General features: G+C 66.6%; 52 protein-coding genes and 3 tRNA genes (2 of these 55 cut by a window edge). 26 read left to right on the forward strand and 29 right to left on the reverse strand.

Features of this window, described 5'->3' with window-relative positions; all coding sequences use genetic code 11:
* Window positions 1–60, reverse strand: partial view of a DUF4347 domain-containing protein gene (locus ACS5NL_RS18680; RefSeq protein WP_439355477.1) — the start only. It extends 4,029 nt beyond the left edge of the window; only the first 60 of its 4,089 coding nucleotides appear in the window; it begins with the start codon at window positions 58–60; the stop codon falls past the left edge of the window.
* A gap of 286 nt (window positions 61–346) precedes the next feature.
* On the opposite strand from ACS5NL_RS18680, the gene ACS5NL_RS18685 reads away from it, so the two are divergent.
* Entirely contained in the window at window positions 347–1,225 is an 879-nt protein-coding gene (locus tag ACS5NL_RS18685) for an EamA family transporter (protein ID WP_439355478.1), read from the forward strand.
* Between the two features lie 85 nt (window positions 1,226–1,310).
* Here ACS5NL_RS18685 and msrA read toward each other — a convergent pair whose 3' ends face one another.
* Window positions 1,311–1,850: a peptide-methionine (S)-S-oxide reductase MsrA gene (gene msrA, locus ACS5NL_RS18690; protein WP_439355479.1), complete on the reverse strand. Its 540-nt coding sequence runs from the start codon at window positions 1,848–1,850 to the stop codon at window positions 1,311–1,313.
* Window positions 1,851–1,876: 26 nt separating this feature from the next.
* Entirely contained in the window at window positions 1,877–2,959 is a 1,083-nt protein-coding gene (locus ACS5NL_RS18695) for a substrate-binding domain-containing protein (protein ID WP_439355480.1), read from the reverse strand.
* 249 nt (window positions 2,960–3,208) lie between these two features.
* Here ACS5NL_RS18695 and ACS5NL_RS18700 point away from each other — a divergent pair, with 249 nt between their 5' ends.
* Together ACS5NL_RS18700 and fdhF are read left to right on the forward strand one after the other, a co-directional pair.
* Window positions 3,209–4,909: an NADH-ubiquinone oxidoreductase-F iron-sulfur binding region domain-containing protein gene (locus tag ACS5NL_RS18700; RefSeq protein WP_439355481.1), complete on the forward strand. Its 1,701-nt coding sequence runs from the start codon at window positions 3,209–3,211 to the stop codon at window positions 4,907–4,909.
* Window positions 4,906–7,701, forward strand: coding sequence for a formate dehydrogenase subunit alpha (gene fdhF / locus ACS5NL_RS18705; protein WP_439355482.1), 2,796 nt, complete (start codon window positions 4,906–4,908; stop codon window positions 7,699–7,701). Before ACS5NL_RS18700 ends, fdhF begins: the two co-directional genes overlap by 4 nt.
* Before the next feature lie 60 nt (window positions 7,702–7,761).
* Here the strand turns inward: fdhF and ACS5NL_RS18710 are convergent, their stop codons facing one another.
* Window positions 7,762–8,676, reverse strand: a complete 915-nt coding sequence (locus tag ACS5NL_RS18710) for a LysR family transcriptional regulator (protein ID WP_439355484.1) — start codon at window positions 8,674–8,676, stop codon at window positions 7,762–7,764.
* A 112-nt stretch (window positions 8,677–8,788) separates the two neighbouring features.
* Here ACS5NL_RS18710 and ACS5NL_RS18715 point away from each other — a divergent pair, with 112 nt between their 5' ends.
* Window positions 8,789–9,976 carry an acyl-CoA dehydrogenase gene (locus ACS5NL_RS18715; RefSeq protein ID WP_439355485.1) on the forward strand — a complete coding sequence of 396 codons (1,188 nt, stop codon included), beginning with the start codon at window positions 8,789–8,791 and terminating at the stop codon, window positions 9,974–9,976.
* Window positions 9,977–10,031: 55 nt separating this feature from the next.
* Here the strand turns inward: ACS5NL_RS18715 and ACS5NL_RS18720 are convergent, their stop codons facing one another.
* From ACS5NL_RS18720 to ACS5NL_RS18735, 4 genes are all read right to left on the reverse strand, one after another.
* A complete protein-coding gene (locus ACS5NL_RS18720; protein ID WP_439355486.1) occupies window positions 10,032–10,475 on the reverse strand; it encodes a hypothetical protein in 444 nt (147 codons plus the stop codon).
* A 50-nt stretch (window positions 10,476–10,525) separates the two neighbouring features.
* The gene (locus tag ACS5NL_RS18725; RefSeq protein WP_439355487.1) at window positions 10,526–10,954 is read right to left on the reverse strand and encodes a DUF2267 domain-containing protein; all 429 of its coding nucleotides are present in this window, start codon (window positions 10,952–10,954) and stop codon (window positions 10,526–10,528) included.
* A 119-nt stretch (window positions 10,955–11,073) separates the two neighbouring features.
* On the reverse strand, window positions 11,074–12,168 hold the full coding sequence (locus ACS5NL_RS18730; protein WP_439355489.1) for a serine hydrolase domain-containing protein: 1,095 nt from the start codon (window positions 12,166–12,168) through the stop codon (window positions 11,074–11,076).
* A gap of 62 nt (window positions 12,169–12,230) precedes the next feature.
* Entirely contained in the window at window positions 12,231–12,641 is a 411-nt protein-coding gene (locus ACS5NL_RS18735) for a polyhydroxyalkanoate granule-associated phasin (RefSeq protein ID WP_439355491.1), read from the reverse strand.
* Window positions 12,642–12,762: 121 nt separating this feature from the next.
* On the opposite strand from ACS5NL_RS18735, the gene ACS5NL_RS18740 reads away from it, so the two are divergent.
* The 9 genes from ACS5NL_RS18740 (at window position 12,763) to ACS5NL_RS18780 (ending at window position 23,752) form a co-directional block, all read left to right on the forward strand.
* A complete protein-coding gene (locus tag ACS5NL_RS18740) occupies window positions 12,763–13,377 on the forward strand; it encodes a DUF2239 family protein (protein WP_439355493.1) in 615 nt (204 codons plus the stop codon).
* A gap of 26 nt (window positions 13,378–13,403) precedes the next feature.
* A complete protein-coding gene (locus tag ACS5NL_RS18745) occupies window positions 13,404–14,072 on the forward strand; it encodes a TetR/AcrR family transcriptional regulator (protein WP_439355494.1) in 669 nt (222 codons plus the stop codon).
* A complete protein-coding gene (locus ACS5NL_RS18750) occupies window positions 14,069–15,268 on the forward strand; it encodes an efflux RND transporter periplasmic adaptor subunit (RefSeq protein WP_439355496.1) in 1,200 nt (399 codons plus the stop codon). Before ACS5NL_RS18745 ends, ACS5NL_RS18750 begins: the two co-directional genes overlap by 4 nt.
* Window positions 15,269–15,278: 10 nt before the next feature.
* A complete protein-coding gene (locus ACS5NL_RS18755; protein ID WP_439355497.1) occupies window positions 15,279–18,431 on the forward strand; it encodes an efflux RND transporter permease subunit in 3,153 nt (1,050 codons plus the stop codon).
* 43 nt (window positions 18,432–18,474) lie between these two features.
* On the forward strand, window positions 18,475–19,164 hold the full coding sequence (locus tag ACS5NL_RS18760; protein WP_439355498.1) for a protein-L-isoaspartate O-methyltransferase family protein: 690 nt from the start codon (window positions 18,475–18,477) through the stop codon (window positions 19,162–19,164).
* Window positions 19,165–19,181: 17 nt separating this feature from the next.
* Window positions 19,182–19,529, forward strand: a complete 348-nt coding sequence (locus ACS5NL_RS18765; protein ID WP_439355499.1) for a rhodanese-like domain-containing protein — start codon at window positions 19,182–19,184, stop codon at window positions 19,527–19,529.
* A 50-nt stretch (window positions 19,530–19,579) separates the two neighbouring features.
* Entirely contained in the window at window positions 19,580–20,923 is a 1,344-nt protein-coding gene (locus tag ACS5NL_RS18770; protein WP_439355500.1) for a TolC family outer membrane protein, read from the forward strand.
* A 77-nt stretch (window positions 20,924–21,000) separates the two neighbouring features.
* Window positions 21,001–21,741: a glycosyltransferase gene (locus ACS5NL_RS18775; protein WP_439355501.1), complete on the forward strand. Its 741-nt coding sequence runs from the start codon at window positions 21,001–21,003 to the stop codon at window positions 21,739–21,741.
* Window positions 21,742–21,754: 13 nt separating this feature from the next.
* Window positions 21,755–23,752, forward strand: a complete 1,998-nt coding sequence (locus ACS5NL_RS18780) for a 3-deoxy-D-manno-octulosonic acid kinase (protein WP_439355502.1) — start codon at window positions 21,755–21,757, stop codon at window positions 23,750–23,752.
* On the opposite strand, the gene ACS5NL_RS18785 is transcribed toward ACS5NL_RS18780, so the two are convergent.
* The 4 genes from ACS5NL_RS18785 to ACS5NL_RS18800 form a co-directional block, all read right to left on the reverse strand.
* Window positions 23,737–24,993 (reverse strand): O-antigen ligase family protein, encoded by a 1,257-nt coding sequence (locus ACS5NL_RS18785; RefSeq protein ID WP_439355503.1) that lies wholly within the window; start codon window positions 24,991–24,993, stop codon window positions 23,737–23,739. The genes ACS5NL_RS18780 and ACS5NL_RS18785 overlap by 16 nt on opposite strands.
* 67 nt (window positions 24,994–25,060) lie before the next feature.
* On the reverse strand, window positions 25,061–25,861 hold the full coding sequence (locus tag ACS5NL_RS18790; protein ID WP_439355504.1) for a glycosyltransferase family 2 protein: 801 nt from the start codon (window positions 25,859–25,861) through the stop codon (window positions 25,061–25,063).
* Window positions 25,854–26,756: a glycosyltransferase family 2 protein gene (locus ACS5NL_RS18795; RefSeq protein ID WP_439355505.1), complete on the reverse strand. Its 903-nt coding sequence runs from the start codon at window positions 26,754–26,756 to the stop codon at window positions 25,854–25,856. The genes ACS5NL_RS18790 and ACS5NL_RS18795 overlap by 8 nt, the downstream gene beginning before the upstream one ends.
* Before the next feature lie 9 nt (window positions 26,757–26,765).
* A complete protein-coding gene (locus ACS5NL_RS18800; RefSeq protein ID WP_439355506.1) occupies window positions 26,766–28,148 on the reverse strand; it encodes a phosphomannomutase/phosphoglucomutase in 1,383 nt (460 codons plus the stop codon).
* Window positions 28,149–28,262: 114 nt separating this feature from the next.
* Here ACS5NL_RS18800 and ACS5NL_RS18805 point away from each other — a divergent pair, with 114 nt between their 5' ends.
* From ACS5NL_RS18805 to ACS5NL_RS18815, 3 genes are read left to right on the forward strand one after another with little or no spacing between them, the layout of a single operon-like run.
* Window positions 28,263–29,780 carry a DNA-3-methyladenine glycosylase 2 family protein gene (locus ACS5NL_RS18805; RefSeq protein WP_439355507.1) on the forward strand — a complete coding sequence of 506 codons (1,518 nt, stop codon included), beginning with the start codon at window positions 28,263–28,265 and terminating at the stop codon, window positions 29,778–29,780.
* Window positions 29,777–30,286, forward strand: coding sequence for a methylated-DNA--[protein]-cysteine S-methyltransferase (locus ACS5NL_RS18810; RefSeq protein ID WP_439355508.1), 510 nt, complete (start codon window positions 29,777–29,779; stop codon window positions 30,284–30,286). The genes ACS5NL_RS18805 and ACS5NL_RS18810 overlap by 4 nt, the downstream gene beginning before the upstream one ends.
* Before the next feature lie 10 nt (window positions 30,287–30,296).
* Window positions 30,297–31,199, forward strand: coding sequence for a DMT family transporter (locus tag ACS5NL_RS18815; RefSeq protein WP_439355509.1), 903 nt, complete (start codon window positions 30,297–30,299; stop codon window positions 31,197–31,199).
* Window positions 31,200–31,272: 73 nt separating this feature from the next.
* Here the strand turns inward: ACS5NL_RS18815 and ACS5NL_RS18820 are convergent.
* The 9 genes from ACS5NL_RS18820 to folC all read right to left on the reverse strand — a co-directional run bounded on the left by ACS5NL_RS18820 (window position 31,273) and on the right by folC (window position 38,552).
* Window positions 31,273–31,349 (reverse strand) — tRNA-Asp (locus ACS5NL_RS18820).
* 54 nt (window positions 31,350–31,403) lie between these two features.
* Window positions 31,404–31,479 (reverse strand) — tRNA-Glu (locus tag ACS5NL_RS18825).
* 60 nt (window positions 31,480–31,539) lie between these two features.
* Window positions 31,540–31,615: transfer RNA gene (locus ACS5NL_RS18830), tRNA-Ala, on the reverse strand.
* A gap of 86 nt (window positions 31,616–31,701) precedes the next feature.
* The gene (gene gltX / locus ACS5NL_RS18835; RefSeq protein WP_439355510.1) at window positions 31,702–33,084 is read right to left on the reverse strand and encodes a glutamate--tRNA ligase; all 1,383 of its coding nucleotides are present in this window, start codon (window positions 33,082–33,084) and stop codon (window positions 31,702–31,704) included.
* 31 nt (window positions 33,085–33,115) lie between these two features.
* On the reverse strand, window positions 33,116–34,336 hold the full coding sequence (locus ACS5NL_RS18840) for an O-succinylhomoserine sulfhydrylase (RefSeq protein ID WP_439355511.1): 1,221 nt from the start codon (window positions 34,334–34,336) through the stop codon (window positions 33,116–33,118).
* Between the two features lie 11 nt (window positions 34,337–34,347).
* Window positions 34,348–35,853, reverse strand: a complete 1,506-nt coding sequence (gene purF, locus ACS5NL_RS18845; protein ID WP_439355512.1) for an amidophosphoribosyltransferase — start codon at window positions 35,851–35,853, stop codon at window positions 34,348–34,350.
* 33 nt (window positions 35,854–35,886) lie between these two features.
* Window positions 35,887–36,354 (reverse strand): CvpA family protein, encoded by a 468-nt coding sequence (locus tag ACS5NL_RS18850; RefSeq protein WP_439355513.1) that lies wholly within the window; start codon window positions 36,352–36,354, stop codon window positions 35,887–35,889.
* A gap of 49 nt (window positions 36,355–36,403) precedes the next feature.
* On the reverse strand, window positions 36,404–37,075 hold the full coding sequence (locus ACS5NL_RS18855; protein WP_439355514.1) for an SPOR domain-containing protein: 672 nt from the start codon (window positions 37,073–37,075) through the stop codon (window positions 36,404–36,406).
* A 100-nt stretch (window positions 37,076–37,175) separates the two neighbouring features.
* Window positions 37,176–38,552 carry a bifunctional tetrahydrofolate synthase/dihydrofolate synthase gene (gene folC / locus ACS5NL_RS18860; protein WP_439355515.1) on the reverse strand — a complete coding sequence of 459 codons (1,377 nt, stop codon included), beginning with the start codon at window positions 38,550–38,552 and terminating at the stop codon, window positions 37,176–37,178.
* Window positions 38,553–38,598: 46 nt separating this feature from the next.
* On the opposite strand from folC, the gene ACS5NL_RS18865 reads away from it, so the two are divergent.
* From ACS5NL_RS18865 to argG, 5 genes are all read left to right on the forward strand, one after another.
* The gene (locus ACS5NL_RS18865) at window positions 38,599–38,955 is read left to right on the forward strand and encodes an ArsC family reductase (RefSeq protein WP_439355516.1); all 357 of its coding nucleotides are present in this window, start codon (window positions 38,599–38,601) and stop codon (window positions 38,953–38,955) included.
* A gap of 56 nt (window positions 38,956–39,011) precedes the next feature.
* Window positions 39,012–41,057, forward strand: a complete 2,046-nt coding sequence (locus tag ACS5NL_RS18870; RefSeq protein WP_439355517.1) for a hypothetical protein — start codon at window positions 39,012–39,014, stop codon at window positions 41,055–41,057.
* Window positions 41,058–41,235: 178 nt separating this feature from the next.
* Window positions 41,236–42,999: a hypothetical protein gene (locus ACS5NL_RS18875; protein ID WP_439355518.1), complete on the forward strand. Its 1,764-nt coding sequence runs from the start codon at window positions 41,236–41,238 to the stop codon at window positions 42,997–42,999.
* 90 nt (window positions 43,000–43,089) lie between these two features.
* A complete protein-coding gene (gene ppnP, locus ACS5NL_RS18880) occupies window positions 43,090–43,407 on the forward strand; it encodes a pyrimidine/purine nucleoside phosphorylase (RefSeq protein WP_439355519.1) in 318 nt (105 codons plus the stop codon).
* 30 nt (window positions 43,408–43,437) lie between these two features.
* Window positions 43,438–44,775 carry an argininosuccinate synthase gene (gene argG, locus ACS5NL_RS18885; protein WP_439355520.1) on the forward strand — a complete coding sequence of 446 codons (1,338 nt, stop codon included), beginning with the start codon at window positions 43,438–43,440 and terminating at the stop codon, window positions 44,773–44,775.
* 124 nt (window positions 44,776–44,899) lie between these two features.
* Here argG and murB read toward each other — a convergent pair whose 3' ends face one another.
* On the reverse strand, window positions 44,900–45,964 hold the full coding sequence (gene murB / locus ACS5NL_RS18890) for a UDP-N-acetylmuramate dehydrogenase (protein ID WP_439355521.1): 1,065 nt from the start codon (window positions 45,962–45,964) through the stop codon (window positions 44,900–44,902).
* Between the two features lie 39 nt (window positions 45,965–46,003).
* Here murB and ACS5NL_RS18895 point away from each other — a divergent pair, with 39 nt between their 5' ends.
* From ACS5NL_RS18895 to ACS5NL_RS18905, 3 genes are read left to right on the forward strand one after another with little or no spacing between them, the layout of a single operon-like run.
* Window positions 46,004–46,495, forward strand: coding sequence for a YajQ family cyclic di-GMP-binding protein (locus ACS5NL_RS18895; protein WP_439355522.1), 492 nt, complete (start codon window positions 46,004–46,006; stop codon window positions 46,493–46,495).
* A 24-nt stretch (window positions 46,496–46,519) separates the two neighbouring features.
* Window positions 46,520–47,113 (forward strand): DUF4124 domain-containing protein, encoded by a 594-nt coding sequence (locus tag ACS5NL_RS18900; protein ID WP_439355523.1) that lies wholly within the window; start codon window positions 46,520–46,522, stop codon window positions 47,111–47,113.
* A 26-nt stretch (window positions 47,114–47,139) separates the two neighbouring features.
* A complete protein-coding gene (locus ACS5NL_RS18905; RefSeq protein WP_439355524.1) occupies window positions 47,140–47,799 on the forward strand; it encodes a retropepsin-like aspartic protease family protein in 660 nt (219 codons plus the stop codon).
* Window positions 47,800–47,810: 11 nt separating this feature from the next.
* On the opposite strand, the gene ACS5NL_RS18910 is transcribed toward ACS5NL_RS18905, so the two are convergent.
* The 6 genes from ACS5NL_RS18910 to ACS5NL_RS18935 form a co-directional block, all read right to left on the reverse strand.
* On the reverse strand, window positions 47,811–49,490 hold the full coding sequence (locus tag ACS5NL_RS18910) for a DUF1566 domain-containing protein (protein WP_439355525.1): 1,680 nt from the start codon (window positions 49,488–49,490) through the stop codon (window positions 47,811–47,813).
* Window positions 49,491–49,678: 188 nt separating this feature from the next.
* Entirely contained in the window at window positions 49,679–50,035 is a 357-nt protein-coding gene (locus ACS5NL_RS18915) for a RidA family protein (protein WP_439355526.1), read from the reverse strand.
* Window positions 50,032–50,661: a glycerol-3-phosphate 1-O-acyltransferase PlsY gene (gene plsY, locus ACS5NL_RS18920; RefSeq protein ID WP_439355527.1), complete on the reverse strand. Its 630-nt coding sequence runs from the start codon at window positions 50,659–50,661 to the stop codon at window positions 50,032–50,034. Before plsY ends, ACS5NL_RS18915 begins: the two co-directional genes overlap by 4 nt.
* A 55-nt stretch (window positions 50,662–50,716) precedes the next feature.
* A complete protein-coding gene (locus ACS5NL_RS18925; protein ID WP_439355528.1) occupies window positions 50,717–51,208 on the reverse strand; it encodes an aminoacyl-tRNA deacylase in 492 nt (163 codons plus the stop codon).
* Window positions 51,208–52,251, reverse strand: a complete 1,044-nt coding sequence (locus ACS5NL_RS18930) for an aldo/keto reductase (protein WP_439355529.1) — start codon at window positions 52,249–52,251, stop codon at window positions 51,208–51,210. The genes ACS5NL_RS18925 and ACS5NL_RS18930 overlap by 1 nt, the downstream gene beginning before the upstream one ends.
* A gap of 54 nt (window positions 52,252–52,305) precedes the next feature.
* Window positions 52,306–54,042, reverse strand: coding sequence for an acetate--CoA ligase (locus tag ACS5NL_RS18935; protein WP_439355530.1), 1,737 nt, complete (start codon window positions 54,040–54,042; stop codon window positions 52,306–52,308).
* Between the two features lie 35 nt (window positions 54,043–54,077).
* On the opposite strand from ACS5NL_RS18935, the gene ACS5NL_RS18940 reads away from it, so the two are divergent.
* Window positions 54,078–54,989, forward strand: a complete 912-nt coding sequence (locus ACS5NL_RS18940; RefSeq protein ID WP_439355531.1) for an alpha/beta fold hydrolase — start codon at window positions 54,078–54,080, stop codon at window positions 54,987–54,989.
* 13 nt (window positions 54,990–55,002) lie between these two features.
* On the opposite strand, the gene ACS5NL_RS18945 is transcribed toward ACS5NL_RS18940, so the two are convergent.
* Complete coding sequence (locus ACS5NL_RS18945) at window positions 55,003–55,893, reverse strand: alpha/beta hydrolase (RefSeq protein WP_439355532.1); 891 nt, start codon at window positions 55,891–55,893, stop codon at window positions 55,003–55,005.
* Here ACS5NL_RS18945 and ACS5NL_RS18950 point away from each other — a divergent pair.
* Window positions 55,892–56,217, forward strand: partial view of a hypothetical protein gene (locus ACS5NL_RS18950; RefSeq protein ID WP_439355533.1) — the 5' portion only. The gene runs 232 nt beyond the window's last position; only the first 326 of its 558 coding nucleotides appear in the window; it begins with the start codon at window positions 55,892–55,894; its stop codon lies off the right edge, out of view. The two genes, ACS5NL_RS18945 and ACS5NL_RS18950, sit on opposite strands and share 2 nt — an antisense overlap.

A 56,217-nucleotide genomic window follows, 5' to 3' on the forward strand; every position in this document is an offset into this window, starting at 1 on the left:
GGGGGCCGCCACGTAGCAGCCCAGGCTGGCGTTCCAGATCGATCGGTAGGTCTTGTTCATCGCGCTGATCTCCAGACCGGACATCGACCCGCTGTCTGCGGGTTCCCAAACGGAATGCCGGTACACCCACCTCATCGGCAGAGCGCGCGTCAGACTGAAGTCAGAACCTTTAAAAAGTTGAGGAAAATCAACCTATTTCCGCGATTTAATGCTTTGGTTCCCTGCCCGGCGGAGCAACTGAATCCTCTTGCCTGACGGCCGGAGGGAACTGCGTCACGCACTCTTGTTACAAGTTGTCGCAAACCTCGCCCGATACACTGCCCTCCCCACCCGTCCGGAGCCCCCTTTGCCGCTGTCCCACCTCCTCCTGGCCCTTGCTGTGGTCTTTGTCTGGGGAACCAATTTCGTCGTCATCCGCTGGGGGCTGGACGGTCTGCCACCGTTCCTGTTCGCCACGCTGCGCTTCGCGTTTTCCGCCCTGCCCTGGCTGCTGTTCGTGCCGCGACCGACCGCCCCCTGGACCAAGATGGCGGCATTCGGCGTGCTGCTGGGGGTGGGTCAGTTCGGCCTGCTGTTCCTCGCGATCCAGGGCCACATCTCGCCCGGCCTGGCCTCGCTGGTGGTGCAGATCCAGGTGTTTTTCACCATCGGCCTGTCGCTGCTGCTGATGCGCGAGCGCGTGCGGGGCTTCCAGGTCACCGGCCTGCTGCTGGCGATCGCCGGCCTGGGCGTGATCGCCGCGCACCTGGACGCCACCGTCACCCTGCTGGGCCTGGGTCTGGTGATGGGCGCGGCGTTTTTCTGGGCCTGCGCCAACGTGGTGGTGAAGTCGCTGGGCCCGGTCAACATGCTGCACTTCATGGTCTGGAGCAGCGCCTTTGCGGTGCCCCCCCTGCTGGTGATCTCGCTGCTCACCGAGGGCACGCCCGCGATCACGGCGGCGCTGCAGCACGCCGGGGCGCTGGTGTGGGGCAGCGTGCTCTGGCAGGCGCTGGGCAACACGCTGTTCGGCTACGGCGTCTGGAACTGGCTGCTGGCCCGCCATCCGGCCGCGACGGTCACGCCGCTGGCCCTGCTGGTGCCGGTGTTCGGCATGGGTGCATCGGCCCTGTCGCTGGGCGAAGCGCTGCCGGGCTGGAAGCTCGGTGCGGGCGCGCTGGTGCTCAGCGGCCTGGCCGTGATCGTGCTCTGGCCGAGGTTGCAGGTAAGGCTGGGCAGGACTTGAGCACAACGATCCGCCGCCGGGCCGCCCCAAGGCGGATCAGCCCCCGTGGGGGCAGCGACCCGCGCAGCGGTGGAGCGTGGGGGCTCTACTTCGCGAGACGGGCGAACGTCTTGCGGAACTTCGCCACCTTCGGCGCGGCCACCACCATGCAGTAGCCCTGGTGCGGGTTGCGCTCGAAGAAGTCCTGGTGGTAGTCCTCGGCGGGCCAGTAGCTCGCCAGCGGCAGCACCTCGGTCACGATCGGGCGGCCGAAGGCGTTCTCGGCCGTCAGTTCGTCGATCAGCGACTGGGCGGTGGCGCGCTGCTCGTCGGTCGTGAAGTAGATGCCGCTGCGGTACTGCGTACCGACGTCGTTGCCCTGCCGGTTGAGCGTGGTCGGGTCGTGGACCACGAAGAAGATTTCGAGAATCTCGCGGGTGCCGACCTGCGCCGGGTCGTATTCGAGCTTCACCACCTCGTTGCAGCCGGTGGTGCCGGTGCACACGTCCTCATAGCTCGGCCGTGGCACCTGGCCGTTGCTGTAGCCGGACTCGACGTCCGTCACGCCACGCACCTCTTTGTACACACTCTCGGTGCACCAGAAGCAGCCACCACCGAGCACCAGGGTCTGCTTGTCCACAACCATCTCCTTGAAAGTGGCCGACCGGCCATTCATTCGTCGGCAACGAGCGCCGGGTAGACCTCACCCAGCGCCGCCGCAGCACCCGATATGGAAGCATCGTAGCCCGGGAGGTCCTGCAACGTGGCACGGAAGCCGGGATCCCGCAGCAGTGCGAGGACTTTGCGCAGCGCGGGCGAGTCCATCACGTCGTTGCGGCAGAGCAGGAAATAGCGCTCGCTGGCCACAGGCACGAAGTCCAGCCGGAACTGGCGGGCCGGCGGCTCCAGCCCGAAGCCGACGTCGGCCATCCCGCTGGCCACATAGGCCGCGACCGCGGCGTGGGTGTACTCGCCGTGCTCGAAGCCGGCGATCTGCATCGGGTCGATGCCCTGAGCCTGCAGCAGACCTTCGAGCAACAGGCGCGTGCCCGAGCCGGACTGCCGGTTGATGAAGCGGACCCCGGGACGCGCCAGGTCGGCCAGCGCAAACAGTTCTTTCGGATTGCCGGGCCGCACCATCAGGCCCTGGCGCCGCTTGGCGATGTCGACCAGCGTCAGTCCCAGCCCTTGCAGCCAGGGCCGGTAATGGGCCAGCGTCATCGCTTCCATCGCCCCGAGGGGAATGTGCAGCCCGGCCACATCGCATTCCCCATCGCGCAATGCGGCCACGGCGGCCGAACAGCTCGCGTAGGACAGCGCCAGCGTCAACCCGTCGGCCGACAGCCGCTCGATCAGTCGCTCCACCGCGAAGCCGTGGCTCGCGTGCACGCGCAGGGCCGGGGGCGACTCGCGCAGCGCATCGCCCAGTTCTTCGGCCAGCTCCGAGGACAGCGACTCCAGCACCGGGCCCAGGCGGGCGTGGATGCGGCGGTCGGCCCAGACGATGCGCTCGCCCAGTTCGGTCAGGGTCGAACCCTTGCCGCGTTCCATCAACAGGAGCGGCGCGCCGAACTGGGCCTCACCCTGGCGCACCAGGTCCCAGGCCCGCCGATAGGACAGCTCCAGCCGGCGCGCGGCCAGCAACAGGCTGCCGGATTCGGACACCTGCACCAGCAACTCGATGAGGCGGGTCGGCAAGGGGGGCTGGTCGGGGGACTGGATGGTCCAGACCGGGCGGATGGAAACCTGCTTCATCGGGTTATCACTTAGGAAGCCGACTGCCGATGCATTGGCCTGCGGGCTTCATATTGAGCAATTCACACAAGGCCGCGATCATGCGAGCCATCACGAACAGGATCATTCTCTCCCGAACGACAGCCCCCACCAATCATGAGTACCACCGATTCCCGGCGCATTGACGCATGAATCCACCAACACCGCGACCAGACCGACGTGCAGCTGCGCGCCGCCAGGGCCGTCTGATTCGCCCTTGGGCCTGCATCGATGAACGCACGAACCATCCCCATCCAGCCGGTCCCGGTCACGCGCCAGCGCCGGCGTGAGGCGCCCAAGGGCCGCCAGGTCGACCCGCAAGCCGCTCGCGAGGTGGCGGCGCTGATCGGAGAGGCGGCTACCCAGCGCGACCTGCTGATCGAGCACCTGCACAAAATCCAGGACCACCACGGGCATCTGAGTGCCGCCCACCTCGCGGCACTGGCCAAGGCCATGGGGCTGGCGCAGACCGAGGTCTACGAGGTGGCGACCTTCTATCACCACTTCGATGTCGTCAAGGAAGCACAGACGCCCCCCGCCGCATTGACCATTCGCGTGTGCGACGGCCTGAGTTGCGAGATGGCCGGTGCGCGCGATCTGCTGGAGCGCTTGCCGGCCATTCTCGGCAAGGACGTCCGCGTGATCCCGGCACCCTGTGTGGGCCGCTGCGAGCAGGCGCCCGCGGTGGTGGTCGGCCAGCACCCGGTGGCCGCCGCCACGGTCGACACCGTCGCACGCGCGCTGTCCGAAGGCCGCACGCGCGACGTGCCCTCGGGCCATGTCGACCTGGATGCCTACAAGGCGCAGGGCGGCTACACGCTGCTGCAAAGCTGCATCAACGGCGAACGCGAAGTCGAAGACGTCATCAAGGCGATGGAGGATTCCGGCCTGCGCGGCCTGGGTGGCGCCGGCTTTCCTGCCGGGCGCAAGTGGCGCATCGTGCGCAACGAGCCAGCGCCGCGCCTGATGGCCGTGAACATCGACGAAGGCGAGCCCGGCACCTTCAAGGACCGCCACTACCTCGAGCGCGACCCGCACCGTTTCCTGGAGGGCATGCTGATCGCCGCCTGGGCGGTGGGCATCCACAAGTGCTACATCTACCTGCGCGACGAATACCACGGCTGCCGCGCGCTGCTTGAGCAGGAGATCCAGCGACTGCGCGACAGTCCGCCCTGGCCCGGCATGCCGGAGATCGAGCTGCGCCGCGGTGCTGGCGCCTACATCTGCGGAGAAGAGTCCGCGATGATCGAGTCCATCGAAGGCAAGCGCGGCATCCCGCGCCTGCGGCCGCCCTATGTCGCGCAGGTGGGCCTGTTCGGGCGCCCGACGCTGGAGCACAACTTCGAGACGCTGTACTGGGTGCCGGAAATCCTGCACAAGGGTGGCGCCTGGTTCGCGGCGCACGGCCGCCACGGCCGCAAGGGGCTGCGCTCGTTTTCGGTCTCGGGCCGTGTGAAGGAGCCTGGCGTCAAACTGGCGCCGGCGGGCATCACCATCCGCGAGCTGATCGACGAACACTGCGGCGGCATGGCCGAGGGCCATCGCTTCTACGGCTACCTGCCGGGTGGCGCATCGGGTGGCATCCTGCCGGCATCGATGGGCGACATCCCGCTGGACTTCGACACGCTGCAGCCGCACGGCTGCTTCATCGGCTCGGCCGCGGTCGTGGTGCTGTCGGACCACGACACGGCCACGGCGGCGGCGCGCAACACCATGCGCTTCTTCCACCACGAATCCTGTGGACAGTGCACGCCGTGCCGCAACGGCACGGCCAAGGTCTCCGCGCTGATCGAGCACGACCACTGGGATCTGGAACTACTCGCCGACCTCTCGCAGGTCATGCGTGACGCATCGATCTGCGGCCTGGGCCAGGCCGCGCCCAACCCGGTCGACAGCGTGATCCGGTATTTCCCGCAGGAGCTGAAGCCATGAATGCACGTTCGACGATCAGCTTCAGCCTCAATGGCCGCGATGTCTCGGCCTTGCCGGGCGAGCCCATCATCGAGGTCGCCAGGCGCGTGGGCATCGAGATCCCGCACCTTTGTTACCAGCCCGGCCTGGAGGCCGTGGGCAACTGCCGCGCCTGCGTCGTCGAGATCGGCGGCGAGCGCACGCTGGCCCCGTCGTGCTGCCGCCAGCCCACCGCAGGCATGACGGTGGTCACCGACAGCGAGCGGGCGCTGAAGTCGCAGAAGCTCGTCCTGGAGTTGCTGCAGTCGGACATGCCCGAGGCCGACTACACGCGCCACAACGAGGTCGACCACTGGTCGGCCAGGCTGGGCGTGGGCAAGCCGCGCTTCGGCGCGCGCGCACAGCCGCAGGCCGACACCTCGCACCCGGCCATCGCGGTCAACCTGGATGCCTGCATCCAGTGCACACGGTGCCTGCGCGCCTGCCGCGATGAACAGGTCAACGACGTCATCGGCCTGGCCTTCCGGGGCGACCAGGCGAAGATCGTCTTCGACATGGGCGACCCGATGGGCGGATCCACCTGTGTGGCCTGCGGCGAGTGTGTCCAGGCCTGCCCGACGGGCGCGCTGATGCCGGCACGCGACGCGGCGCTCGGCGTGCCCGACCGCGAGGTCGCTTCGGTCTGCCCGTTCTGCGGTGTCGGCTGCCAGCTGACCTTCCATGTCAAGGACGACCGCATCCGCTACGTCGAGGGGCGCGACGGGCCGGCCAACCACGGCCGGCTGTGCGTCAAGGGGCGTTACGGATTCGACTATGCGCATCACCCGCACCGGTTGACACGGCCCCTGATCCGGCGCGCCGACGCGCCACCCAAGTCGGCCGACTTCGTGATGGACCCGGCACGGGTGATGGACGTCTTCCGCGAGGCCACCTGGGAAGAGGCCCTGAACTTCGCCGGCGGCGGCCTCAAGATGATTCGCGACCGGGACGGCCCCCAGGCACTGGCCGGGTTCGGCTCGGCCAAGGGCAGCAACGAGGAAGCCTATCTCTTCCAGAAGCTCGTGCGCACCGGTTTCGGGACCAACAACGTCGATCACTGCACCCGCCTGTGCCATGCCTCGTCGGTGGTGGCGCTGCTGGAAGGCATCGGTTCGGGTGCCGTCAGCAACCCGGTGATGGACGTGCTGCAGGCCGAGGTGGTCATCGTCATCGGTTCCAACCCGACGGTGAACCACCCCGTGGCGGCGACCTTCATCAAGAACGCGGTCAGGCAAGGCACCAAGCTGATCGTGATGGATCCGCGTCGCTCCGACCTGGCGCGCATCGCGCACCGCTTCCTGCCCTTCAAGCCCGACACCGACGTGGCGATGCTCAACGCATTGCTCAACGTCATCGTCAACGAGGGTCTGGTCGATGAGGCCTTCATCGCCAGCCGCACGATCGGCTACGAAGAACTGTGCGCCAACGTCGCGCCGTACACCCCCGAGGCGATGGCACCGATCTGCGGCATCGACGCAGAGACGCTGCGCCACGTCGCTCGCCTGTACGCGCGCTCCAAGGGTTCCATGATCCTGTGGGGCATGGGCATCAGCCAGCACGTGCACGGCACCGACAACGCGCGCTGCCTGATTGCCCTGGCACTGGTCACCGGCCAGATCGGGCGCCCGGGCACCGGCCTGCACCCGCTGCGTGGCCAGAACAATGTGCAGGGGGCGTCCGACGCGGGCCTGATCCCGATGATGCTGCCCGACTACCAGCACGTCAGCCGGCCCGAGGTGCGCGAGCGCTTCGAGAAGGCCTGGCAGCTGGCGCCCGGCACGCTCGACGACAAGGTCGGACTGACGGTGGTGGAGGTGATGCACGCCATCCAGCACGGCGACATCAAGGGCATGTACATCGAAGGCGAGAACCCGGCGATGTCGGACCCCGACGCGAACCATGCCCGCGAATCGCTGGCGGCGCTCGAGCACCTGGTCGTGCAGGACATCTTCCTGACCGAGACGGCCTACCTGGCCGACGTGATCCTGCCGGCCAGCGCCTTCCCGGAGAAGACCGGCACCTTCACCAACACCGACCGCATCGTGCAGATGGGACGACAGGCCGTTCCGCCGCCGGGCGATGCGCGCCAGGACCTGTGGATCATCCAGGAAATCGGCAAGCGCCTGGACCTGCCGTGGAACAACGACCACGTCAGCCAGGTGTTCGATGAAATGCGGCTGACCATGCCCAGCATTGCCGGCATCACCTGGGACCGGCTGGATCGCGAGCATGCCGTGACCTACCCTTGCAGACACGAAGGCGATCCCGGCGAGCCGGTGGTCTTCACCGACAGTTTTCCGCGCGAAGAAGGCAAGGCGCGCATCGTGCCGGTCGACATCATCCCCGCGGCAGAGCGACCGGACGCCGAGTTCCCGATGGTGCTCATCACCGGACGGCAGCTGGAACACTGGCACACGGGAAGCATGACGCGGCGCGCGAGCGTGCTCGATGCCATCGAGCCGGACCCGACGGCGCTGATCCATCCGCTGGACCTGGCCGCAATGGGCATCCAGCCGGGCGACGTCATCACGATCGAGTCCCGACGTGGCCGCGTGACGCTGTGGGCGCGCGCAGACGAAGGCACGCCGCAAGGCGCCGTCTTCGTCGCGTTTGCCTACTACGAGGCCGCGATCAACAAGTTGACACACGCTGCGCTGGACCCGTTTGCCAAGATTCCGGAGTTCAAGTATTGCGCCGTCAAGGTGACCCCGGGTGGAACGCCACCCGAGTTGAGCAGCTACGGGGGTGGGCAGTTGCTGGCGTCGCGCGCGTAGTCCCCGCAACGGAGCGGCGAGCGATCTGCGGAGCCTTGTCTGGCGGCGGCTCCGCAGCACTCATCCATGGGTGAGCGGCGCTGCGACTTTCTGCACCGTGCCGATGAAAGCGCCCAGCGCGCCCTGGGCCCCGCCATCCCGGCCTGTGCGTTCCGTGCGCCACAGACAATGTGTGTCGTAGGGGGCCAGCGGCCTATCCAGCGGCAGGAACACCACACCGGGCAGCCCGGCCTGCTGCAGCGCGGCCGGCACCAGGCCCACGCCCAGGCTCTGCGCGATCACCGAGACCACACTGAGCCAGTGCCGCAGCTCGAAGGCCAGCGACGGCTCGAAGCCGGCGTCCGCGCAGGCCGCGAGGATGCGGTCGTGGTAATCGGGCGAGACAGCACGCATCACGATGGCGAACGCATCGCCCTTCAGCTGGTCCAGCGACAGCTGCTTCTTGCGGGCCAGCGGGTGCGTTGACGGCAGGCAGGCCATGAAAGGCTGGCTCGACACCAGGATCTGCGAGAAGCCCGCCGGCACGCGCGTGGTGTGCACGAAACCCAGGTCCAGCCGGTCGTGCACCAGTTCCACCAGCTGCTCGCTGCTGCTGAGTTCGCGCAGCGCCAGCCGCAGCTTCGGGTGCGCGGCGGCGAAATCGCGCAGCACCTGCGGCAGGCCGCGGTAGAGCACCGTGCCGGCAAAGCCGATCTGCAACTGCCCGGCCAGCCCCTGCCCCACGTCGCGCGCCTCGCGGGCGGCCTGCGCCGCCTGCTCCAGCAGCGCCTGCGCGCGCGGCAGAAACGCCAGCCCGGCGGCCGTGAGCGCTACGCCCCGGCTGTTGCGCTCGAACAGGCGCGCGCCCACATCGGCTTCGAGTTGCTGGATGTTGAGCGACAGCGGCGGCTGCGTCATGGCCAGCCGCTGGGCCGCGCGGCCGAAGTGCAGCTCCTCGGCGAGCACGGTGAAACAGCGCAGGTGGCGGAATTCCATGAATACGCCTTATGTATTGATCAATCGGTAATCAATATTAGACAGCTATTCATGCCGCCGCGACAATCCGTCCCAACTTCAGTTTCATCCCCATTCACCGGAGACCCGCACCATGGCATCGAACAAAGCCACTTTCAGCTGGGAAGACCCCTTCCACCTGAGCGCCCAGCTGACCGACGACGAGCGCCAGGTGCAGGACGCCGCCCGCGCCTACTGCCAGGAAAAGCTGCTGCCGCGCGTGCAGCTGGCCTTCCGCAACGAAACCACCGACGCGTCCATCTTCCGCGAGATGGGCGAACTGGGCCTGCTCGGCCCGACCATCCCCGAGCAGTACGGCGGCGCCGGCCTCAACTACGTTTGCTACGGCCTGGTGGCGCGCGAAGTGGAGCGCGTGGACTCCGGCTACCGCTCGATGATGAGCGTGCAGAGCTCGCTGGTGATGGTGCCGATCAACGAATTCGGCACCGAAGCGCAGAAGCAGAAGTACCTGCCCAAGCTGGCCACCGGTGAATGGATCGGGTGCTTTGGCCTGACCGAACCCAACCACGGCAGCGACCCCGGCAGCATGATCACGCGCGCCAAGAAGGTCGACGGCGGCTACAAGCTCAGCGGCGCCAAGATGTGGATCACCAACAGCCCGATCGCCGACGTGTTCGTGGTCTGGGCCAAGGACGACGGCGGCCAGATCCGCGGCTTCATCCTGGAAAAAGGCTGGAAGGGCCTCTCCGCCCCGGCCGTGCACGGCAAGGTCGGCCTGCGCGCCTCCATCACCGGCGAAATCGTCATGGACGAAGTCTTCGTGCCGGAAGAAAACGCCTTCCCCGAGGTGCGTGGCCTGAAGGGCCCGTTCACCTGCCTGAACAGCGCGCGCTACGGCATCGCCTGGGGCGCACTGGGCGCCGCCGAAGACTGCTACTTCCGTGCCCGCCAGTACGTGCTGGACCGCCAGCAGTTCGGCCGCCCGCTGGCCGCCAACCAGCTGATCCAGAAAAAGCTGGCCGACATGCTGACCGAAATCAGCCTGGGCCTGCAGGGCTGCCTGCGCCTGGGCCGCATGAAGGACGAAGGCACGGCCGCCGTCGAGATCACCTCCATCCTCAAGCGCAACAGCTGCGGCAAGGCGCTCGACATCGCCCGCGTGGCGCGCGACATGATGGGCGGCAACGGCATCAGCGACGAGTTCGGCGTGGCGCGCCACCTGGTCAACCTCGAGGTGGTCAACACCTACGAAGGCACGCACGACGTGCACGCGCTGATCCTGGGTCGCGCGATCACGGGGATTGCGGCGTTCGCGAACTGATTCGGTTCTCGCTTCCCCAACAAAAGGGCTGCCGGTGGCAGCCCTTTTTCATGCGTCAGGGGCACGCGGTGAATGAAAAGGTCAGGGGATAGGTCAGGCCCTGCCGCGTCGGCACCGTCAACTGCATTTTCAACACATCTGCATCGACCCATCCGTCGAACAAGGTCGTTGCATTCGGCGAATCCGTCCTGAAGCGAAGCCTGTTGTTGTCCAGCTGAAAACTTGCTCCCTTGGCCCAGTGCGGCGCCTCCAGCGCCGGCTTGAACCACTCGCACACCTTCTCCTGCCTGGCAGGCGCAGAAACGTGTGTCAGAAACACGCGTCCGTCCGGCGCGAATCTCAGCAGGCTGACGTAGTCGTTTCCTTCGGAGTTCACTTGTGTTTCGCTGCGATAGATGCCTTCGGAGCGCAACCGCTCAGGCAGCGGATCTGCATGGACCGCGCCGATCGCCAACAGAACAGGCAGCAGCCGTTGAAATGGTTTCAGATTCATGGTCATGCAGAGACTACCAAGACGGAGGAATTGATCGTGCCAGACTGGCGAACAGATCACGTCGATCGGGACTGCCAGTACAGGCGTGCTTCAGGCGGCAGCTGAGCCAGTACCTTGTCGAAAGCTGCCACGTCCACATGCCGACGCAGTGCCGTCGCGACGCACTCGACCGCATCGGCCGGCGAGAAGTTGCGTTCGGTGCGGACCGCGAGCACGTCCTTCAGCCAGTCATCCGGTTCTCCAAACGCGACCGGTGCCTGATCGATGGACCAGTCTTCGATGAAAAGCGCGCGGATCACGGGCGGAAGCACCGCCGCGAAAGCCAGAGCCTGCGGCACGGTGAGGCGACGGCGAAACGCGTGCAGTACGCCGACCACCATGTTCCACGCCATGTTGGTGGTGGACAGTCCGGCACCGTCGCGGGCGTCGACCAGGAAGCGCTCGAACTGAAGCGTGGGGTTCTGATATTCGAAGGGCAGTGTCATGGCGGCGTTCAGAGAATCGAACAGTGCCGGACGGTGCAAGGACTCTTTGTGCCGCCGTTCTTGCACCAGCCGCCCAGCTCGCGGTACCGCAGGTTCCTGGCACACCGCATCGCGCCGCCCTACTTCTTCAGATACGCTTTCACCGCCCGCACCACGATGTCCGGATCGTCGCTGTCGGGGTCGCCGTTGGTCATGAAGACGACGGCAATGCCGAGCTTGGGGATGTACCAGGTGTCGGCGTTGAAGCCGGGCACCGAGCCGTTGTGGCCCCAGGCCTGGCCCCAGGGGGTGTCCATGACCTGGCAGCCCAGGCCGTATTCGCTGTCGGGCTCTTCGGCCTGCGGCGTGCACATGCGCGCGACCTGCGCCTTGGGCAGCAGCTTGCCGTCGCGGAACAGGGCGAACAGGAAGGCTTCGTAGTCGGCCGCGGTGGTGACGATGGGGCCGTCGCCGGTGATGGCGCTCCAGCCCGACGCGCTGATGTCGCGCAGGCGGCCTTCGTCGTCGTAGGCGTAGCCGTGGGCCAGTCCCTTTTCGGTCTTGCTGGCGCCGACGCTGGTGTGACTCATGCCGGCCAGGCCGAAGATGCGCTGCTGGAGCGCGCGCTCGAAGGGCTGGCGGTCGGTGCGTTCGATCAGTTCACCCAGCAGAACGTAGTTGGTGTTCGTGTATTCGTGTTGGCGACCGGGTTTGCCCTGCGGACGCTCACCGTAGGCAAACGCGAGCGACTCGGCGGCGCTGAAGCGTTTGTCGGGCTGGCGGCGGGCCTTGGCCTCGAATTCGTCGGTGTAGTACTCGGCCAGACCGGTGCGGTGCTTGAGCAGCTGGTCGAGCGTGACGCTCTGGATGTTGCGCAGTTTCGCGAGGCCGGGCACGTCCTTGAGGCGCGGCCAGACGGGTTCGTCGAGCTGCAGCTTGCCTTCCTTGACCAGCTGCAGCGCGGCGGTCGCGGTGGTGAGCTTGCCGGAGGACGCGATGTAGAACCGCGTGTCGGGCGTCATGTCTTCGCGCGGCTTGCGGCGCGCGACGCCGGAGGCGGCGATCTCGCGCCCTTCCGGCCCCGAGACCAGCAGCACGGCGCCGGGCAGGTCTTCCTTTTCGATGAAGCGGTCAAGAAAGGCCTGCAGCGGGCCGGCGTGGGCGGCGGGCGCGAGGGCCAGGGTCAGCAGGGCCGCGAGCGCGGTGGAGGCGAGGCGTCGAATGGTGGACTTCACGGTGGACTGAAAGTGAACAACGGGCTTCCCAGGCGGGTGCCATGGGTCTTGCGATCGGCCGCTCAGCGGCTCCCGCGCCGGTTCAGGCGCCGCGCATTGGAAGAGGCCTGGCGCTGGATCGGGCCGATGCCCTGGTCGAGCACGAACCAGCCGCCCTGCCCCGCGCGGTGGAACGCGTCGGCGTGCGTGCGCAGGCTCAGCCAGGGCGGCTGCAGCATGGCGCGCGAGAGCGAGGTCCAGTAGGTCTGCTGCACCTGCAACCCGGCCATCCACATGTTCATGCAGGACTGGGCGAAGGCCATCGGTTTCTCGACCACCATGCCGGTGAACTCCTGGCGGTCGCGCGCCGAGGGCATGGGGCCGGTGGTGGCCATGCGCGACACGCGGTGGGCGACCACCTGTGGCACGTCGTTCGACAGCTGCGCCAGCCGGGAGGCGACACGCGAGGCGCTGGAATGCGGACGTTTCTTCATGGGGGTCCAATGGTGGTTGAAGCCCATTGTTCCATGCGGTGGCTTTTGGCGTCGCCCACTTATTACCCGGGTAAAAATGAGGTAGAATTTTTACCCGGGTAATAAAGAAACCAAAATCACCATGTCCACCACCGCCAACCACCCCGCCTGGGTCGCCTTCGAACACCACCGCAACATCGCCGCCGGCCTGCCGGCGGCGGTGATCACCGCCGTCCAGCAGCGGCTGGCTGCCGAACCGAACGCGATGCCGGTGGTGCTCGACGCGGCGACCAGCGAACGAATCGAACTCGACTGGCGCGCGCCGCTGGAGCAGCTGCTCACTTTATTGCCAGCTCCCGCGCCGCAAACCGCCGAAAGCGAAAACGCCGACGAGGCGCCCCGCGGTCCGGGCCGTCCGAAGCTGGGCGTGACGGCGCGCGAAGTCACCCTGCTGCCGCGCCACTGGGAATGGCTCGCGCGCCAGCCCGGCGGCGCTTCGGTCGCGCTGCGCAAGCTGGTGCAGTCGGCGATGCGCGAAGGCAGCACGGCCGACGCGAGGCGGCGCGCCACCGACGCCGCCTACCGCTTCATGTCCATCGTCGGCGGCGACCTGCCGCACTACGAAGAGATCAGCCGGGCACTGTTCGCTGGCGAGCTGGCGCGGCTGCGGACACTGGTCGGCGGCTGGCCTGCCGATGTCTCGGCACACCTGCTGGCGCTGACCGCGCGGATTGACGCTGCACCGGCCGGGAACTAAGATACTGACCAGTCAGTCATTAGAAGATGAATTCCGCGCTCTCCCCCACCAAACGCGAACGCCGCAAGGAAGCCCGACCGGGCGAACTGCTGGAAGCCGCGCTCTCCCTGTTCGTTGAAAAAGGCTTCGCCGCCACCCGCGTCGAGGAAGTCGCCGCGCGCGCGGGTGTCTCCAAGGGCACGCTGTTCCTCTATTTCCCGAGCAAGGAAGAGCTGTTCAAGGCGGTGGTGCGCGAGACGCTGAGCGGGCGCTTCGGCGAATGGAACCAGGAGCTGGCCGCCTTCCAGGGCAACAGCACGGAGTTGCTGCAATACACGATGCGCTCCTGGTGGGAACGCATCGGCATGACCGCCGCTTCGGGCATCACCAAGCTGGTGATGAGCGAGGCCGGCACCTTCCCAGAAATCGCCAGCTTCTACCAGCACGAGGTGATCGACCCGGGCAAGGAACTGCTCAAGCGCGTCCTGCAGCGCGGCATCGACCGCGGCGAGTTCCGCGCCATGGACCTGGACACCGCGGTCTACAGCCTGATCGCGCCGATGATCTTCCTGCTGATGTGGAAACACTCGATGGCGCCCTGCTGCCCGCCCAGCGACCGCCTCGATCCCGTGGCCTTTCTCGAGACCCAGGTCGACCTGCTGCTCGGCGGCATGTTGGTCCGGCCCCAGAACAACCCCGACAAGACTGCCCCATGAACGCTCCCTCTTCCCGTTCCGGCTGGATCAAGTGGCTGCTGCTGGCCCTGCTGGTGATTGCGATCGCTCTGGGTGTGGCCCGCGCGCTGGGCAAGCGCAAGGCGGCCAGCGAAGCGGCCACGGCCGCCGCCGCCGAAGCGCAGAAGTCCCCGGTCTACCAGTTGCCGCCGCAGGACGTGGCAACCGTGCAGGCGCTGGATCTGGCGCAGTCGGTCGGCGTCTCGGGCTCGCTCAAGGCGCTGCAGACCGCGGCCATCAAGGCCAAGGTGGCCGGCGAGGTGCAAGGCATCACCAAGCGCGAAGGCGACAGCGTCAGGGAAGGTGAAGTGCTCGCGCGCATCGACAGCACCGAAGCACAGGCCCGCGTGCGCCAGGCCGAACAGCAGGCCAAGTCGGCGCAGGCGCAGGTGGCGATCGCCAAGCGCGCGCAGGACAACAACCAGTCGCTGGTGCAGCAGGGCTTCATCTCCGCCACCGCACTGGAAACCTCGTCGAACAACCTGGCCGCCGCCGAAGCCAATCACCAGGCCGCGATCGCCGCCCTGGACATTGCGCGCAAGGCGCTGGGCGACACCACGCTGCGCTCGCCACTCTCGGGCCAGGTGTCGGCCCGGCTGGTGCAGAACGGTGAACGCGTCGGCGTCGACGCCCGCATTCTGGAAGTCGTGGAACTCAGCAGCTTCGAGCTGGAAGCGGCGCTGGCTCCGGCCGACGCCGCCAGCGTGGCGGTCGGCCAGAAGGCCCGCCTCAGCGTCGAGGGGCTGGACAAGCCGGTCGAAGCGACCGTGGCGCGCATCAACCCCAGCGTGCAGGCCGGCAGCCGCAGCGTGCTGGTCTATCTGCGCCTGCCCGCCGCCGCCGGCATGCGCCAGGGCCTGTTCGCGCAAGGCGAGATCGTGACCGGCAAGCTGAACGCCCCGGCCGTGCCGCTCTCGGCGGTGCGCAACGACAAGCCGCAGCCCTACATCCAGGTGATCCAGGGCGGCAAGATCGCGCATGTGCCGGTGACCCTGGGCCGCCAGGGCCTGCTGGGCGACGAGCCGATGCTGGTGCTCGACGGCGTGGCCGCCGCGCCGGTCGGCACCCAGTTGCTGCGCGTGCAGGTGGGCCTGATCCGCGAAGGCACGGAGGTGAAGCTGGCGGCGCCCGCGGCCCCATCGACCGCAGCGGCCCCGGCCAAGGCCACCTCGAACTGAGCGCCGCGCCATGTGGTTCACCCGCGTTTCGCTGCGCAACCCGGTCTTCGCGACCATGATCATGCTGGCGCTGCTGGTGCTGGGGCTGTTCGCTTTCCAGCGCCTGAAGGTCGACCAGTTTCCCAACATCGACTTCCCGGTGGTCGTGATCACGACCGAGTACCCGGGAGCCTCGCCCGAGATCGTCGAATCCGAGGTCACCAAGAAGGTCGAGGAAGCGGTCAACGCCATCGCCGGCGTCAACGCCCTGACCTCGCGCAGTTACGAAGGGCAGTCGGTCGTCATCATCGAGTTCCAGTTGCACATCGACGGCCGCAAGGCGGCGGACGACGTGCGCGAGAAGATCGCCATCCTCAAACCCAGCTTCCGCACCGACGTGAAGGAGCCGCGGGTGCTGCGCTTCGACCCGTCCAGCCGCGCGATCTGGTCGGTCGCGGTGCTGCCGGATGCGGCGGCCCAGAAGCAGCCTTCCGCCGTGGAGCTGACGACCTGGGCCGAACAGACGCTCAAGAAGCGGCTGGAGAACGTGCGCGGCGTGGGCTCGGTGACGCTGGTCGGTGGCGCCAAGCGCGCGGTCAACATCTACCTCGATCCGTCGGCAATGGAGGCGCTGGGCGTCACTGCCGACCAGGTCGCGACCGCCGTGCGCAACGAGAACCAGGATCTGCCGGTCGGCACGCTCAAGACCAGCGAACGCGACCGCGTGGTGCAGGTGCTTTCGCGCCTGAAGAACCCGAAAGACTTTGAAGACATCATCGTCGCGCGCCGCGGCGGCAGCCCGGTGCGGCTGTCGCAGGTCGCCAAGGTCAGCGACAGCACACAGGAGGTCGAGAGCCTGGCGCTCTACAACGGCCAGCGCACCCTGCTCCTGCAAGTGCAGAAGGCGCAGGACGAGAACACCATCGCGGTGACCGACGGACTGAAGGCCGCGGTCGAAGCGCTCAAGGCCGAACTGCCGCCGGGCGTGAAACTCGAACCGATCGCCGACGGCTCGCGGCCGATCCGCGTCTCGGTGGAAAACGTGCGCCGCACCCTGATCGAGGGCGCGCTGCTGACCGTGCTGATCGTCTTCCTGTTCCTGAACTCGTGGCGCTCGACGGTCATCACCGGCCTGACGCTGCCGATCTCGGTGATCGGCACCTTCTTCTTCATGAACCTGCTCGGGTTCACGATCAACATGATCACGCTGATGGCGCTGACGCTCTCGGTCGGCCTGCTGATCGACGACGCCATCGTGGTGCGCGAGAACATCGTGCGCCACGTGCAGATGGGCAAGCGCCCGTTCGACGCCGCGATGGACGGCACGGCCGAAATCGGTCTGGCGGTGCTGGCGACCACGCTGTCCATCGTCGCGGTGTTCCTGCCGATCGGCTTCATGGGCGGCATCATCGGCAAGTTCTTCCACGAGTTCGGCATCACCATGGTGGCCTCGGTGCTGATCTCGATGTTCGTGAGCTTCACGCTCGACCCGATGCTGTCCTCGGTGTGGCACGACCCGGAGATCGCCAAACACGGCCAGCACCTGGCGCCGGTCAGCCTCTACGACAAGACCATCGGTCGCATCACCGGCTGGTTCGACCACCTCCAGGATCTCGCGGCCGACACCTACCAGGGCGCGCTGCGCTGGTCGCTCTCGCACAAGCTGGCGACCATGGGACTGGCGATCGCGGTGTTCGCCGGCAGCATCGTGATGATGCCGCTGCTGGGCACCGAGTTCGTGCCCAAGGCCGACTTCTCCGAAACCTCGCTGTCGTTCTACACCCCGGTCGGTTCCTCGCTGCAGGCCACCGAAGCCAAGACCAAGCAGGTCGAGGCCATCCTGCGCGAGTTCCCCGAGGTCAAGTACACGCTGTCCACCATCAACACCGGCAATGCGCAGGGCACCATGTACGCCAGCGTCTATGTGCGTCTGGTGGACCGGAATCTGCGCACACTCAACGCCGAGGCCATGGCGGCCAAGCTGCGCGAACGGCTGCGCACCGTGCCCGGCGTCACTGTCACGCACGCCGGCCTGCTCGACCCGGTGGGCGGCAACAAGCAGATCGAGTTCTCGCTGCAGGGCGACGACCTGGCCGAGCTCGAACGCCTGACGGAACAGGTCAAGGAGCGCATCCGCCCCATCGTCGGACTGGTCGATCTGGACGCCAGCGTCAAGCCCAACAAGCCGACCGTGGACATCGTGATGCGGCGCGAGATCGCCTCCGACGCGGGGCTGGGCAGCGCAGCGGTCGCCAGCAGTCTGCGCACCCTGGTCGCCGGCCAGACCGTGGGCAACTGGCGCGCGGCCGACGGCGAGAGCTACGACGTGAATGTGCGGCTGGCGCCCGAGCAGCGCGCCCGCACCAGCGACCTGGAACAGATGCCTTTCGTGATCGGCACCGCCGCCGACGGCACGGCCCGCGTGGTGCGCCTGGGTCAGATCGCACAGGTGGTCGACTCGACCGGCCCGAACCAGATCAACCGCCGCAACCTCAACCGCGAGGTCGCGATCAGCGCCAACGCCTATGGCCGCTCGGCCGGCGAGGTCTCGGCCGAAATCCGCAAGGTGCTCGACACCATGAGCTTCCCGCCCGGCTACCGCTACGAGTTCGGCGGCTCGACCAAGAACATGCAGGAGTCGTTCGCCTACGCGGTCTCTGCGCTGGCGCTGGCGATCATCTTCATCTACATGATCCTGGCCAGCCAGTTCCAGAGCTTCCTGCAGCCGCTGGCGCTGATGACCTCGCTGCCGCTGACGCTGATCGGCGTGGTGCTGGCGCTGCTGATGTTCGGCTCGACCATGAGCATGTTCTCGGTCATCGGCATCGTGCTGCTGATGGGCCTGGTGACCAAGAACGCCATCCTGCTGGTCGATTTCGCGATCCGCGCACGGCACGGCATGGACGGCGCCGCGCCGCTGGGTCGCGAAGACGCCCTGCTGCTGGCCGCCAAGGTGCGGCTGCGCCCGATCCTGATGACCACGCTGGCCATGGTGTTCGGCATGGTGCCGCTCGCGTTCGCGCTGACCGAAGGCTCGGAACAGCGCGCGCCGATGGGCCAGGCCGTGATCGGCGGCGTCATCACTTCTTCCATCCTCACCCTGGTCGTGGTGCCGGTCGTCTATTGCTACATGGACGACCTGGCCAGTTGGGTGCGGCGGCTGGGCTTTGCCCCCGCTCGGTAAAATCGAACCAGATCGGCTAACATACCCACCGGAGTATCCAGAAATGACTTCTTCCACCGCCATGAGCTTCGACCGCGCCCGTTTCAACATGATCGAGCAGCAGATCCGCCCCTGGGACGTGCTCGATTCCGCCGTGCTGGAGCTGCTGGACCGCGTCAAGCGCGAGCAGTTCGTGCCCGCCGCCCACCAGGCGCTGGCCTATGTCGACATGGAACTGCCCCTGGGCAGCGGCGCCGACCAGGTCATGCTGGCCCCGCGCGTGCAGGCCCGCATGGTGCAGGACCTGACCCTCAAGCCGACCGACAAGGTGCTGGAAATCGGCACCGGCAGCGGCTACACCACCGCCCTGCTGGCCAGCCTGTCCCAGCGCGTGGTCTCGCTGGAAATCGACGAACCCATCGCCCGCGCCGCGCGCCAGAACCTGCAGCAGGCCGGCATCACCAACGCCGATGTGCGCGTGGCCGACGCGGCCGCCAACAGTTTCGCCGCCTGCGCCGCCGAAGGCCCCTGGGACGCGATCCTGTTCTCCGGCTCGATCGCCGAAGTGCCGGCCGGCCTGCTGGCCCTGCTGGCCCCGGGCGGTCGCCTGATCACGGTCGTCGGCCAGGAACCCATGATGCGCGCCACCCTGGTCACCCGCACCGGCGACGCGCAATACACCACCACCCAGCCCTGGGACACCATCGTCCCGCGCCTGCGCAACTTCAGCGAACCTTCGCGCTTCGCCTTCTGACCTTCCGGGATTCCGCCATGCAAGCCATCCAGCCCGCGCAACTCGATACCTGGCTCCAGCAAGCCGCCGCAGAGGCGCCCGGCGTGGTGCCGGTCGTGCTCGATGTGCGCGAGCCCTGGGAGATGCAGACCGCCTCGGTCCGGGCCGACGGCTTCGAGCTGGTGGCCATGCCGATGCGCAGCGTGCCGGCGCGTTACCTGGAGCTGGAGCGCGACCGCCCGATCGCCTGCCTGTGCCACCACGGCGCGCGCAGCGCCCAGGTGGCGCACTTCCTGATGCAGAACGGCTTCAGCGCCGTCGTCAACATCACCGGCGGCATCCACGCCTGGTCCCAGCAACGCGACCCGGGTGTCCCGGTCTACTGAAGACCGCGTCCGCCCGAACTCGCCGCGCCACCGATTTCCAAGGAAAGTCCATGAACGTCCTGCCCTCCGTTTCCCGCTTCCCCGCCCTGAGCCGTCTGTCGCTGGCGGTGGCCCTCGTGGTCGGCGCATCGGGTGCGCAGGCACAGAGCCTGGTGGAGCTGTACGACGCCGCCAAGGGCTACGACACCACGCTGCAGGCGGCGCGCGCGCAATACGACGCCAACTTGGCCAAGGCCGAGCAGGCCCGCGCCGGGCTGCGACCACAGGCTGGTCTGGCCGCCGGAGCCAATGCGGTCAACAGCCGCAACGACGTCACCGACACCTCGCGCGCCACGCACTCGCAAAACGTCACCCTCTCGGCCAGCCAGCCGCTGTACCGCCCGGCCAACAAGATCAGTGATGAACAGGGCCAGCTCTCGATCGAGATCGCCCGTGCGCAGCTGGAAGCGGCCGAGCAGGACCTGATGGTGCGCGCGGCGCAGGCGTACTTCGATGTGCTGGCCGCGCAGGACACCCTGACCGTCGTGCAGGCACAGAAGACCGCCGTGTCCGAACAGCTGGCCTCGGCCAAGCGCAACTTCGAGGTCGGCACCTCGACCGTCACCGATTCGCGCGAAGCCCAGGCCAGGTACGACCTGGTGATCGCACAGGAGATCGCCGCCAGCAACGACCTGCGGGTCAAGAAGCTGGCGCTGGACCAGCTGGTCGGCCGCACCGGCGCCAGCCCGAAACCGCTGGCGGCGCCGGTGGTGCTGCCCGATGTGCGCCCCACCGATGTGGATGCCTGGGTGAGCGAGGCACAGAAGCAGCACCCGCTGGTGCGTCAGGCCCAGACGGCACTCGACATCGCCGAACTCGAAACCCGCAAGGCCCAGGCCGGCCACAAGCCCACGCTGGACCTGGTCGGGCAGTACCAGGTCGCGCGCGGACCCAGTTCGAATTTCCCGACGGTGCCTAACGTGCGCACCAACGTGGCCTCGATCGGCCTGCAGTTCAATCTGCCGCTCTACGCGGGCAGTGCGATCGAGAACCGCGTGAAGGAAACGGTGGCGCTGGCCGAAAAGGCCCGTGCCGACCGCGAGACCGCCCAGCGCAACATCGCCCAGGCGGTGCGCAGCGCCTATTACGGCGTGATTTCCGGCGCCGGCCAGGTCAAGGCGCTGGAGGCGGCCGAAGCCTCGAGCCAGAGCGCGCTGGACGCCAACAAGCTGGGCTACCAGGTTGGGGTGCGCATCAACATCGACGTGCTCAATGCCCAGAGCCAGCTGTTCCAGACCAAGCGCGATCTGGCGGTGGCGCGCTACAACGTGCTGGTCGGCCAGCTGCGCCTGAAACAGGCCGGCGGCGTGCTCAAGGCCGAAGACCTGCAACCGGTCAACGCCCTGCTGAAGTAAGTCCCGCTGGGATAAACTGCCGGGCTGCCGCCGAGGACATACCGTCCTTGGTGGCCAGACAGAGCCAAAGGTGATTCATGCAAGCGGTCAATGTGCTGTGCATCAAATGGGGCAAGAAATATGGCCCCGAGTACGTCAACAAGCTGCACAGCATGGTCCGCCGCCACCTGCACCGGCCGTTCCGCTTTGTCTGCCTGACCGACGACGGCGCCGGCATCGATCCGGCCATTGAAGTCAAACCGATCCCCATGGTCGGCTTCGACGAATTCGACCAGCGCAAACCCTGGACCTTTGGCCATGGCTGGCTCAAGCTGACCTCGTTCGCGAACCCGCTGTACGACCTGCAGGGCCGCACCCTGTTCCTGGACCTGGACATCGTCATCCTCGACAGCCTGGACCCGTTCTTCGACCAGAAGGGCGAATTCACCGTGATCAAGGAGTGGGACAAGAAGGACGGCACGGGCAACACCTCGTGTTACCTCTACACCATCGGTGCCCACGCCGACGCGCTCGAACACCTCAAGAACGACTACCCCGCCTCGATCGCGCCGGTGCGCAACGAGCAGGAGTTCATCACCCTCTACCTGGCGCGCCAGGGCAAGCTCAGCTACTGGCCCGAAGAGTGGTGCCGCAGCTTCAAGCGCCACTGCCTGCAGCCCGGCATCATGGGCTGGTTCAAGCCGCCCACCATCCCCAAGGGCGCCCGCCTCATCGCCTTCCACGGCAAGCCCAATCCGCCCGACGCGATTGCCGGCGAGAGCGGCAAGTGGTACCGCCGGGTGCTGCCGACCCAGTGGGTCGCCGACCACTGGCGCTGAGCGGGGACCGGTTTTGGCCCTGAAGGACACCAGCCTCGCACAACGGGGCTACCGCCTGCTGTTGCGCGGCATGACGCTGCCCCTGCTGGGCTGGCTCTGGCTGCGCGGCGGCAAGGACGCCGGCTACCGCGAACGCATGCGCGAACGGCTGGGCTTCATCGCCACCGAACCGGCCAGCCTGGGCGGTCTGTGGATCCATGCGGCGTCGGTCGGCGAGGTGCAGGCCGCGCGGCCACTGATCTCCGCCCTGCTCGCGCAATGGCCCGCCCATGCGATCACCGTGAGCACGCAGTCGCCCACCGGTGCGCGCACGCTGCGCGCGCTCTGGGGCGACCAGATCCGCCACGTCTTCGCGCCCATCGATACCCCCGGCGCCACCCGCCGCTTCCTGGACCGGCTGCAGCCTTCGATGCTGGTGCTGATCGAACGCGAGATCTGGCCGGAAATGCTGTGGCAGTGCCACGACCGCGCCATTCCGGTGGCGCTGGTGAATGCACGCCTGTCGGCCGATTCGGCCCAGTTCTACCAGCGCTGGAAAGCGCTGATGGCGCCGGTCTGGCAGCAACTCTCGGTGGTGGCCGCGGCCGACGCACCCAGCATCGAACACTATGCCGCGCTGGGTGTGCCTGCCGACCGGCTGGTGCTGACCGGCAACCTCAAGTTCGACCAGGGCGATGCGGCCCTGCGCGACCATCTGCCATGGCTGGAAGGCCGGCCGATCGTGGTCGCCGGCAGCACGCACGAGGGCGAAGAGGCCGCGCTGCTGGCGTCCTGGCCCGAGTTTGCGCGGCAGCACCCGGGTGCGCTGCTGATCCTGGTGCCCCGCCATCCGGAGCGCTTCGATCACGTGGCCGAGCAGGTCACGGCCAGCGGCCTGCATTTCGTGCGGCGCAGCCGCGGCGAGACGCCGGCGGCCGACACGCAGGTGTTGCTGGCCGACACCATGGGCGAGTTGACGCTCTGGTACCAGCACGCCAGCGTGTGCTTCATCGGCGGCAGCCTGATCCACATCGGTGGTCACAACGCCCTCGAAGCCATGGCCTGCGGCAAACCGGTGCTGTTCGGCCCGCACACCCACCATTTCCAGGAGCTGTACCAGGACGTCGAGACCTGCGGTGCCGGCGAACGCATCGACTCGGCCCGCCTGCTGCTGCGCAAGGCCTCGCAATGGATCCGCGACAAGGCCCTGTTGCAGCGCATGGGACAGCAGGCGCGCGATTTCGTGCTGCGCCAGCAGGGCAGCAGCGAGCGCAGCGTGCAGGCCCTGCAAACCGTCTGGGCGCCGATGCTGCCCGCGCAACTCGCGCCGGTGAAGGTGCAACGACAAGGCTCGACCACCGTGTGGTTCGACCCGCAGCAACTGCCGTCGGTGGACGACACGGTGTTCGCTGCGCCGTCTGGCGATGAGCGCGCCCTGGCGACCGGCAGCGGACGTGGTCAGGCGCACCGCATCGCCCTGCGGGATGGCGAAGGCGTGTTGCGCCACTACCGGCGCGGCGGCCTGATGGCCCGGCTCAGCCCCGACCGCTACCGCGCCGTGGCGCCGGCCAGGAGCCGTGCCATGGCGGAATACACCCTGCTGCGCCGCCTGCGGACCTGGGACCTGCCGGTGCCCGCTCCGGTGGCCGCCAGGCAGGTCTGCCGCGGGCTGGGCTACACCGCCGACATCGTGGTGGCCATGATCCCCGGCACCCGCAACGTGGCGCAATGCTTGTCGGACGCGCCGCTGGCATCCGGGGCCTGGCGTGCCCTGGGCGCGGCCATCCGCCGTCTGCACGACCGGCAGGTGTTCCATTCCGACCTGAACTGCCACAACCTGCTGCTGGACCAGGAAGGTCGTGCCTGGATCGTCGATTTCGACAAATGCGCCGTGCGCAGCGGCCAGGCCTGGAAGTCACAGAACCTGGAACGCCTGCTGCGCTCGCTGCGCAAGGAACAGGGCCGCCGTTCCCCGTTCCACTGGCAAGAGGAACGCTGGCCCGATCTGCTGCAGGGTTACGCCGGCACCTGAGCGGGTGTCGCCGCCTGCGCCGGCGCGTGCCTGCCGCGGCAGGAGGATGCCATCAGCAGCGCCGTCATCAGGATGAAGAACTGGCTCTCGGTCGAGAGCCACAGCGAGCTGTGCGTCATGTTCGACGTGAACATGATCGCCACGAAGGCCAGCATCAGCGCGCGGTGGCTGGACTGGAACCGCAGGCCCTGGCGCACGATGGCCAGCATGAACCACAGGATCAGGATCAGGCCCGGCACCCCCTGCTCGAAGTAGAACAGCAGGAACTGGTTGTGCGGGTGCGGACAGATCGCGGCACAGAACTCCGGATCCTTGAAGTAGGACCGCGCGATCACCGGGTAGGAGCCGGTGCCGGCCCCCATCAGCTTGGCGTTGTGCGTGTGTTTGGCCATGAAGCGCCAGACCTCGATGCGGGCGCCGACCGAGGTCACCGTGCCGGCACTGTGGTTCTGGGCTTCTTCCCAGGCCAGGTTGGTGCGGTACTGGAACTGGGGCGAGAGCAGGTAGGCCGAGACCAGTGCCGCAGCGCCGACCGCGACCACCCCGACCAGCATCTTCGGACGCCGCCACAGCAGGGTCAGCGCGAAGACCACCAGCGACAGGAGCAGGCCCAGATAGCCGGTGCGGCTCTGCGTCAGCAGCAGGACACTGGCGGCGCCCAGGCCGGCCACCAGCCAGAACAGGATGGACATCCAGCGCGAGCGCGCCTTGATCGCCCAGTGCATGCACAGGGACACGAACAGCGACATCATGATGCCCTGCGAGATGTGGTCCTTGAACACCGTGTGGTCGGCCCCGAACCCCTGGTTGAAGGTGCGCGACCAGGGCAGCTGGAACCAGACGTTGAGCCAGGTCGACACCAGCGTGAACAGCATCGCCAGGCCGAAGGCGGTCCAGCAGTACCCGCGCTCCTCGCGCCGCGACAGCAGGTAGATGAAGGCCGGCAGGATCAGGAACTTCACGTCCTTCTTGTAGTAGCCGCCAATCTCCTCCCAGCTGGCCGGTGACCAGAACGATGCCAGCACGATCAGCAGCACCAGCGCCAGCGCGGGCCGCACCACCGGGTTGGACCAGGAGCGGCTGAAGAAATCGCGCCAGCCGGGACCGTCGAGGCTGAGCGCCCCGAACACCACGGCCAGCAGCATCAGGCTGTTGGCCAGCGCAACCGAGATCGGAAATGCGCCGAACAGCAGCACCACGCTGCAGACGGCGGCCCTGCGGGCAAATGAACGGAAACTCATTGCTGCCTTGTCTTGTGTATCGATGACCGGGTCAGTTCCCGGTTCATGTTCGTCCATCCCGTGTGACTCATCGCTTGACCAGGGTGTCGCCAGCCACCGGCTGGTCGTAACGGAGGATCGCGTAGCGGAAGAAGCACTCCAGCGCCACCAGCAGGCAGAACAGGAAGCCCTCCGCACCGCACAGGAATCCGCGGCGGAACAGGTACAGGCGCACGAAATTGCTGGTCGCCGAGGCCAGCCCCCGCAGCACACCGCCGCGGTGGCCACCCTGCGCGCGGCGCACCGCGCCGAGCTGCGCGTACTGCGCCATCTTCAGCAGACCGCCATAGACCGTCTCGCGCGAGTGATGCAGCAGGCGGTGGCGGAAGTTGCGCACCGGCGTGGCCGGATCCCGCAGCACCGCGTGCTCGTGCACCACGCCTTCGTAGCGCAGCAACTGGTCGGTGCGGAACAGGCGCCACACCCCTCCCTCGGTCTTGGCCATGCGGTGCAGTGTGCGACCAAACGCCACCTGGTCCCAGTAAATCCTCCACACCGCGTGCTCTCCGGAAGCCACCGCTGCGCGAATCTCGGACGCCAGCGCTTCGGGAATCACCTCGTCGGCGTCCAGGAAGAACACGTAGTCGGCGTCGACCTTCGAGATCAGGCGGTTGCGCTGCTCGGCAAACCCCTGCCAGTCGGGGCACACATGCACCTGCGCCCCCATCTCGCGGGCAATGTCGCAGGTCTGGTCCCCGCTGCCACCGTCGATCACCACCACCTGGTCGGCAAAGGCGGCGCTGCGGATGCAGCGCGCGATCCGGTGCGCTTCGTTCAGGGTCAGGATGCCGATGCACAGGGTCGGCTTGCCGTTGCGGATGTCAGCCACGTGCCCTCCAGCTCAGCAACCCCTGCCATCGACCCGCCATGCGGGCCAGCAGCTTGGGGGAAAAAACAATGGCACGCAGGGGCAGGCCCAGCGTGGTCAGCAGCAGCAGCCAGCGGCGCAGACGGTGGGCCTCTTCCCTGGAGCGGTACTTCTGCGCAAACAGCAGCTTGGACTGGGCGTGGTGGAAACCCCGGGCGAACTCGTGCCGCCACGGCGAGGCACCCCGCACCGATCCGCGGGAATGGTGGACCGCCTGCACCGAAGGCTCCAGCACGATGTTCTGCCGCGCCTCGAACAGCCGCAGGCAAAGGTCGTCGTCCTCGTAGTACAGGAAGAACTGTTCGTCGAAAAAGCCCACCTCGCGGAAGGACGCCATGCGAAACAGCATCGCCGCGCCACAGACGAAGCCAACGCAGACCGGCCCGGTGGCGGCCGGGCCGCGCGGCGCCCAGTAGGTCTGTGGCCAGCGGTAGTTGATCTCGGGCCTGCCCGAGGGCCCGACCAGCTGCGGTGCGATGAGGGCAGCCTGTGGCATCTCGCCAGCCAGGGTCAGCAGGCGCTCCAGCCCGGCACGCTCCATCACGCAATCCGGGTTGAGCAGAAAGGCGAACGGCGTCTGCACCCGGGCCAGTGCCCGGTTGTTGGCCGCACCGAAACCGAGGTTGCGGCCGTGTTCGAGCACGATCGCCTGCGGCCACAGGCGGCGCGCACTGGCCGCGGTGCCGTCTGCACTGCCGTTGTCCGACACGATGACATTCGGGCACTGCGACAGCAGGGAATGGAGCCCCGCCAGGCAATGCGCGCTCTCGCGGGTGACCACGATGACCGTGACGGCATCGAGCACGCCCCCGGCCAGACGCGCCGGATCCAGTGTCGGTGGTGTCTCTGTCCGCAAGCCGGAACCTCAGTGCGCGCTGGCGCCCACGACGGCGTCGGGCTTGGCCTGCCGCAGCAGATCGAGCATGGTGTGTTCGATGCGGTGCAGGGCCTCGGCCGTGTGCCCCTCGAAGCGCAGCACCAGCACCGGCGTGGTGTTCGAGGCGCGGATCAGGCCGAAACCGTCCGGCCAGTCCACACGCAGGCCGTCGATGGTCGAGATGCTGGCAGGCGCCTCGAAGCGGGCCTGTGTCACCAGCTTGTCCACCACCGCATGCGGTTCGCCTTCGGCGCAGGCCACGTTCAGCTCGGGCGTGCTGTGGCTGGTCGGCAGGGCGTTGAGCACCGCGTTGGCATCGGGGCTGCGGCTGAGGATTTCCAGCAGGCGCGCGCCGGCGTAGGTGCCGTCGTCGAAACCGAACCAGCGCTCCTTGAAGAAGATGTGACCGCTCATCTCGCCACCCAGCGGGCTGTCGAGTTCCTTCATGCGCGCCTTGATCAGCGAATGGCCGGTCTTGTAGATGTGGGCCACGCCGCCGGCCGCCTCGATCGCGGGCGCCAGGCGCTGCGAGCACTTGACGTCGAAGATGATTTTTCCGCCCGGCACGCGCGAGAGCACGTCCTGCGAGAACAGGATCATCTGGCGGTCGGGGAAGATGGTCTGGCCGTCCTTGGTGACGATGCCCAGCCGGTCGCCGTCGCCGTCAAAGGCCATGCCCAGTTCGGCGTCGGTCTCGCGCAGCGTGCGGATCAGGTCCTGCAGGTTCTCTGGCTTGCTCGGGTCCGGGTGGTGGTTCGGGAAGTTGCCATCGACTTCGCTGAACAGTTCGATCACCTCGCAGCCCAGCGCGCGGAACAGCGCCGGCGCCGAGGCGCCGGCCACGCCGTTGCCGCAGTCGACCACCACCTTCATCGGACGCGCGAGCTTCACGTCGCCGACGATGCGGTCGGTGTACGGCGCCAGCACATTGACGTGGCGCACCTTGCCGCCGTCCTGGCGCACATGGGTCTCCGCCTCCATCATCCGGCGCAGCGCCTGGATGTCGTCGCCGTAGATCGCACGGCCGCCCATGACCATCTTGAAGCCGTTGTAGTCCTTGGGGTTGTGGGAGCCGGTGACCTGGATGCCACTGCTGCACAGCGTCGCGGCGGCGAAGTACAGCATGGGGGTGGTGGCCACGCCGATGTCGATCACGTCGACGCCGGACGCGACCAGACCACGGATCAGGGCCGCCGAAAGCGCCGGACCGCTCAGGCGCCCGTCCCGGCCGACCGCCACGGTGCGTTCGCCCTGCTGCAGGGCCACGGTGCCGAACGCCAGACCGAGCGCCTCGGCCACCACTTCGTTGAGCGCACCGGGGACGATGCCACGGATGTCATAGGCCTTGAAAATGGACGCGGTCAGCTGCATGGAGGAACCCGAAGTGGCAAACCTTGAATTGTAGGTGGCCGGCCGCCGGTTACCGGGCAGGCACATGTCCGGAAACGGCCAGCCACATACGCCTTCAAGACCTACCATGTCGCCATGCCCGACCAACCAGCCATGGACGAAGACGCCCTCTACCGCGCCCTGAGCACCCGGGACGCGCGTTTTGACGGCCGTTTCTTCACCGGTGTCACCTCGACCGGCATCTACTGCCGCCCGGTCTGCCGCGTCCGCACGCCGCAGCGGGGAAACTGCCGCTTTTTTGAGCACGCCGCCCAGGCCGAGCAAGCTGGCTTTCGCCCCTGCCTGCGCTGCCGCCCGGAACTGGCGCCCCGCGACCGGCACTGGTCGACCGAAGACGCCGGTGACATCCTGGTCCGGCAGGCCACCGCCTGGCTGGACCAGCCGGACCGCGGCGACGGCACGGCCTCGGCCGTGGCGCAGCTGGCGTCGCGCCTGGGCGTGAGCGACCGGCACCTGCGGCGCCTGTTCGAAGACCGGCTGGGCGTCTCGCCCCTGCAGTACCTGCTCACCCGGCGCTTGCTGTCGGCCAAACAACTGCTGGCGGACACCACGCTGCCCGTGGCCGACGTCGCCCTGATGTCGGGATTCGCCAGCGTGCGCCGTTTCAACGCCGCGTTCGCCGGGCGTTACGGCATGAACCCGACGCAGATGCGGCGCGGTGGCAGCACCGGGGCCTCGTCCGGCGGCAGCGGCATCCGCCTGGCCTGGAGACCGCCGTACCAGGCCCAGGCACTGATCGGATTCATGGCGACCCGCGCCCTGCCCGGCATCGAGCGGATCGATCCGGCCTCGCTCAGCCTGCGGCGCACGCTGCGGTTGTCGGCGCGGGGGTCGGAGCACCGGGGATGGTTGCAGGTGCAACTCGAACCCGACGCCGGACAACTGGTGCTGCGGGTCAGCGACGGCCTGGTTCCGGCGCTGCCCTGGGTGATCGCGCGGGTGCGTGCCGCCTTCGATCTGGATGCCGATCCGCAGGCCATCGATGCCGTCCTGCACCGCGACTTTCCGGCAGGGGATGGCCTGCGCGTGCCTGGCGCATTCGATGGCTTTGAACTGGCGGTGCGCGCCATCCTCGGTCAGCAGGTCACCGTCGCCGCGGCGCGCACCCTTGCCGACCGGCTGGCCCGGGACCTGGGCGAGCCCCTGGACACTGGCTGGCCCGACCTGGATCGCCTGTTCCCGACTCCCGAAGCCCTGGCCACTGTCGATCCTGCCCGGCTCGGCGAGATCGGCATCGTCCGCCAACGGCAGGCCGCCCTGCAGGCCCTGGCCCGGGCCGTGTTGGGCGGCACACTGACACTGAACGATGGTGCCGACCCGGATCGCGAAATCCAGACCCTGCAGACCCTGCCGGGCATCGGCCCCTGGACAGCGCACTACATCGCCATGCGCGCCCTGCGCTGGCCCGACGCCTGGCCCGCGGGCGACATCGCCATGCACCATGCGCTCGGTCTCGCCGCACCCGGAACGCCCGGCGCCCGCAAGGAGGCCGAACAACTTTCTCAGCGCTGGCGGCCCTGGCGCAGCTATGCACTCATCCGCGCCTGGAGCGCACCACCGGCCCACCCTCCAACCCAGAAAACCTCGCCATGAACACGCCAAACCCATGTCTGCAAAAGGTGGTTGCCACCCCGCTGGGCGACCTGCGCCTGTTGGCGAGCCCGCAAGGGCTGGCCGGCACCTGGTTCGTGCACGACCAGCGGCACGGCCCTTCCGCCGAACGTCTGGCCAGTTGGCCAACGGTCGAGCAGCACCCTGTGCTGGACGATGCAGCCCGACAGATCGCGGCCTACTTTCAGGGCAAGCGCCCGCGCTTCGCCATTCCGCTCGACCTCGCACAGGGCACCGCATTTCAGCAGGATGTCTGGCGAGCGCTGCTCGAGATCCCGGCCGGGCAAACGACCAGCTACGGCGCGCTGGCCCGGCACATCGGACGACCAAACGCCGTGCGGGCCGTGGGGGCCGCCGTGGGCCGCAATCCCCTGAGCATCGTGGTGCCATGCCACCGGGTGCTCGGTGCCAATGGCGCCCTCACGGGCTATGCTGGTGGACTGGAGCGCAAACGGGCGCTGCTGCTGCTGGAAAGCGGCGACCTCTGAGTTCATCCCCATGCCACTGTCCCTGATCGGAGAATTCCTTCTCCTGGCCGCCCTCTGGGGTTCCTCGTTTCTCTTCATGCGCCTGGGCGCTGCCGAGTTCGGCGCATTGCCCACTGCCGGCGTGCGCGTGGCACTGGCCGCCCTCTTCCTGCTGCCGGTGTTTTTCGTGTCCGGTGTCTGGGCGGGCTTCCGGCAACGCATGGGAAAGATCCTGTTTGTCGGCTTGCTCAACTCGGGCATCCCGTTCGCTCTCTTCGCGTTCGCCGTGATGCACATCAGCACCGGCCTGACCTCGATCCTCAACGCCACCGTGCCGCTGACCGGCGCGGCCGTGGCCTGGGTCTGGCTCAAGGACCGGCCCGACGCGATGCGCTCCGCTGGACTGGCAATCGGGTTCGTCGGCGTGTGTCTGCTGGTGATCGGCAAGTCGGGCTTCAGTCTGGCGCCGGGAGCGGCGTCATCGGGAGAAGCCCTGCTGGCCATGCTGGCCTGCCTGCTGGCCACGGCCTGCTACGGGCTGGCCGCAAGTTTCACCAAGCGCTACCTGACCGGTGTGCATCCGCTGGCCACCGCGTCCGGCAGCCAGATCGGCGCGGCGCTGGGGCTGGCCCTGCCGACCTGGTGGCTCTGGCCAGCCCAGACGGTGAGCACGGGTGCCTGGAGCGCGATGGTGGCGGTTGCGCTGCTGTGCACCTCGCTGGCCTACATCCTGTTTTTCCGCATCATTGCAAAAGCCGGTCCGAGCAAGGCACTGACCGTGACCTTCCTGGTGCCTGTGTTTGCATTGTTCTACGGCCGTCTGTTCCTGAACGAACACATCACGCCCTGGATGATCGGCTGCGGGCTTGTCATCATGGTGGGCACGTCGCTGTCGACCGGCCTGGTCAAGCGCCCGGTCGCCAGGACCGCCTGAAAAAGCGCGCGCCAGGCGCGCGCAGGCAAGAAAAAAGCCGCTCAGACTGACGTCTGAACGGCTTTTCCGTGACTGGCGGAGTGGACGGGGCTCGAACCCGCGACCCCCGGCGTGACAGGCCGGTATTCTAACCAACTGAACTACCACTCCGCGTGGTGCAGCTTTTTGCCTGTTGCTCGCGCTTCAGGCCAAGTGCCACAAACTTGGCGACCCTACGGGGATTCGAACCCCGGTACTCACCGTGAAAGGGTGATGTCCTAGGCCTCTAGACGATAGGGTCATAACCTAAGAACCGAACTGTGCATTGTAGCAAGCCACAAGGGCACAATTCTTCAATTTTTGGTGGAGGTAAGCGGGATCGAACCGCTGACCTCTTGCATGCCATGCAAGCGCTCTCCCAGCTGAGCTATACCCCCACGAAATCCACTTCTGGGTTACTGTTTCGTGCTTTGTTGCGAACAACTCAGCGCGAATCAGCAAGACTCAAATTATAGACCATTTTTCAGGCTTTCTGCAACCTCGACAAAACTGTTTGACGATTTTGCAGTTCGAGCACCGCATCGAGCGACGGCGTCTGGGCCGTGCCCATCACCAGCACCCGCACCGGCATCGCCAGTTGCGGCATCTTCACACCGTGGGCGGTGATGGTTTCCTTGATGGCTGCGGAGATGGCGGCCTTGTCCCAGGCACACTCGGCCAGCTTCTGGGCCAGGGTCTGCAGCACGGGACGGATCGCGTCGGTGATGTGCTGTGCGCGCTCGGCGTCCGACGGTGTGATGTCGGCATAGAACGCCGCCGCCCAGTCGGCCAGCACCACGAGCGTGTCGCAACGGTCCTTGAACAGGCCACAGATGCGCGGCAGGCGCTCGTCGGCGGTGATGCCCCGCTTGGCGAGCTGCTCGCCCACCAGCGGCGCCAGCGCCGCATCGTCCATGGCCTTCAGATGCTGGGCGTTGACCCAGCGCAGCTTGGCCTCGTCGAAACGGCCGGCGCTGCTGCCCAGGTGGTCGAGGTTGAACCACTGCAGGAACTGCCCGCGGCTGAAGATCTCGTCGTCGCCATGGCTCCAGCCCAGACGTGCCAGGTAGTTCACCATCGCGTCGGGCAGATAGCCTTCTTCGCGGTACTGCGTCACCGGCTTGGCGCCGTTGCGCTTGCTCATCTTCTCGCCCTGCTCGTTCAGCACCGTCGGCAGGTGGGCGTACACGGGCGGCTCTTTGCCCAGTGCGCGGAAGATGTTGATCTGGCGCGGCGTGTTGTTCACGTGGTCGTCGCCACGGATCACGTGCGTGATGTCCATGTCGATGTCGTCCACCACGACGCAGAAGTTGTAGGTCGGCGTGCCGTCGGGGCGCGCGATCACCAGGTCATCGAGTTCGTCGTTGCTGAACTCGACACGGCCCTTGACCTTGTCTTCCCACACCACCGAACCACCCTGCGGGTTCTTGAAACGCAGCACGGGCCTCACGCCCTCGGGGATGGCGGGCAGGGTCTTGCCCGGTTCGGGGCGCCAGGTGCCGTCGTAACGCGGCTTTTCCTTGTTGGCCATCTGGCGCTCGCGCAGTGCATCGAGTTCTTCCACGCTCATGTAGCAGGGATAGACCAGCCCTTTGGCCTGCATCTTGGCCAGCACGACCTTGTACCGGTCCATGCGCTGCATCTGATAGAACGGGCCCTCGTCGTGATCGAGGCCCAGCCACTTCATGCCTTCGATGATCACGTCCACGGCCGCTTGCGTGGAGCGCTCCAGGTCGGTGTCTTCGATGCGAAGAATGAAGGTGCCCTGGTTGGCACGGGCAAACGCCCACGGATACAGCGCGGAGCGGATGTTGCCCAGGTGGATGAAACCGGTGGGCGAAGGAGCGAAACGGGTGCGGACGGTCATGGGACGGTTCAGAGGATTCAGAGGCTGAGCATCAGATGCTGGAGAGGCCGCGGTCCAGGTCGGTGCGGATGTCGTCCAGGTGTTCAAGGCCGACGGCCACGCGGATCAACCCCTGGCTCACACCCGCGGCCTGGCGCTGCGCCTCGGTCAGGCGGCCATGCGAGGTGCTGGCCGGGTGGGCGCACAGGGTCTTGGTGTCGCCTAGGTTGGTCGACAGCGACAGGACCTGCATCGAGTCCAGCACATGGAAGGCCCGCGCGCGGGCCTGATCGGCGTCGGAGGCCTTGACCTCGAAGGACAAGACAGCTCCACCGAGGCCGGACTGCTGCTGCAGGGCCAACGCGTGCTGCGGGTGGCTCATCAAGCCCGGGTAGAAGACGCGCGCCACTGCGGGATGCGATTCCAGCCACTGCGCCAGTGCCAGCGCCTGCGCCGACTGCGCGCGCAGCCGCAGGTCCAGCGTTTCGAGCCCCTTGAGGACGACCCAGGCATTGAACGGCGCGAGCGTCATGCCGCCACTCTTGAGCACCGGCAGGAAGGTCTTGTTGACCAGCTCTTCGCTGGCACACAGCGCACCGGCCATGACGCGCCCCTGGCCGTCGAGGAACTTGGTGCCGGAGTGCATGACGATGTCGGCGCCCAGCGACATCGGCCGTTGCAGCGCCGGCGTGGCAAAGCAGTTGTCGACCGCGAGCAGCGCGCCGGCGTTGTGCGCCAGATCGGCCAGCGCGCGGATGTCGCAGACCTCGGTCAGCGGGTTGGTCGGCGTCTCGGCGAAGAGCAGGCGCGTGTTGGGTTTGATGGCCGCCTTCCACTCACCGACGTCGGTCTGCGAGACGAAGCTGGACTCCACGCCAAACTTGGCGAGATCGGAACCGATCAGCTTGATGGTCGAGCCAAACATCGAACGCGAGCACAGCACGTGGTCGCCCGCCTTGAGCAGGCCCATGCACATCATGAGGATGGCCGACATGCCCGAGGCGGTGGAGATGCAGGCCGGCGCGCCTTCTAGCGCGGCCAGACGCTGCTCGAAGCTGGTGACAGTGGGGTTGCCGTAGCGGCCATAAGTGAAACCGTCCTCGTCGCCGGCAAACCGCGCGGCCGCGGCCGCTGCCGACGGCTGCACATAACCGCTGGTCAGAAACAGCGCTTCGGAGTTTTCGCCGTACTGGCTGCGCTCGACGGCCGCGCGCACCGCGAGCGTTTCGCGGTGCAGGTTGTTGGCATCAGGAAAAGAGGTGTCCTTGCTCATCCGGCCCTCACTCAGGCGGTCTGCGCGTTGGGCAGGGCCAGGCGCGAGGCGTCTTCCTGACCTTCTTCGCTCTGGTCACGGCCCTGGTTCATGCGGGCAATGGTTTCCTGCGTGATGTCGCCGGTGACGTAGACACCATCGAAGCACGAGGCGTCGAAACCGGCCAGGCCGGGGTTGAGCGAGCCAATGGCCTGCTTCATCGCGTCCACGTCCTGGTAGATCAGCGCGTCGCAGCCGATGATCTCGCGGATCTGCTCGACCGTGCGGTCGTGCGCCACCAGCTCCTGCGGCGTGGGCATGTCGATGCCGTAGACGTTGGGAAAGCGCACTGGCGGCGCGGCGCTGGCCATGTAGACCTTGCGCGCACCGGCGTCGCGCGCCATCTGCACGATTTCCTTGGACGTGGTGCCACGCACGATGGAGTCGTCCACCAGCAGCACGTTGCGGCCCTTGAACTCGCTGGCAATCACGTTGAGCTTCTGGCGCACCGACTTCTTGCGCACGCCCTGGCCGGGCATGATGAAGGTGCGGCCGACATAGCGGTTCTTCACGAAACCTTCGCGGTACGGCAGGCCCAGCAGCTGGGCCAGTTCCATCGCGCTGGGGCGCGAGGACTCCGGGATGGGGATGACGACGTCGATCTCGCTGGGCGGCACGGTGGACACCAGGCGCTTGGCCAGGGTCTTGCCCAGGTTCAGGCGCGCCTGGTAGACCGAAATGCCGTCGAGCACCGAATCCGGACGGGCCAGGTAGACGTATTCGAAGATGCAGGGGTTGTGGCTGACTTTGTCCGCGCATTGCTCGAAGCTGGTCTGGCCTTGCAGGTCGATGAACAGGGCTTCGCCCGGCTGCACATCGCGATCGAGCTCGAAGCCGTTGCCTTCGAGCGTCACCGACTCGCTGGCCACCATCACCGAGCCTTCGGCGTTGCGGCCCACGCACAGCGGACGGATGCCATAGGGATCACGGAACGCCAGCAGGCCATGGCCCGCGATCAGCGCGATCACCGCATACGAACCCTTGATGCGCTGGTGCACGCCACGCACCGCCGCGAACACATCGGCCGGCTTGAGGGTCACACCGCGGGTGGACTTCTCCAGCTCGTGCGCCAGCACGTTGAGCAACACTTCCGAGTCGCTCTCCGTGTTGATGTGGCGGTGGTCGGTCTGGAACAGCTCCTGCTTGAGCAGCTTGGCGTTGGTCAGGTTGCCGTTGTGCACCATCACGATGCCGAACGGCGCGTTGACATAGAAGGGCTGGGCCTCCTCTTCGCTGAAGGCGTTGCCCGCCGTCGGATAGCGCACCTGGCCCAGGCCCACATTGCCCGGCAGCGCGCGCATGTTGCGCGTGCGGAACACGTCGCGCACCATGCCCTTGGCCTTGTGCATGAAGAACTTGCTCCCCAGCTGCGTTGCAATGCCGGCCGCATCCTGGCCACGGTGCTGCAACAGCAGCAAGGCGTCATAGATCAGCTGATTGACTGGTGTCTGGCTGACCACACCCACGATTCCACACATGTTCGGATCCTCAACGAAACTAAGACTGTCGATTCAGGTCAGGTGACGGGCCACCGGCTCCGGCAACAAGGGCTTGAGCGCATGCAGGCTGCTCACCAGCACCCGCGCCACCGCCGAGGACTGCCACCCCGGCTGCGAATGCAGCGGGGTCATGCCCACAACCACGGCCACCGCCAGCAGCACCACTGCACCCCGCAGCAGGCCGAATGCAGCACCCAACACGCGATCGATCGGACGCAATCCGACCGCCGCCACCATTTTTTTCACCACCCAGGCCAGGAATCCCCCGGCGAATGCGCTGGCCACGAATACCGCGGCGAAACCGGCCGCAGTCCGCAAGCCCGGCGATGCCCCATCCATCGGCAGCCATCCGGCCACCTGGTCCGCATAGTGCTGCGCCAGCACAAACGCCGCCACCCAGGCCATCACGGAAAGCACCTCGTACACCAGCCCGCGCCACATGCCCACGATCGCCGACAGCACCAGGATGAACAGCAACACGCCATCCACGAAATTGATCACACCAGGCCCCGGACGCTCGACCGACCGATCACAACCAGAGCAGTGCCGCCGGCAAGCCCAGCGTCTTCGCCTTTGCGGCGGCCTTCTCGGCCTCGGCCTTGGTGGCAAACGGCCCCATGCGGACGCGGATGCGGCGCCCCTGCGGTGTTTCGGCCACGTGGGTGTATGTCTTGAGTCCTGCGCGCTCCAGCTTGAGGCGGGCCTCGCGGGCACGATCGACCTCGGCAAACGCGCCCACCTGCACCACGATGCGCTCGTTGCCGGCTGCGGGTTTGTCGACCGCCTTGTCCGCCGGTTTTTCTGCGGGCTTTTCGGCGACCTTCTCGGCCGCGGGCTTGGCCGCCGGCTTTTCCGGGGCTTTCGCAGGGAGCTTGTCTGCCGCCTTGTCAGCGGGCTTTTCGGCCGGCTTTTCCGCGGGCTTCGGCGACGGCGCAGTGGCCTCCGGCCTGGATTCGATCACTTCCTCGCGCGCCGCCAGGCTGTCGGCCGTGGCCACTGCGGTGGACTTGGTGGCGGCAGGCGCTGCCGGTGCAGCCACCTCCCCTTTCGCGGTCGGCGCAGGATTGCGCGAAGGGATTTCGATCGGAATGTCGACCGCGATCGGGCGCGGTTGCGTGTCGAACAGCAGCGGGAAGCCCAGCACACCCGCCAGAACCAGCACCGCGGCGCCGATCAGGCGATGGCGAGCCTTGCGGCGCACGGCCTCGATGCTTTGCGGCGGCGGAGGGGCCGAATGGCCTGCTGAACCGGAACGGGATAGGAGCATGCGACGTGAAGCCCGGCGAAGTGAACGAAAGGGGTCAGTCCGCGAGGTGCCTGGCCGACAGACGCGGCACACCATTCCTCAGAACACCACCCACCGTGTGGAAGGAGCCAAAGACCACGATTCTATCAGCGGGGTCTGCTACAGAGACCGCTGCACGCAGGGCGTCCAGGGGCGTTGCGTGGCATCCCGCGACCCGGCTTTTGCCGCCCGGCGCCGTGACCGGACTGGCGTCCAGCGAGCGGGCCAGATCCTGCGCGAGGCTGGCCCGCGGCAGCGGCAGATCGGTCAGGTACCAGTGGTCAACCAGGGGGCCGATGCGTTCGAGCATCGCACCCAGGTCCTTGTCCGCCATCGCGCCGAACACGGCGTGCGTCACCGGGTAGTAACCCATGGCGTCGAGGTTTTCGGCCAGCGCCGCCACCGAATGCGGGTTGTGGGCCACGTCGAGCACCAGCGTCGGCTGGCCTGGCACGATCTGGAACCGCCCCGGCAGCTCGACCATGGCCAGCCCGTTGCGCACCGCCTGCGCCGTCACCGGCAACCGGGGCCGCAGGGCCTCGATCGCGGCCAGCACGCCCGAGGCATTGACCAGCTGGTTGGCGCCGCGCAGCGCCGGGTAGGCCATGCCACTGAAACGGCGCCCGCCGTGTGAGGGGTGCATCGCCCAGCCCCACTGCTGCTGGTCGCCGGCGAAATGAAAATCCTTGCCGATGCGCCAGAGTTCGGCGCCGATCTCCAGCGCCCGGTCGAGCACGCTCTGCGGCGGCACCGGGTCGCTCACGACCACGGTCCGGCCGGTGCGCATGATGCCGGCCTTCTCGTAGCCGATCGCCTCCCGGTCGTTGCCCAGCAAGGTCATGTGGTCCAGCGCGATGCAGGTGATGACCGCACAGTCGGGGTCAACGATGTTCACCGCGTCCAGACGCCCGCCCAGCCCGACCTCAAGGATCGCCACCTCGATGCCGCTGTCGGCCAGCGTGCGCAGAATGACCAGGGTCGTGAACTCGAAATAGGTCAGAACCACCACGCCATCGGCGCCCTGCCCGCCATCACCCAGGCGCGCGCGCTCGACCTCGGAGAACGCCGGCAGCAGGGCCTCGGCGGCCACCGCTTCGCGACCGACGCGGCAGCGTTCCTCGAAATGCACCAGGTGCGGCGAGGTGTAGACACCGGTCCGGTAACCCGCTTCGCTGTAGATCGCCTCGAGCATGGCGCAGGTGGACCCCTTGCCGTTGGTCCCGGCCACGGTGATCACCGGGCAGGGCATGACCAGCCCCATGCGCCGGGCAACCTGCTGGACCCGGTCCAGCCCCAGCTCGATGCCGCTGATGCCCTGAGGGTGCTGCCGCTCGCAGTGCGCGAGCCATTCGTTCAAGCTGGTGGGAGGTGCGGACAAGTCGACGGATTGCATGGGGGCGATTGTCCCATCCGCGCGCGATGCCCCGACAATCGCCACCATGATCACCCTCTACGGCATCCCGAATTGCGACACCGTCAAGAAGGCACGCGCCTGGCTGACCGAACGCGGCATCGCGCACCAGTTTCATGATTTCAAGAAACAAGGTGTTTCCGACGTAACGCTGGACCGGTGGATCGCGGCGCTCGGCTGGGAACCCCTGCTCAACCGCAAGGGCACCACCTGGCGCGGACTGGACGACGCCACCCGGGCGGTTGTGACCGATGCGACGGCGGCGCGGGGCGTGATGCAACGCCACACCAGCCTGATCAAGCGACCGGTCGTCGAATGGGCAGAGAACGAGGTTTCTGTCGGGTTTTCGGCCGATGAGTGGAGCCGCCGTGTGTTGAAGCGGTGATGCTCCGCTGAACGGTCGCCCATAAAATGAGCAATCCATAAAAGGAGGAAGTGCCCATGATGATGAAGAACCTGCGCTGGCTGGCCTTGATGGCCGCAGCCGCTCTCGCCGCCTGCGGCGGCGCCAACGAGTCGACACCGACCACCTCGGCCAAGAACGCCTCTGTCTTGCCAGTCAGCAATTCGGTGGCCTCCAGCGACCAGGAGGTCAGCCTCAACAAGGCCGACGCCGTCACCCCGACCGCGTCGGAAGCCAAGCGCGGCACCGCCGCCGAGGCCTTCACGGCGGTGAGCATCGACAACAAGATGGCTCGCAAGTCCGGCGCCAGCGTCGATCTGGGCGCGCCATCGGCCGCCGATCTCGAACAACGCGAGAAAAACAACAAGAAAAACGGCGGCCTGCTCAAGCCCCGCGCCTACCAGACCGGCTTCGCCCGCCCCGTCGCGGCCACCACCCTGACCAAGAGCCTGCAACAGCTCCTGACCTGGACTGCCACCGGCACCGGCGTGCAACGCGCCAGCATCCGCCTGAGCTCCACCGGCGCCAAGGCCCTGCGCCTGGGCCTGGAGGTGCAGAACCTGCCCGACGACGCCGTGCTGCGGGTCTATGCGGACGGCAGCAGCCAGGCGCAGCAAACCACCGGAGCGCACATCAAGTCCGCCATCCGCACCAACGTCGCGGCCGACGGCGACTCGGCCAATGCCCACACCTACTGGATGCCCGCGACGATGGGCGAAGCCACCGTGCTCGAAGTGGATCTGCCCGCCGGCCGCGACACCTCCAGTGTCTCGCTGGCCATTCCCAAGCTCATCCACCAGGTCCAGAACGCCATGGAAGCCGAGCTGGGCCAGCTGCAAGCCAAAACGGACTGCCCTGCCGTGACCCCGGATGCAACCTGCACATTGCCACCGGCCGTCAACGCCATCACGACGATGGACTTCACGGACGGTGCAGGCAGCTACGTCTGCTCCGGCACGCTGGTGGCCAATCGCGGCGCATCCCAGTTGGGCTATGTGCTGACCGCCAACCACTGCATCAGCACGCAGACCGTCGCCAGCACGGTCGTCACCTACTGGTTCTACCGCAGCAGTGCCTGCAACAGCACCACCATCAATCCGAACTGGACCTCGGTGGCCGGTGGCGCCACGCTGCGCTACAACAAGTCGGAAGCCTCCACCTACGCCGAGCGCAATGGCCAGATCGTCGTGACTTCGGACGGCACCGACACCTCGCTCATCGACCTGGTCAGCGCACCTCCTGCCGGCGTGATGTATGCCGGCTGGGCCTTCCAGCGCCACAGCGTCAACACGGGCACCAACTACGTCTCCCTGCACCACCCGACCGGTGGCTGGATGCGTCGCAGCGATGGCGTGCTGACGAACTACTTCCTGTACATCGGCAATGACCTGGGTGACACCTGGACCGACGACAAGTACCCGATGTACGAAGTGAGCTGGAGCTCCGGCATCACCGAAGGCGGCAGCAGTGGCTCCTCCCTGCTCCACGACGGCACCACCGCCAACCCCAAGGTGATTGGCCAACTGTGGGGAGGGACTTCTACCTGCACCAACACCGCCGGCAAGGACTACTACGGTCGCTTCGACCTGGCCTATGAAAACGGCCTGATCAACTGGCTCAATCCGGGCTACCGGATGGTCTTCCGCTTCTACAACACCGGCAATGGCGCCCATTTCTTCAGTGCCAATGCCGACGAGCGGGATGCCGCCCGGACCAACAACCCGGCACTGACTTACGAATCGCCGGTCTACATGGTCTCGCCAGCCGCGGGAAGTGGGCTTGGTCCCGTGTACAGGTTCTACAACACCCGACTGGGTGTGCATTTCTACACCAACAGCGAAACCGAAAAAGCCTACGTCATCGCCAACCTCTCCAACGTCTACACCTATGAAGGCATCGCCTGGTACGCGCCGCCCGCCGGCTCCGCGATTGCGGGCACAGTCGACGTTTACCGCTTCTACCGGCTTGGCGTGGGAACCCACCTCTACACCGCCAGCGTGGCAGAACGCGACAACATCATTGCCACCCTGGGGCAGTACTACAACTACGAAGGTATCGCCTACAAAGCCTGGCCGTTGAACTGATCAGAAACCGATAAGCCTGAATCCAGGGCTGGCGCGGAAACGCGCCAGCCCTTTTTTCTTGCCGGGGCATCCTCCATCGGGAGGATGAACCCATCAGGCCAGCGTCCACACCCGAATTCATTAGGCCGGAAGCACTACAATTTTCTGCGTCAGTTTCACGAACCCAGGGAGGAATCACATGACCCGTCATCCGACACGGGCGCTGGCGCTATGCCTGAGCGCTCTTCTGGCCGCCTGCGGCGGCGGCCACGACCCGAGAACCGATACCAGCGATCCGCTGGTGGCGGCTTCCACCACCACCAATGACACCACCACGGCCAAGACCAGCGAGGACAACGTTTCCGAAAAGGACGTGCAGTACTGGTCGGAATCTGCTGCCCTGAACCGGGCGGAAGTCCAGCAGCCATCACCGTCAAGTTCGGATGGAACGACACAAAAGTCGTTAGGCGCCAGCACCAAGGCTTTTGTGGCGCCGAGCGCCCCACTCTACCGCTTCTACAACATCAATACAGGCGCGCACCTGTTCACTCGCGACCTGACCGAGCGCGACCGCACCCTCAACACCCTGCCCCAGTTCCGGTACGAAGGCGCGGTGTTCTCGGCCTGGGCCAGCGCCGACACCGGACTATCGCCGGTCTACCGCTTCTACAACACCCTTACGGGCGCCCATTTCTTCACCATCAGCGAAACGGAAAAGGCACAGATCCAGGCCAGCCGCCCGGAAATGAATCTGGATGGTGTTGCCTATTACGCCGCCAAGACTGCCCTGGCGGGCACCACCGGCCTCTACCGCTTTTATCACCGCCAGAAGGGCTTCCATTTCTACACCACCAGTGCCGCCGAACGCGATTCGATCATCGCCAACCTCTCGGCGACGTACAACTACGAAGGCGTGGGGTATTACGTCAATGCTGCAGTGGGGAGCTATGACAAGGCGCTGGCTTCGTTCGCAGGAAAAGTGAATGCCTCTGGTTACGTCAATGGGCTCGGCGAATCCGCACGATTCAAGGAGTTGCGTGGCATGGCTTGCAATCCTGCAGGCACCCTTTTTGTCACCGACAGCTCCGACTATATGAGCGGCAGTGAAATTCGGCTGATCAACTCCGCAGGGTTGGTCACAAGTTGGGTAGGAAATCGAAACGGTCCGTACAACTACGCCGATGGGACAGGGAGTGGAGCAGCTTTCGATGAGCTACGCTCAGTGACTTTTGCGGCCAATGGAACGGGGTACACAGCTGACTACAAGACAGTTCGATCGATCACGCCAGCCGGATTGGTCACAACAATTGCAGGCAGCTTGACCGCGAATTCTGGCTATGTAAATGGCGTTGCGTCAGCCGCTCGATTTCAAAAAATTGCAGGGATCGCAATTGATTCAAATGGGAATATTTTTGTTAGTGAAAGCGGAAATAATGCCATTCGAAAAATCACTCCTACAGGCATAGTAAGTACATTTGCAGGAGCCGACTCATCTGTACTCGCATACAACAGAAGTGGGTTTTCAGATGGCCAGGGAACAACCGCCAGATTTAATGACCCGGGGCAAATCGCAATTGATTCAGGCAACAATATTTATGTTGCAGATGAATTGAATCACCGAATTCGAAAAATCACTCCAACAGGTCTCGTCACCACACTCGCCGGTCAGTCCTCACCTGGCGTTGTTGACGGCCCGGGAACTGCAGCCAAGTTTGACAACCCTTTTGCAATAGCAGTTGATAAATCAACTGGCAATGTGTATGTCGGGGACAGGGACGGCTACACGGTTCGGAAGATCACCCCGGCGGGCGACGTGACTACCGTGATCGGAACCGCATACAGCTCTGGTGTTTACTTCGGCTCCCTTCCGGCCGCGTTGGACGCCATTGGTGGACTGGCCGTGTGCGGTGGTCGCCTTTATGTCAATGCAAATTACGCGGTGTACTGGACCAACCTTCCCTGACCCACACTGGGGCAGCATGCGCAGCCCCCTAAAATGCTGGGTTACCCGGGCGCCGTTCGGCGCCCGTTTCTTTTTCCGGACCCTCCTCACATGACCACCTCGCGCATCGACGGCGTTGCCGTCACCACCCAGGCCAATGTCTACTTCGACGGCAAGTGCGTCAGCCACGGCATCACCTTCCCCGACGGCACCAAGAAGTCGGTCGGCGTGGTGCTGCCCGCCACCCTGACCTTCAACACCGGCGCGCCCGAGATCATGGAATGCGTGGCCGGCGGCTGCGAGTACAAGCTGGCCGGCACCGACGCCTGGCTCAAGTCCGGCCCGGGCGAGAAGTTCAACGTGCCCGGCAACAGCAGCTTCGAGATCCGCGTGACCGAGGCCTACCACTACATCTGCCATTTCGGCTGATCCGCGGCTGAACCAGACACGAGCACACACATGGCCACCATTCTTCAGAACCTGCCCACCCAGCAGAAAGTCGGCATCGCCTTTTCCGGCGGCCTGGACACTTCCGCCGCCCTGCTGTGGATGAAGCAGAAAGGCGCCCTGCCCTATGCCTACACCGCCAACCTCGGCCAGCCCGACGAGTCGGACTACGAAGAGATCCCGCGCAAGGCCATGGCCTACGGCGCTGAAAAAGCCCGCCTGGTGGACTGCCGCCTGCAGCTGGCGCACGAAGGCATCGCCGCCATCCAGTGCGGTGCCTTCCACATCAGCACCGGCGGCATCACCTACTTCAACACCACCCCGCTGGGCCGCGCCGTGACCGGCACCATGCTGGTGGCTGCCATGAAGGAAGACGACGTCCACATCTGGGGCGACGGCTCGACCTTCAAGGGCAACGACATCGAACGCTTCTACCGCTACGGCCTGCTGACCAACCCCAGCCTGAAGATCTACAAGCCCTGGCTGGACCAGCGCTTCATCGACGAGCTGGGCGGCCGCAAGGAAATGAGCGAGTTCCTGATCGCCAACGGCTTCGACTACAAGATGTCGGTCGAGAAGGCCTACAGCACCGACAGCAACATGCTCGGCGCCACGCACGAAGCCAAGGACCTGGAACACCTCAACAGCGGCATCCGCATCGTCAACCCCATCATGGGCGTGGCGTTCTGGAAGCCGGAAGTGGACGTGAAGGCCGAAGAAATCACCATCCGCTTCGAAGAAGGCCAGCCGGTCGCCCTGAACGGCCAGACCTTCGACTCGCCGGTGGACCTGTTCCTCAAGGCCAACGAGATCGGCGGCCGCCACGGTCTGGGCATGAGCGACCAGATCGAGAACCGCATCATCGAAGCCAAGAGCCGCGGCATCTACGAAGCCCCCGGAATGGCGCTGCTGCACATCGCCTACGAGCGCCTGGTCACCGGCATCCACAACGAAGATACGATCGAGCAGTACCGCATCAACGGCCTCAAGCTCGGCCGCCTGCTCTACCAGGGCCGCTGGTTCGACCCGCAGTCCATCATGCTGCGCGAAACCGCCCAGCGCTGGGTGGCCCGCGCCATCACCGGCGAAGTGACGCTGGAACTGCGCCGCGGCAACGACTACTCCATCCTCAACACCGAGTCGCCCAACCTGACCTACGCGCCCGAGCGCCTGTCGATGGAAAAGGTGGAAGACGCGCCGTTCAGCCCGCTGGACCGCATCGGTCAGCTGACCATGCGCAACCTCGACATCACCGACACGCGCGCCAAGCTGGGCATCTACGCCCACACGGGTCTGCTGTCGATGGGCGACGGCACGGCGGAGATCTTCAAGCTCGAAGGCGGCAAGTGAAAGCGGTGCGGCACCCGGATGGGTGCTGCATAGCGAAGTAGAGGGGGAGGTTCCGGCATCGCCGGAACCGGGGGACATGAGCGGCGCAGCGCCTACCCGGGTGTCGCGCCGCTTTCGCTTGCCCTCAGAGAACGACAGGCTCCGGCTCCAGCCGGATGCCAAAGCGCTCGTACACGCTGGTCTGGATGGCCTTCGCCAGGGTCATCACTTCGCCGCCCGTGCAAGGATGCTCGGCGTCGCCCTTGTTGACCAGCACCAGCGCCTGTTTCTCGTACACGCCGGCATGGCCCATGGTCTTGCCCTTCCAGCCGCAGGCGTCGATCAGCCAGCCGGCCGCCAGCTTGATGCTGCCGTCGGCCATCGGGTAATGCACCACCTTCGGATCGCGCGCGATGATGTCGGCGCACTGCTCGGGCGTGACCGTCGGGTTCTTGAAGAAACTGCCGGCGTTGCCAATGACGGCCGGGTCCGGCAGCTTGGCGCGGCGGATCGCCACCACCCAGTCGTAGATCTGGCGCGCATCGGGTGAGCGGATGCCCGTTTCTTCCATCTTGCGTTCCAGGTCCAGGTAACCCAGCACCGGTTTCCAGGGCTTGGGCAGCCAGAAGCGCACGCGGGTGATCACGGCGCGGCCCGCCAGCCCGAAGCTGCGTTCGTCGGTCGGAACGTGCTTGAACACCGAGTCGCGGTAGCCGAAGCCGCACTGCGCGGCATCAAGACTGAACGCCTGACCAGTATGCAGGTCGATGGCGTCCAGCGAATGGAAGCGGTCCTGCAGCTCGACCCCGTAGGCCCCGATGTTCTGCACCGGCGAAGCGCCCACGGTGCCGGGGATCAGCGCCATGTTCTCCAGCCCCGGACAGCCCTGCTCCAGCGTCCAGGTCACGAAACCGTGCCAGTTCTCGCCCGCACCGGCTTCGATCAGCCAGCCCTTGTCGGTTTCCTCGACCAGGCGCCGCCCGGTGATGTCGACCTTCAGCACCAGGGCCTTGACGTCGCCGGTGAGCACCAGATTGCTGCCGCCGCCAAGCACGAACACAGGGAATGCGACCGACGGTGTGCGCCATGCGGCGCTGGCCATCAGCGTCCGCAGATCGTCTTCGGAGCGCAGCCGGGCGAGCGCTTGTGCACGGGCGGCAATGCCGAAGGTGTTCAGCGGCTGGAGGGCGACATTGTTCTCGACTAACATCCATGAATTGTCTCATTCACGCTCCCGGGAGTTCCTTTCATGCCCTCTTTCGATACCGTTCTTGAAGCCGATTTCGTCGAAGTGAAAAACGCGGTCGACCAGGTGGCCAAGGAAATCGGCACCCGCTTCGATTTCAAGGGCACCAGCGCCGCCATCGAGCTCAAGGAGAAGGACAAGGAGATCACGCTGTTCGGCGACGCCGACTTCCAGCTGCAGCAGGTCGAAGACATCCTGCGCAACAAGATGACCAAGCGCAATGTGGATGTGCGCTTCCTGGACATCGGCAAGGTCGAGAAGATCGGCGGCGACAAGGTCAAGCAGGTGGTCAAGGTCAAGAACGGCATCGCCAGCGAAGACGCCAAGAAGATCCAGCAGACCATCAAGAACAGCAAGATGAAGGTGCAGGCTGCGATCCAGGGCGACGCCGTGCGCGTGACCGGCGGCAAGCGCGACGACCTGCAGGCGGCCATGGCCCTGATCCGCAGCGAGCTCAAGGACCTGCCGCTGGGTTTCGACAACTTCCGCGACTGAGCCATGCCCTGCCCGAGTTCCGAGATGGCAAAACCCGCCCTTCGCCCGCTGGCCGCACTGGCGCTGGCCGTCATGCTCTGCGGTTCCGCTCACGCCGGTGTCTTCAAATGCAAGGGCCCGACCGGTGCCACCGTGTTCCAGGACAGCGAATGCGGCCCGGGCTCGCAATCACTGGTCGCGCCCAAGACCGACGCACCTGCGGTGGACCTGACACAGCCGCTGGAGAAGCGCTTCAAGACCCCGGAAGAAAAGAGCCGGGTGATGGCGGCCATGAAGATTGCCGGCATGGAGCTGGCGATGCGCAAGAGCATCGATTTCTGCAAGACCCGGGCGGCGGAGCACGTCGCCGGCATCGAGCAGGTCTACGACGAATGGCGCAAGGACCACATCATGGCCATCACCGCCAGCGACCAGCTGATCGAGAAGTACACCTCGATGAAAGAACGCAGCGACGCCTTCACCGAAGTCGGCAACATGCTCGACCAGAGCCTGAACCTGCGCGCCGGCAACGATGTGGCCCGCAACGTCGACAACTGCAAGAGCGCGCCCGCCAAGCTCAAGTCGTTCCTGGCCAACCGCCACACCGACGCCTATTCGGCGGTCGGCAAGCCGCGCTGATCCTGCCCCGTACCGGAAAGCCTGTCTTGAACTTCCTGCGCGCCACCTTGACCCTGGTGCTGGCCTGCACCAGCGCCGCAGCTGGCGCACAGACGACCGCGCCACAGGTCGCGCTGTCGGGCGTGTCGGGGCAGAAAGCCCTGCTGGTGATCGACGGCGCTCCGCCCCGCTTCGTCGCCATCGGTCAGACCCAGCAGGGTGTCAAGCTGCTGTCGCTGGACGGTGACGCCGCCACGGTCGAGGTCAACGGCCAGAAACAGACGCTGCAGGTTGGCGGCGCCCCCGTCAGCGTGGGCAAGGCCAGGGCGGGCGGAGGCGGTCAGCGCATCGTGTTGACCGCCGACCCGAGCGGCCACTTCCTGCCCGATGGCCAGATCAACGGCAAATCGGTGAAGTTCATGGTGGACACCGGCGCCACCACCGTGGCCCTGGGCGCCGCGGAAGCCCGGCGCATCGACCTCAAGTACGAGCACGGCAAGCGCATCCAGATGAGCACCGCCAACGGCGTCTCGGTCGGCTACCTGATTCGCCTGGATTCGGTGCGTGTCGGCGACGTCGTGGCCTACGAAGTCGACGCCGTGGTCTCGCCGCAACCGATGCCCTTCGTGCTGCTGGGCAACAGCTTTCTCAACCGCTTCCAGTTGCAGAAAACCAACGACCAGCTGACGCTGGAGAAGCGGTTTTAGCCGTCCGCCCTTCACTGTGGGAGCCGCACCAGACGCACGAAAAAGCCACTGCCGCGGGTGAAGGCAAGGACGCTGCCATAGTTGAAGTAGACGAGCCAGGCCGAACCGGAGTTGACCGCGTAGGGCGAAGACGACCACAGGTACGCGCCGATCGCTCCCGGAAACGCTGCGGGATCGACGCGCGCTCCGCTGGTCACGCTCAGGTCGCCCAGGCTGGCCAGCTCCTTGATGTTGGGCAGGCGCCAGCCGCTTTGCACCCGGGCATGGGACAGCGCCTGTTCGTGTGTGAAGCTGCTGACCGAGCCGGCGCAGGCGCTGCCATTCCAGAACCGCCCCTGCTCGCAGCGGCGCCACTGCAACCCGGTCCATGCGTCGTTGACCACGTTGTTGACCGTATCGCTGCCATAGGGCACGGTGCTGTAGGTGAAGCGCGCGCCCACGGGCCCGGCGCCCCGCACCAGACGCACCGCATAGGCCGTCGTGCGCGGGGCGGCGCTGGAATAGGAAGAACCACCCATGAAAGAGGCATACCAGGCGAGCGCGTTGTCGGTGCTCAGGCCCTGGCCACTCCAAAACGAAGTGGCTGGTGTGTTGGGAAACCAGGTGGTGTTGATGGATGCAGCTGTGGTTCGCCCGGAATCCATGAGCGTCAGCAGTTCCTGACGCGAGGGCAGGCGCCAGTCGGTAAAACCACACAGCCCGATGCCATTGACGTGGATCACGTATCCGCTGGCGTCGGTGGCGAGGTTGGTCCCGTTGTTGGAGTAGGTGTTGCTGCCGGCGCGCGTGCCCGTCGCCTCCTTGCCTTCCCAGATCAGTCCCGTGACGTTGTCGCGCAGGCAGCTGGTCACGGGAACCGTTCCGAGTGCGCTGTAGCCCATCGGATTGCCGGAGGTGCGGTGCCCGTCCTGCTGCGGGTTCAAGGCGGTGGTGGTGGCGCCGCCGCAGGCGACGAGGGTGTTGCTGCCCGTTTCGTAGCACTGGCTGTTGGTGATGCCCGTGTGCGGCAGCTTCTCGGCCCGCCAGTCGTTGGCCAGCACGTGATACCCGATGCCTTCGTAGCTGTAGACGCCGCTCAGATTGGCCTGGATGCTGGTCTTTTCTTCTTCGCTGGCGGTGAAGAAGTGAAACCCACGGCTGGGCACGAAGAAGCGGTGGAACGGGAGCAGCCCGGCGCCCGCCACCTGGCTGGCGTGGTAGGCCACCCCCTCGTAGGTGAATTGCGGCAGGTTCGCCGCCACGTTGGCGCGCTCGGCTTCGCTGATGGTGTAGAAGTGAACACCGCTTCGGGTGTTGAAGAAGCGGTGCACGGGGCTCAGGCCCGGCGAGAAGGCGCTGGCCACCGAAAACGCCACACCCTCATAAACGAAGGGGGGCGAGAGGTTGTTTTGAACGTGGTCGCGCTCGGTGGTGTTGGTGGTGAAGAAATGGGCCCCGGTATCGCCGTTGTAGAAGCGGTAAACGGGGATGCGCACCGCTGCTGCCTTGGCGGCGACCTGGCCCATCCGATAGGCCTGCTCGCCTGCGATGGCACCGGGCTGGTCGGCGTCCAGCGCCAGCGTGGTGCCGGGAACTGCGGCCGTGTTGGGCTGACCGCTGGTGGGTTGGGCGCCGTTGGCCGATGCGGTGCTCTTTGCCGGGGTTTCGTTCGCTGGACTGTCGCCACCACCGCAGCCCGCCAGGACGACCATGACTCCAACAGCGACAGACAGGTGGCTGAAAGCTATCCATCGTGCAGGCATCGGCATACCGTCTCCAGACTGGGTCAAGCAACGACGTGACCTTCAGGGAGTGGACTCGATCACCCTCTGTTTTGCAACCCCCGTGCGCAAAGGCCCGCCCGCTCAGGACGGACCCTCGACGGTGAGCAGGTGTGGCGTCAGCCCTGAGCGGCCGTCACCACCACCTCGATCTTCCAGGCCGGGTCGGCCAGCGCGGCCTGCACCGTGGCCCTGGGCGGCGCGGTGCCCGGCACCACCCAGGCGTCCCACACCTCGTTCATCACGCCGATCTCGCGGATGTCGGTGAGATAGATCTGCGTGCGCAGGATGCGCGACTTGTCGCTGCCCGCTTCCTTCAGGCGCTGCTCGATCTGGGCCAGCACGTCGGCGGTCTGGCTGCGGATGTCGGTGGCCTCGCACTCGGGCACCATGCCGGCGAGATAGACCACGCCGTGGAAGACCGCGGCCTCGCTGTAGCGCGTGGCCATGCCGATGCGTGTGATGTCGCTGCTCATGATTTCTTGGCTCCCAGCTTGCTTTCCTTGCCCGCCACCAGACGGTTGATGTTCTCTGCATGGCGCCAGACCAGCAGCAGCGCCATCACCGCCAGCGCCAGCACCTGTTTGCCCGGTGCGTTCCAGACCACGTCGTGGCCGAACAGGAAGAAGGTCGGCGCGAAGATCGCGGTGACGATGGACGACAGCGAGGAATAGCGGAATGCGTAGGCCACGATGACCCAGGTCAGCAGCGAGGCCAGCCCCAGCCAGGGGTTGAAGCCGATGATCACGCCCGCCGCGGTGGCCACGCCCTTGCCGCCCACGAAGCGGAAGAACACCGGCCACAGGTGCCCCAGGAACGCAGCCAGGCCGACCAGCGCCACCGTGCCCTCGCCCAGGCCCCAGCGCTCGCCCCACCACTTGACCACCACCACCGGCAGCCAGCCCTTGAGGGCATCCAGCAGCAGCGTGAGGATGGCCGCCTTCTTGCTGCCCGAACGCAGCACGTTGGTGGCGCCGGGGTTCTTGCTGCCGTAGGTGCGCGGGTCGTCCAGACCCATCAGACGGCTGACGACCACGGCGAACGACAGCGAGCCGATGAGGTAGGCCACGAGGGTGGCGATGGCGGGGTACAGGGCTTCCAAGACAAATTCCTCGGTGTCGGGCCGCCGAGGGTTCGGCGACCGCGCGATGCGGCAACTATTCTGCCAGCGCGCACTGCACCGGCCTGGCGCCCAGCGGGCCGGCCAGCACGGCCGGGTCGATGCCGACCAGAAACCCGCGCCGTCCGCCGTTGATCCAGATCTTCGGCAAAGCCAGCACGGTCGATTCGACATACACCGGCATCTCGCGCTTCAGACCGAACGGCGAGGTGCCGCCAACCAGGTAGCCGCTGTGCCGGTTGGCCACCTCGGGCTTGCAGGGTTCGACCGACTTGGCGCCGATCTGCCGCGCCAGGTTCTTGGTCGACACGGTCCGGTTGCCATGCATCAGGATCGCCAGTGGCTTGGCCGACTCGTCCTGCATGATCAGGGTCTTGACCACGGCAAAGGGATCGAAGCCAAGCACGGCCGCGCTGTGCTGCGCCCCGCCGTGCTCCAGGTACTCGTAGGGGTGCTCGGTGAACGCCACCGCATGCGCCTTGAGCCAGGCGGTGGCGGGCGTTTCGCTGACGTGGTTCTTCTTCGCCATCACTGGGCCGGATCGCGGGATTCCCAGCGGATGGCGTCGATGGCCTTGAGCAGCTCCGGCGACAGCGTGGTTTCCCATGCGTCCAGGCACTGGTCCAGCTGCGCCAGCGAGGTCACACCAATGATGGTGCTCGCCACCTTGGGGTTGCGGTAGCAGAACGCCAGCGCCAGTTGCGCCGGCGTCAGCCCGTGTTCGCGTGCCAGGGCGTTGTAGCGCTTCGCGGCGGCCAGCGCCTCGGGACGGCCCCAGCGCTGCGCCTTCATGCTGTCGTACAGCGCCATGCGGCCGTGGTCGCCGACCAGACCGGTCTCGTCGTACTTGCCGGTCAGCAGACCGAAGCCCAGCGGCGAATAGGCCAGCAGCGACACACCCAGGCGGTGGCAGGTTTCGTCCAGCCCGTTCTCGTAGGCGCGGTTGATCAGGCAGTAAGGGTTCTGCACGGTCGCGGCGCGTGGCAGGCCCATCTGCTCGGCGACGCGCACGAACTCGTGCACCCCATAGGGCGACTCGTTGGACAGGCCGATGGCGCGCACCTTGCCGGCCTGGACCAGCTCGGCCATGGCCTCGAGCTGCACCTCGATCGAGGGCATGGGCCGGTCCTTGGACCCGTCGAAGTAGATCGCGCCGAACACCGGCGTGTTGCGGGCCGGCCAGTGGATCTGGTAGAGGTCGATCACGTCCGTCTGCAGGCGCCTGAGGCTGCCTTCGCAGGCTTCGATGATGCCGGCCTTGCTGACGTCGGGACGCAGCCAGGGCATGCCGCGCGCCGGCCCGGCCACCTTGGTCGCCAGCACCACCTTCTGCCGCACGCCGGGGTTCTTCGCGAACCAGTTGCCGAGGATGGTCTCGGTCGATCCGCTGGTCTCGGCCTTGGCAGGCACCGAGTACATCTCGGCAGCGTCCAGGAAGTTCACGCCACGCGCCAGCGAGCGGTCGAGGATGGCATGGGCAGTGGCCTCGTTGACCTGTTCGCCGAAGGTCATGGTGCCCAGGCAGATGGGGGTGACTTGCAGGCCGCTCTGGCCCAGGGTGACGTGGTTCATGGGTGGGTCTGAAGAGGATGAAAACAGAAGACTGCCGGCGAGTTTAGAAGCGATTCAGATTCCCCGCTGACGCGCCCGTTCCTCCTCCTGCAGCCGCAGCACGCGGCGCTGCACCTTGCCGGTGGTGGTCATGGGCAGCGCGTCGACGAACTCGATCTCCTTGGGGTACTCGTAGGGCGCGAGCTTGCCCTTGACGTGGGCCTGCAGGCTGGCGACCAGCGCGTTGTCGCCTGCGGCGCCCGGGGTCAGCACCACATAGGCCTTGACCACGGCGCCCCGCTCGGCGTCCGGCTTGGGCACCACGGCCGCGTTGGCCACCGCCGGGTGCTTGACCAGACAGTTCTCGATTTCGCTGGGGCCGATGCGGTAGCCCGCGGCCTTGAACACGTCGTCGCTGCGACCCTGGTACCAGAGGTAGCCGTCGGCGTCGCGCACGGCCAGGTCTCCGGTGCGGCACCAGGAGTCCGCCATGTCGCCGGTGAACTTGGCGCGCGTCGCGGCCTCGTTCTTCCAGTAGCCCAGGAAAAAGATCGGGTCGGGGTCGCCGTAGATGTCCAGCCGGTGCACCGCCACATCGCCCGGCACGCCGACCGCGCACTCCTGGCCCTCGTCGTCGATCACCGCCACCCGGTGGCCCGGGTAGCCCTTGCCCATGCTGCCCGGCTTGGCGGGGTACAGGCGCGCGCAGTTGCCGACGATGTAGTTGATCTCGGTCTGGCCGAACATCTCGTTGACCGTCACGCCCAGTTGTTCGCGGCAGTAGGCGAACACCGCATCACCCACCGCTTCGCCCGCGCTCATGATGGCTTCCAGCTTCAACCGGAACCGCTGACGCGGCGCAGGGAACGCCTTCATCATGGCCTTGAGCGCGGTCGGAAACAGAAAGGTGTGCGTCACGCCGTGGCGCTGCATCAGCTCAAACGCGGTCTGGGGCGCGAAGCGGCCGTTGAAGCCCACGATGGGCCGACCGAAATACAGCGAAGGCAGCAGCGCGTCCATCAAACCGCCAGTCCAGGCCCAGTCGGCCGGCGACCAGAACACGGCCTGCGACCTCACCGACGGATCGAACGGGTCGAAACCGAACCAGTTCTGGCTGCAGACAAAGCCGGTCAGGTTGCCGATCAGCGCGCGGTGCGGGATCAGCGCGCCCTTGGGGTTGCCGGTGGTGCCGCTGGTATAGATGAGCACGGCGGCTTCATCCGCCAGCGTGTGCACCGCGTCGAACGTCGCCGGCTCCTGCGCCAGCACCGTGGTCCAGTCGAGCACGCCTTTGGCGCCGGTGTCGACCGCGATCACGCTGCGCAGCACCGGGCATTGCCCGCTCACCGACTGCAGCGCGGCCAGCGTGCCGGCGTCGCAGACCGCCACCACCGCCTCGCTGTCGCGCAGCCGGAACTCCAGCGCCTCGGGGCCGAACAGCTGCGACAGCGGCATGCCGACCGCGCCCATCTGCAGCACCGCCATGTAGGCCACGGCCGTCTCGAAGCGTTGCGGCATCACGATTGCCACCCGGTCGCCGCGCTGCACGCCCAGCGCAGCCAGCGCATTGGACAGGCGGTTGGCCTGGTCCTGCAATTCGCCGAAGCTGTGGAGCCGGTCCTCCCGGTCGGGCGCGCAGGCGATCACCGCCGTCTGCGATGCCATGCCCGGATCGGCCGCCCAGCGGCGCGAGCAGACCTCGGCCATGTTGAAGCGCTGCGGCACCTGCCAGCCGAAACGCCGGTGCAGATCGGCGTAGCCGTCGGCGGTGGCAGTGCCCTTGAAGGTGTCGCTGTGTTGACGCTGGCGCATCACCGGTCTCCGTCTCGTTCCTTATGATGGATCGAATGTATCAAGCCCTGAACGAATCCCGCAGCACCTTCGTGCCAGTGCGCCAGCTCTCGTACCACGTGCGCCAGTGGGGCGAACCGGACGGGACACGACCGCCGCTGGTGCTGGTGCACGGCTGGATGGACGTCTCGGCATCGTGGCAGTTCATGGTCGATGCGCTGAGCGAGCCGCGCTGGATCGTGGCGCCGGACTGGCGGGGCTACGGCCTGACGAAATCGGGCCAGCCGCCCGCCGACAACTTCTGGTTTCCCGATTACCTGGCCGACCTGGACTTCCTGCTCGACGCGCTGGCGCCTGGCGAAGCGGTCGATCTGGTCGGGCACAGCATGGGCGGCAACGTCGCCATGATGTACGCGGGTGTGCGGCCCGAGCGCATCCGCCGCCTGGTCAACCTCGAAGGCTTCGGCATGCCCGAGACCCGCCCGGCACAGGCTCCCACCCGCTACGCGCAGTGGATCGACGAACTCAAGGCCCTGCACCGGGGCGAGATGGACCTCAAGCCCTACGACAGCGTGGACGGCGTGGCGCGGCGGCTCATGAAAACCAACCCGCGCCTCTCGCCAGACAAGGCCGGCTGGCTGGCCCGCCAATGGGCGGCACCGGATGCGCAGGGCCGCTGGACCATCCTCGGTGACACGGCCCACAAGGTCGTCAACGCCAACCTCTACCAGTTGCCCGAGGCCCTGGCCCTGTACGCGCGCATCACGGCGCCGGTGCTCTCGGTCACCGCCAGCGACGACAGCCTGACGCAATGGTGGAAAGGCCGGTTCACGATCGAGCAGTACCGCGAACGCCTGCGCCATGTGCCGCAACTGACCGAGGCGCAGGTCGGCGACGCCGGCCACATGCTGCAGCACGACCAGCCCGAGGCGCTGGCCCGGCTGATCGAAGACTTCCTGCGGAACTGAAAGGGCAAGGGCTTCAGGGCTGCGCGCAGTGCGCGGCCACCTCGCGCCAGGCATTGGCGTAGGCCCCGCTGCCGTCCTGCTGCAGGTTGCTGTGGCCCAGCGGCAGCGCCACCCAGTGCTTGGGCTCGGGCGCCAGCTCGTAGGCCCGACGCCCCAGCGACCAGGGCACCGTCTTGTCCAGCGTGCCGTGGATGAACCAGACCGGCGGATCGACCTTGCCGATGTCCTCCGACAACGCCATGCGCTGCGACCCGAGCGCGGCCAGCCCGTGCCCCAGCCAGCCGACCGACTCGGTGGCGACATCGGTGAAGCTGGTCAGCGCGCTCTCCAGCACCAGGGCGCAATAGACCTTCTGGCCGGCCAGCCGGCGCGCCAGCCGCGCGGCGACCGCCGAGCCCATCGAGTGGCCGTAGATCACCCAGCGCACCGGCGGCCCTCCTTCGGCGTTCACCCGCTCTTGCACCGCCTGCCAGGCGGCCCAGGCGTCTTCGTGGATCGAGACCTCGTCGGGCACGCGCGGGCTGGATGCGCCCCAGCCGCGGTAGTCCGGCAGGTAGACGTCCATGCCGGCGGCCTGCGCAGGCGCCGCCTTGGGCAGGTTCTGGAACGCATGGCGGAAGGTGCCGTGCAGGTAGAACACCCGGACCCGGCGGGCCTCCCCGGCCTTGGCCGGTGCGCGCAAGACCGTGACCTGCTCGCCCTCGCCCACCGGCGCCTCGAACGCCGACACCTCGGGCCGCTGCGCCAGCATCGCCTGCCAGGTGGTCGCCTCGGCCACCGGCGTGGGCCGATACACTTTGCCCCTTGTCCAGACGTCCAGCATCGAACAGCCCTGCAGCAGCAAGGCCATCCCCATCAGGCACCACCACCCGGCTCGGCCCGGGAACCTTTCCACCTTGTCCATGGCTGTGCATCGTATTTCATCGCCGCTGTCTGCCGGCTTTCTGCTGACCCTCGCGCTGTCGGGCCGGTCGGCGCACGCCGTCGACATGGACCTCCACCTCGACACCGGCCTGTGCCCCGGGCTGGAGCACGCGCTGGCCCAGCCGGCCGGCACCGGCGAGCGGGACCTGTTCCTCTCGAACTTCACCCACCACTGGACCCCGTCCGACGAGCACCAGCGCGTGCGCGCCCTGAGCGTGCAGCAACGGCTGGCCAACGACCGCTTCTGCGGCTTCAGCCTGTTCACGAACTCCTTCGGACAGCCCTCGACCTACGTGTTCGTCGG

It is taken from the genome of Hydrogenophaga sedimenti (assembly GCF_051857515.1).
GTDB lineage: Bacteria > Pseudomonadota > Gammaproteobacteria > Burkholderiales > Burkholderiaceae_C > Hydrogenophaga.

What these genes read in the sequence shown, in the direction of transcription:
- msrA (WP_439355479.1), bottom strand. Translation starts at nt 1,850, where the DNA reads ATGGTTGTGGACAAGCAGACCCTGGTGCTCGGTGGTGGCTGCTTCTGG.
- ACS5NL_RS18695 (WP_439355480.1), bottom strand. Translation starts at nt 2,959, where the DNA reads ATGAAGCAGGTTTCCATCCGCCCGGTCTGGACCATCCAGTCCCCCGAC.
- ACS5NL_RS18700 (WP_439355481.1), top strand. Translation starts at nt 3,209, where the DNA reads ATGAACGCACGAACCATCCCCATCCAGCCGGTCCCGGTCACGCGCCAG.
- fdhF (WP_439355482.1), top strand. Translation starts at nt 4,906, where the DNA reads ATGAATGCACGTTCGACGATCAGCTTCAGCCTCAATGGCCGCGATGTC.
- ACS5NL_RS18710 (WP_439355484.1), bottom strand. Translation starts at nt 8,676, where the DNA reads ATGGAATTCCGCCACCTGCGCTGTTTCACCGTGCTCGCCGAGGAGCTG.
- ACS5NL_RS18715 (WP_439355485.1), top strand. Translation starts at nt 8,789, where the DNA reads ATGGCATCGAACAAAGCCACTTTCAGCTGGGAAGACCCCTTCCACCTG.
- ACS5NL_RS18720 (WP_439355486.1), bottom strand. Translation starts at nt 10,475, where the DNA reads ATGACCATGAATCTGAAACCATTTCAACGGCTGCTGCCTGTTCTGTTG.
- ACS5NL_RS18725 (WP_439355487.1), bottom strand. Translation starts at nt 10,954, where the DNA reads ATGACACTGCCCTTCGAATATCAGAACCCCACGCTTCAGTTCGAGCGC.
- ACS5NL_RS18735 (WP_439355491.1), bottom strand. Translation starts at nt 12,641, where the DNA reads ATGAAGAAACGTCCGCATTCCAGCGCCTCGCGTGTCGCCTCCCGGCTG.
- ACS5NL_RS18740 (WP_439355493.1), top strand. Translation starts at nt 12,763, where the DNA reads ATGTCCACCACCGCCAACCACCCCGCCTGGGTCGCCTTCGAACACCAC.
- ACS5NL_RS18745 (WP_439355494.1), top strand. Translation starts at nt 13,404, where the DNA reads ATGAATTCCGCGCTCTCCCCCACCAAACGCGAACGCCGCAAGGAAGCC.
- ACS5NL_RS18750 (WP_439355496.1), top strand. Translation starts at nt 14,069, where the DNA reads ATGAACGCTCCCTCTTCCCGTTCCGGCTGGATCAAGTGGCTGCTGCTG.
- ACS5NL_RS18755 (WP_439355497.1), top strand. Translation starts at nt 15,279, where the DNA reads ATGTGGTTCACCCGCGTTTCGCTGCGCAACCCGGTCTTCGCGACCATG.
- ACS5NL_RS18760 (WP_439355498.1), top strand. Translation starts at nt 18,475, where the DNA reads ATGACTTCTTCCACCGCCATGAGCTTCGACCGCGCCCGTTTCAACATG.
- ACS5NL_RS18765 (WP_439355499.1), top strand. Translation starts at nt 19,182, where the DNA reads ATGCAAGCCATCCAGCCCGCGCAACTCGATACCTGGCTCCAGCAAGCC.
- ACS5NL_RS18770 (WP_439355500.1), top strand. Translation starts at nt 19,580, where the DNA reads ATGAACGTCCTGCCCTCCGTTTCCCGCTTCCCCGCCCTGAGCCGTCTG.
- ACS5NL_RS18775 (WP_439355501.1), top strand. Translation starts at nt 21,001, where the DNA reads ATGCAAGCGGTCAATGTGCTGTGCATCAAATGGGGCAAGAAATATGGC.
- ACS5NL_RS18785 (WP_439355503.1), bottom strand. Translation starts at nt 24,993, where the DNA reads ATGAGTTTCCGTTCATTTGCCCGCAGGGCCGCCGTCTGCAGCGTGGTG.
- ACS5NL_RS18800 (WP_439355506.1), bottom strand. Translation starts at nt 28,148, where the DNA reads ATGCAGCTGACCGCGTCCATTTTCAAGGCCTATGACATCCGTGGCATC.
- ACS5NL_RS18805 (WP_439355507.1), top strand. Translation starts at nt 28,263, where the DNA reads ATGCCCGACCAACCAGCCATGGACGAAGACGCCCTCTACCGCGCCCTG.
- ACS5NL_RS18810 (WP_439355508.1), top strand. Translation starts at nt 29,777, where the DNA reads ATGAACACGCCAAACCCATGTCTGCAAAAGGTGGTTGCCACCCCGCTG.
- ACS5NL_RS18815 (WP_439355509.1), top strand. Translation starts at nt 30,297, where the DNA reads ATGCCACTGTCCCTGATCGGAGAATTCCTTCTCCTGGCCGCCCTCTGG.
- gltX (WP_439355510.1), bottom strand. Translation starts at nt 33,084, where the DNA reads ATGACCGTCCGCACCCGTTTCGCTCCTTCGCCCACCGGTTTCATCCAC.
- ACS5NL_RS18840 (WP_439355511.1), bottom strand. Translation starts at nt 34,336, where the DNA reads ATGAGCAAGGACACCTCTTTTCCTGATGCCAACAACCTGCACCGCGAA.
- purF (WP_439355512.1), bottom strand. Translation starts at nt 35,853, where the DNA reads ATGTGTGGAATCGTGGGTGTGGTCAGCCAGACACCAGTCAATCAGCTG.
- folC (WP_439355515.1), bottom strand. Translation starts at nt 38,552, where the DNA reads ATGCAATCCGTCGACTTGTCCGCACCTCCCACCAGCTTGAACGAATGG.
- ACS5NL_RS18865 (WP_439355516.1), top strand. Translation starts at nt 38,599, where the DNA reads ATGATCACCCTCTACGGCATCCCGAATTGCGACACCGTCAAGAAGGCA.
- ACS5NL_RS18870 (WP_439355517.1), top strand. Translation starts at nt 39,012, where the DNA reads ATGATGATGAAGAACCTGCGCTGGCTGGCCTTGATGGCCGCAGCCGCT.
- ACS5NL_RS18875 (WP_439355518.1), top strand. Translation starts at nt 41,236, where the DNA reads ATGACCCGTCATCCGACACGGGCGCTGGCGCTATGCCTGAGCGCTCTT.
- ppnP (WP_439355519.1), top strand. Translation starts at nt 43,090, where the DNA reads ATGACCACCTCGCGCATCGACGGCGTTGCCGTCACCACCCAGGCCAAT.
- argG (WP_439355520.1), top strand. Translation starts at nt 43,438, where the DNA reads ATGGCCACCATTCTTCAGAACCTGCCCACCCAGCAGAAAGTCGGCATC.
- murB (WP_439355521.1), bottom strand. Translation starts at nt 45,964, where the DNA reads ATGTTAGTCGAGAACAATGTCGCCCTCCAGCCGCTGAACACCTTCGGC.
- ACS5NL_RS18895 (WP_439355522.1), top strand. Translation starts at nt 46,004, where the DNA reads ATGCCCTCTTTCGATACCGTTCTTGAAGCCGATTTCGTCGAAGTGAAA.
- ACS5NL_RS18900 (WP_439355523.1), top strand. Translation starts at nt 46,520, where the DNA reads ATGGCAAAACCCGCCCTTCGCCCGCTGGCCGCACTGGCGCTGGCCGTC.
- ACS5NL_RS18910 (WP_439355525.1), bottom strand. Translation starts at nt 49,490, where the DNA reads ATGGTCGTCCTGGCGGGCTGCGGTGGTGGCGACAGTCCAGCGAACGAA.
- ACS5NL_RS18915 (WP_439355526.1), bottom strand. Translation starts at nt 50,035, where the DNA reads ATGAGCAGCGACATCACACGCATCGGCATGGCCACGCGCTACAGCGAG.
- ACS5NL_RS18925 (WP_439355528.1), bottom strand. Translation starts at nt 51,208, where the DNA reads ATGGCGAAGAAGAACCACGTCAGCGAAACGCCCGCCACCGCCTGGCTC.
- ACS5NL_RS18930 (WP_439355529.1), bottom strand. Translation starts at nt 52,251, where the DNA reads ATGAACCACGTCACCCTGGGCCAGAGCGGCCTGCAAGTCACCCCCATC.
- ACS5NL_RS18935 (WP_439355530.1), bottom strand. Translation starts at nt 54,042, where the DNA reads ATGCGCCAGCGTCAACACAGCGACACCTTCAAGGGCACTGCCACCGCC.
- ACS5NL_RS18940 (WP_439355531.1), top strand. Translation starts at nt 54,078, where the DNA reads ATGTATCAAGCCCTGAACGAATCCCGCAGCACCTTCGTGCCAGTGCGC.
- ACS5NL_RS18945 (WP_439355532.1), bottom strand. Translation starts at nt 55,893, where the DNA reads ATGGACAAGGTGGAAAGGTTCCCGGGCCGAGCCGGGTGGTGGTGCCTG.